This window comes from Falsirhodobacter sp. 1013 (assembly GCF_051195255.1).
Lineage (GTDB): Bacteria > Pseudomonadota > Alphaproteobacteria > Rhodobacterales > Rhodobacteraceae > Falsirhodobacter.
The window spans coordinates 276539-331768 of the sequence record NZ_JBNJLK010000003.1 but is presented as its reverse complement, the minus strand read 5'-3'; the positions used below and the strand labels follow the sequence as shown (position 1 = coordinate 331768).

The 55230-nt window shown below is 66.6% G+C and carries 55 protein-coding genes (2 of these 55 only partly in view); 26 read left to right on the top strand and 29 right to left on the bottom strand.

Annotated elements, in window-relative coordinates; genetic code table 11:
- The 6 genes from scpB to ACSHZY_RS07850 all read right to left on the bottom strand — a co-directional run.
- Nucleotides 1-116: the 5' portion of an SMC-Scp complex subunit ScpB gene (gene scpB / locus ACSHZY_RS07875; RefSeq protein ID WP_435167825.1), read on the bottom strand. 487 nt of this gene lie to the left of the window's left edge; 116 of the gene's 603 nt are visible here — the first part of the coding sequence; its start codon is at nucleotides 114-116; its stop codon lies beyond the left edge, outside the window.
- The gene (locus ACSHZY_RS07870; RefSeq protein WP_435167822.1) at nucleotides 113-880 is read right to left on the bottom strand and encodes a segregation and condensation protein A; all 768 of its coding nucleotides are present in this window, start codon (nucleotides 878-880) and stop codon (nucleotides 113-115) included. The genes scpB and ACSHZY_RS07870 overlap by 4 nt, the downstream gene beginning before the upstream one ends.
- Nucleotides 881-883: 3 nt before the next feature.
- Nucleotides 884-1873: a beta-N-acetylhexosaminidase gene (nagZ, locus tag ACSHZY_RS07865; RefSeq protein WP_435167819.1), complete on the bottom strand. Its 990-nt coding sequence runs from the start codon at nucleotides 1871-1873 to the stop codon at nucleotides 884-886.
- The gene (locus ACSHZY_RS07860) at nucleotides 1870-2841 is read right to left on the bottom strand and encodes an SPOR domain-containing protein (RefSeq protein ID WP_435167816.1); all 972 of its coding nucleotides are present in this window, start codon (nucleotides 2839-2841) and stop codon (nucleotides 1870-1872) included. Before ACSHZY_RS07860 ends, nagZ begins: the two co-directional genes overlap by 4 nt.
- A 68-nt stretch (nucleotides 2842-2909) precedes the next feature.
- On the bottom strand, nucleotides 2910-4652 hold the full coding sequence (gene argS / locus ACSHZY_RS07855; protein WP_435167813.1) for an arginine--tRNA ligase: 1743 nt from the start codon (nucleotides 4650-4652) through the stop codon (nucleotides 2910-2912).
- A gap of 57 nt (nucleotides 4653-4709) precedes the next feature.
- Nucleotides 4710-5855, bottom strand: coding sequence for a type III PLP-dependent enzyme (locus ACSHZY_RS07850; RefSeq protein ID WP_435167810.1), 1146 nt, complete (start codon nucleotides 5853-5855; stop codon nucleotides 4710-4712).
- A 291-nt stretch (nucleotides 5856-6146) separates the two neighbouring features.
- On the opposite strand from ACSHZY_RS07850, the gene ACSHZY_RS07845 reads away from it, so the two are divergent.
- The gene (locus ACSHZY_RS07845; protein ID WP_435167807.1) at nucleotides 6147-9092 is read left to right on the top strand and encodes a valine--tRNA ligase; all 2946 of its coding nucleotides are present in this window, start codon (nucleotides 6147-6149) and stop codon (nucleotides 9090-9092) included.
- Between the two features lie 13 nt (nucleotides 9093-9105).
- Nucleotides 9106-10212 carry a pyridoxal phosphate-dependent aminotransferase gene (locus ACSHZY_RS07840; RefSeq protein WP_435167804.1) on the top strand — a complete coding sequence of 369 codons (1107 nt, stop codon included), beginning with the start codon at nucleotides 9106-9108 and terminating at the stop codon, nucleotides 10210-10212.
- On the opposite strand, the gene ACSHZY_RS07835 is transcribed toward ACSHZY_RS07840, so the two are convergent.
- Both ACSHZY_RS07835 and ACSHZY_RS07830 read right to left on the bottom strand, forming a co-directional pair.
- A complete protein-coding gene (locus ACSHZY_RS07835) occupies nucleotides 10209-10553 on the bottom strand; it encodes a DUF4177 domain-containing protein (RefSeq protein WP_435167801.1) in 345 nt (114 codons plus the stop codon). The genes ACSHZY_RS07840 and ACSHZY_RS07835 overlap by 4 nt on opposite strands.
- A gap of 86 nt (nucleotides 10554-10639) precedes the next feature.
- Nucleotides 10640-12010, bottom strand: a complete 1371-nt coding sequence (locus ACSHZY_RS07830) for a class II 3-deoxy-7-phosphoheptulonate synthase (RefSeq protein ID WP_435167798.1) — start codon at nucleotides 12008-12010, stop codon at nucleotides 10640-10642.
- 123 nt (nucleotides 12011-12133) lie between these two features.
- Between ACSHZY_RS07830 and ACSHZY_RS07825 the strand changes: the two genes are divergently transcribed.
- Both ACSHZY_RS07825 and ACSHZY_RS07820 read left to right on the top strand, forming a co-directional pair.
- Nucleotides 12134-13969, top strand: coding sequence for an ABC-F family ATP-binding cassette domain-containing protein (locus tag ACSHZY_RS07825; protein ID WP_435167795.1), 1836 nt, complete (start codon nucleotides 12134-12136; stop codon nucleotides 13967-13969).
- 19 nt (nucleotides 13970-13988) lie between these two features.
- Nucleotides 13989-14564 (top strand): retropepsin-like aspartic protease family protein, encoded by a 576-nt coding sequence (locus ACSHZY_RS07820; protein ID WP_435167792.1) that lies wholly within the window; start codon nucleotides 13989-13991, stop codon nucleotides 14562-14564.
- Here ACSHZY_RS07820 and ACSHZY_RS07815 read toward each other — a convergent pair.
- The 3 genes from ACSHZY_RS07815 to ACSHZY_RS07805 are packed head-to-tail and all read right to left on the bottom strand — an operon-like array spanning nucleotide 14533 to nucleotide 16944.
- Complete coding sequence (locus ACSHZY_RS07815; RefSeq protein ID WP_435167789.1) at nucleotides 14533-15012, bottom strand: GNAT family N-acetyltransferase; 480 nt, start codon at nucleotides 15010-15012, stop codon at nucleotides 14533-14535. The genes ACSHZY_RS07820 and ACSHZY_RS07815 overlap by 32 nt on opposite strands.
- Nucleotides 15009-15461, bottom strand: coding sequence for a DNA polymerase III subunit chi (locus tag ACSHZY_RS07810; protein ID WP_435167876.1), 453 nt, complete (start codon nucleotides 15459-15461; stop codon nucleotides 15009-15011). The genes ACSHZY_RS07815 and ACSHZY_RS07810 overlap by 4 nt, the downstream gene beginning before the upstream one ends.
- Before the next feature lie 13 nt (nucleotides 15462-15474).
- Nucleotides 15475-16944: a leucyl aminopeptidase gene (locus ACSHZY_RS07805; RefSeq protein WP_435167786.1), complete on the bottom strand. Its 1470-nt coding sequence runs from the start codon at nucleotides 16942-16944 to the stop codon at nucleotides 15475-15477.
- A gap of 130 nt (nucleotides 16945-17074) precedes the next feature.
- On the opposite strand from ACSHZY_RS07805, the gene lptF reads away from it, so the two are divergent.
- The 6 genes from lptF to rsmA are packed head-to-tail and all read left to right on the top strand — an operon-like array spanning nucleotide 17075 to nucleotide 24433.
- Complete coding sequence (gene lptF / locus ACSHZY_RS07800; RefSeq protein WP_435167783.1) at nucleotides 17075-18181, top strand: LPS export ABC transporter permease LptF; 1107 nt, start codon at nucleotides 17075-17077, stop codon at nucleotides 18179-18181.
- Nucleotides 18178-19272: an LPS export ABC transporter permease LptG gene (lptG, locus tag ACSHZY_RS07795; protein ID WP_435167780.1), complete on the top strand. Its 1095-nt coding sequence runs from the start codon at nucleotides 18178-18180 to the stop codon at nucleotides 19270-19272. The genes lptF and lptG overlap by 4 nt, the downstream gene beginning before the upstream one ends.
- Nucleotides 19272-21422 carry an LPS-assembly protein LptD gene (locus tag ACSHZY_RS07790; protein WP_435167777.1) on the top strand — a complete coding sequence of 717 codons (2151 nt, stop codon included), beginning with the start codon at nucleotides 19272-19274 and terminating at the stop codon, nucleotides 21420-21422. The genes lptG and ACSHZY_RS07790 overlap by 1 nt, the downstream gene beginning before the upstream one ends.
- A 29-nt stretch (nucleotides 21423-21451) precedes the next feature.
- Complete coding sequence (locus tag ACSHZY_RS07785) at nucleotides 21452-22648, top strand: peptidylprolyl isomerase (protein WP_435167774.1); 1197 nt, start codon at nucleotides 21452-21454, stop codon at nucleotides 22646-22648.
- Nucleotides 22645-23607 carry a 4-hydroxythreonine-4-phosphate dehydrogenase PdxA gene (gene pdxA / locus ACSHZY_RS07780; protein WP_435167771.1) on the top strand — a complete coding sequence of 321 codons (963 nt, stop codon included), beginning with the start codon at nucleotides 22645-22647 and terminating at the stop codon, nucleotides 23605-23607. The genes ACSHZY_RS07785 and pdxA overlap by 4 nt, the downstream gene beginning before the upstream one ends.
- Nucleotides 23594-24433, top strand: a complete 840-nt coding sequence (gene rsmA, locus ACSHZY_RS07775; protein WP_435167768.1) for a 16S rRNA (adenine(1518)-N(6)/adenine(1519)-N(6))-dimethyltransferase RsmA — start codon at nucleotides 23594-23596, stop codon at nucleotides 24431-24433. Before pdxA ends, rsmA begins: the two co-directional genes overlap by 14 nt.
- A gap of 26 nt (nucleotides 24434-24459) precedes the next feature.
- Here the strand turns inward: rsmA and ACSHZY_RS07770 are convergent, their stop codons facing one another.
- The 7 genes from ACSHZY_RS07770 to yajC all read right to left on the bottom strand — a co-directional run bounded on the left by ACSHZY_RS07770 (nucleotide 24460) and on the right by yajC (nucleotide 30618).
- Nucleotides 24460-25137: a DUF4167 domain-containing protein gene (locus tag ACSHZY_RS07770; RefSeq protein ID WP_435167766.1), complete on the bottom strand. Its 678-nt coding sequence runs from the start codon at nucleotides 25135-25137 to the stop codon at nucleotides 24460-24462.
- Nucleotides 25138-25333: 196 nt separating this feature from the next.
- Nucleotides 25334-26164 carry a peptide chain release factor N(5)-glutamine methyltransferase gene (prmC, locus tag ACSHZY_RS07765; RefSeq protein ID WP_435167763.1) on the bottom strand — a complete coding sequence of 277 codons (831 nt, stop codon included), beginning with the start codon at nucleotides 26162-26164 and terminating at the stop codon, nucleotides 25334-25336.
- Nucleotides 26161-27216, bottom strand: coding sequence for a peptide chain release factor 1 (prfA, locus tag ACSHZY_RS07760; RefSeq protein WP_435167760.1), 1056 nt, complete (start codon nucleotides 27214-27216; stop codon nucleotides 26161-26163). The genes prmC and prfA overlap by 4 nt, the downstream gene beginning before the upstream one ends.
- Before the next feature lie 42 nt (nucleotides 27217-27258).
- Nucleotides 27259-27615 (bottom strand): Mth938-like domain-containing protein, encoded by a 357-nt coding sequence (locus tag ACSHZY_RS07755; protein ID WP_435167757.1) that lies wholly within the window; start codon nucleotides 27613-27615, stop codon nucleotides 27259-27261.
- The gene (secF, locus tag ACSHZY_RS07750) at nucleotides 27615-28586 is read right to left on the bottom strand and encodes a protein translocase subunit SecF (RefSeq protein WP_435167754.1); all 972 of its coding nucleotides are present in this window, start codon (nucleotides 28584-28586) and stop codon (nucleotides 27615-27617) included. Before secF ends, ACSHZY_RS07755 begins: the two co-directional genes overlap by 1 nt.
- 12 nt (nucleotides 28587-28598) lie before the next feature.
- A complete protein-coding gene (secD, locus tag ACSHZY_RS07745) occupies nucleotides 28599-30266 on the bottom strand; it encodes a protein translocase subunit SecD (RefSeq protein WP_435167751.1) in 1668 nt (555 codons plus the stop codon).
- Nucleotides 30267-30291: 25 nt separating this feature from the next.
- Nucleotides 30292-30618, bottom strand: coding sequence for a preprotein translocase subunit YajC (yajC, locus tag ACSHZY_RS07740; RefSeq protein WP_435167748.1), 327 nt, complete (start codon nucleotides 30616-30618; stop codon nucleotides 30292-30294).
- A gap of 208 nt (nucleotides 30619-30826) precedes the next feature.
- On the opposite strand from yajC, the gene serS reads away from it, so the two are divergent.
- Nucleotides 30827-32116, top strand: coding sequence for a serine--tRNA ligase (gene serS / locus ACSHZY_RS07735; protein WP_435167745.1), 1290 nt, complete (start codon nucleotides 30827-30829; stop codon nucleotides 32114-32116).
- A gap of 15 nt (nucleotides 32117-32131) precedes the next feature.
- Here the strand turns inward: serS and ACSHZY_RS07730 are convergent, their stop codons facing one another.
- Nucleotides 32132-32722 (bottom strand): lytic transglycosylase domain-containing protein, encoded by a 591-nt coding sequence (locus ACSHZY_RS07730; RefSeq protein WP_435167742.1) that lies wholly within the window; start codon nucleotides 32720-32722, stop codon nucleotides 32132-32134.
- A gap of 137 nt (nucleotides 32723-32859) precedes the next feature.
- Between ACSHZY_RS07730 and ssb the strand changes: the two genes are divergently transcribed.
- Entirely contained in the window at nucleotides 32860-33387 is a 528-nt protein-coding gene (gene ssb, locus ACSHZY_RS07725; protein WP_435167740.1) for a single-stranded DNA-binding protein, read from the top strand.
- Nucleotides 33388-33391: 4 nt separating this feature from the next.
- Here the strand turns inward: ssb and ACSHZY_RS07720 are convergent, their stop codons facing one another.
- Entirely contained in the window at nucleotides 33392-34828 is a 1437-nt protein-coding gene (locus ACSHZY_RS07720) for an APC family permease (protein WP_435167737.1), read from the bottom strand.
- Between the two features lie 235 nt (nucleotides 34829-35063).
- On the opposite strand from ACSHZY_RS07720, the gene ACSHZY_RS07715 reads away from it, so the two are divergent.
- The gene (locus ACSHZY_RS07715; protein WP_435167734.1) at nucleotides 35064-35300 is read left to right on the top strand and encodes a FliM/FliN family flagellar motor switch protein; all 237 of its coding nucleotides are present in this window, start codon (nucleotides 35064-35066) and stop codon (nucleotides 35298-35300) included.
- Nucleotides 35301-35329: 29 nt separating this feature from the next.
- On the opposite strand, the gene guaB is transcribed toward ACSHZY_RS07715, so the two are convergent.
- Both guaB and lipA read right to left on the bottom strand, forming a co-directional pair.
- Entirely contained in the window at nucleotides 35330-36778 is a 1449-nt protein-coding gene (gene guaB, locus ACSHZY_RS07710; RefSeq protein ID WP_435167731.1) for an IMP dehydrogenase, read from the bottom strand.
- Nucleotides 36779-36848: 70 nt separating this feature from the next.
- Nucleotides 36849-37796, bottom strand: a complete 948-nt coding sequence (gene lipA, locus ACSHZY_RS07705) for a lipoyl synthase (RefSeq protein ID WP_435167728.1) — start codon at nucleotides 37794-37796, stop codon at nucleotides 36849-36851.
- A 140-nt stretch (nucleotides 37797-37936) separates the two neighbouring features.
- On the opposite strand from lipA, the gene ACSHZY_RS07700 reads away from it, so the two are divergent.
- On the top strand, nucleotides 37937-38485 hold the full coding sequence (locus ACSHZY_RS07700; protein ID WP_435167725.1) for a peroxiredoxin: 549 nt from the start codon (nucleotides 37937-37939) through the stop codon (nucleotides 38483-38485).
- A 7-nt stretch (nucleotides 38486-38492) separates the two neighbouring features.
- Here the strand turns inward: ACSHZY_RS07700 and ACSHZY_RS07695 are convergent, their stop codons facing one another.
- Nucleotides 38493-39392 carry a LysR substrate-binding domain-containing protein gene (locus ACSHZY_RS07695; protein ID WP_435167722.1) on the bottom strand — a complete coding sequence of 300 codons (900 nt, stop codon included), beginning with the start codon at nucleotides 39390-39392 and terminating at the stop codon, nucleotides 38493-38495.
- Nucleotides 39393-39489: 97 nt separating this feature from the next.
- Between ACSHZY_RS07695 and ACSHZY_RS07690 the strand changes: the two genes are divergently transcribed.
- Nucleotides 39490-40998, top strand: coding sequence for a catalase (locus tag ACSHZY_RS07690; RefSeq protein WP_435167720.1), 1509 nt, complete (start codon nucleotides 39490-39492; stop codon nucleotides 40996-40998).
- A 32-nt stretch (nucleotides 40999-41030) separates the two neighbouring features.
- On the opposite strand, the gene ACSHZY_RS07685 is transcribed toward ACSHZY_RS07690, so the two are convergent.
- Nucleotides 41031-42047 (bottom strand): DUF6456 domain-containing protein, encoded by a 1017-nt coding sequence (locus ACSHZY_RS07685; protein WP_435167717.1) that lies wholly within the window; start codon nucleotides 42045-42047, stop codon nucleotides 41031-41033.
- A gap of 216 nt (nucleotides 42048-42263) precedes the next feature.
- On the opposite strand from ACSHZY_RS07685, the gene ACSHZY_RS07680 reads away from it, so the two are divergent.
- Nucleotides 42264-42539 carry a DUF6477 family protein gene (locus tag ACSHZY_RS07680; protein ID WP_435167714.1) on the top strand — a complete coding sequence of 92 codons (276 nt, stop codon included), beginning with the start codon at nucleotides 42264-42266 and terminating at the stop codon, nucleotides 42537-42539.
- A 40-nt stretch (nucleotides 42540-42579) separates the two neighbouring features.
- Complete coding sequence (guaA, locus tag ACSHZY_RS07675; RefSeq protein WP_435167711.1) at nucleotides 42580-44142, top strand: glutamine-hydrolyzing GMP synthase; 1563 nt, start codon at nucleotides 42580-42582, stop codon at nucleotides 44140-44142.
- 1 nt (nucleotide 44143) lies between these two features.
- On the opposite strand, the gene ACSHZY_RS07670 is transcribed toward guaA, so the two are convergent.
- Nucleotides 44144-44464 (bottom strand): YnfA family protein, encoded by a 321-nt coding sequence (locus ACSHZY_RS07670; protein ID WP_435167708.1) that lies wholly within the window; start codon nucleotides 44462-44464, stop codon nucleotides 44144-44146.
- A gap of 141 nt (nucleotides 44465-44605) precedes the next feature.
- Between ACSHZY_RS07670 and ACSHZY_RS07665 the strand changes: the two genes are divergently transcribed.
- From ACSHZY_RS07665 to ACSHZY_RS07635, 7 genes are read left to right on the top strand one after another with little or no spacing between them, the layout of a single operon-like run.
- Entirely contained in the window at nucleotides 44606-44851 is a 246-nt protein-coding gene (locus tag ACSHZY_RS07665; RefSeq protein WP_435167705.1) for a hypothetical protein, read from the top strand.
- A gap of 42 nt (nucleotides 44852-44893) precedes the next feature.
- Entirely contained in the window at nucleotides 44894-45805 is a 912-nt protein-coding gene (locus tag ACSHZY_RS07660; RefSeq protein WP_435167702.1) for a DMT family transporter, read from the top strand.
- The gene (locus ACSHZY_RS07655) at nucleotides 45802-46668 is read left to right on the top strand and encodes an ATPase (protein WP_435167699.1); all 867 of its coding nucleotides are present in this window, start codon (nucleotides 45802-45804) and stop codon (nucleotides 46666-46668) included. The genes ACSHZY_RS07660 and ACSHZY_RS07655 overlap by 4 nt, the downstream gene beginning before the upstream one ends.
- Before the next feature lie 28 nt (nucleotides 46669-46696).
- Nucleotides 46697-47614 (top strand): homoserine O-acetyltransferase MetA, encoded by a 918-nt coding sequence (gene metA / locus ACSHZY_RS07650; RefSeq protein WP_435167696.1) that lies wholly within the window; start codon nucleotides 46697-46699, stop codon nucleotides 47612-47614.
- On the top strand, nucleotides 47589-48521 hold the full coding sequence (locus ACSHZY_RS07645) for an alpha/beta fold hydrolase (protein WP_435167693.1): 933 nt from the start codon (nucleotides 47589-47591) through the stop codon (nucleotides 48519-48521). The genes metA and ACSHZY_RS07645 overlap by 26 nt, the downstream gene beginning before the upstream one ends.
- Nucleotides 48522-48558: 37 nt before the next feature.
- Nucleotides 48559-49425 carry a polyphosphate kinase 2 gene (gene ppk2 / locus ACSHZY_RS07640; protein ID WP_435167690.1) on the top strand — a complete coding sequence of 289 codons (867 nt, stop codon included), beginning with the start codon at nucleotides 48559-48561 and terminating at the stop codon, nucleotides 49423-49425.
- Nucleotides 49418-50029: a TetR/AcrR family transcriptional regulator gene (locus tag ACSHZY_RS07635; RefSeq protein ID WP_435167687.1), complete on the top strand. Its 612-nt coding sequence runs from the start codon at nucleotides 49418-49420 to the stop codon at nucleotides 50027-50029. The genes ppk2 and ACSHZY_RS07635 overlap by 8 nt, the downstream gene beginning before the upstream one ends.
- Here ACSHZY_RS07635 and ACSHZY_RS07630 read toward each other — a convergent pair.
- From ACSHZY_RS07630 to ACSHZY_RS07615, 4 genes are all read right to left on the bottom strand, one after another.
- Nucleotides 50026-51099 carry an ABC transporter ATP-binding protein gene (locus ACSHZY_RS07630; RefSeq protein ID WP_435167873.1) on the bottom strand — a complete coding sequence of 358 codons (1074 nt, stop codon included), beginning with the start codon at nucleotides 51097-51099 and terminating at the stop codon, nucleotides 50026-50028. The genes ACSHZY_RS07635 and ACSHZY_RS07630 overlap by 4 nt on opposite strands.
- A gap of 29 nt (nucleotides 51100-51128) precedes the next feature.
- Nucleotides 51129-51935 (bottom strand): ABC transporter permease, encoded by an 807-nt coding sequence (locus ACSHZY_RS07625; protein ID WP_435167684.1) that lies wholly within the window; start codon nucleotides 51933-51935, stop codon nucleotides 51129-51131.
- Complete coding sequence (locus tag ACSHZY_RS07620; RefSeq protein ID WP_435167681.1) at nucleotides 51932-52810, bottom strand: ABC transporter permease; 879 nt, start codon at nucleotides 52808-52810, stop codon at nucleotides 51932-51934. The genes ACSHZY_RS07625 and ACSHZY_RS07620 overlap by 4 nt, the downstream gene beginning before the upstream one ends.
- A 156-nt stretch (nucleotides 52811-52966) precedes the next feature.
- A complete protein-coding gene (locus ACSHZY_RS07615) occupies nucleotides 52967-54367 on the bottom strand; it encodes a PLP-dependent aminotransferase family protein (RefSeq protein ID WP_435167678.1) in 1401 nt (466 codons plus the stop codon).
- Between the two features lie 83 nt (nucleotides 54368-54450).
- Here ACSHZY_RS07615 and ACSHZY_RS07610 point away from each other — a divergent pair, with 83 nt between their 5' ends.
- The gene (locus tag ACSHZY_RS07610) at nucleotides 54451-54657 is read left to right on the top strand and encodes a DUF1127 domain-containing protein (protein ID WP_435167675.1); all 207 of its coding nucleotides are present in this window, start codon (nucleotides 54451-54453) and stop codon (nucleotides 54655-54657) included.
- Nucleotides 54658-54760: 103 nt separating this feature from the next.
- On the top strand, nucleotides 54761-55230 hold the 5' portion of the coding sequence (locus ACSHZY_RS07605) for a TerC family protein (protein ID WP_435167672.1). It continues 172 nt past the right edge of the window; the window shows 470 of its 642 coding nt (coding positions 1-470); it begins with the start codon at nucleotides 54761-54763; its stop codon lies beyond the right edge, outside the window.

Here is a 55230-nt window from a genome sequence, read left to right as displayed (position 1 = left end):
CCCTGCGGCATGCGCGCGGCCAGTTCCGCCAAACTCATCGGTGCGGCCGACGCAAAGAGCATGGCTTCCACCATCCGCTCCTGCTCCTCCGGGCTGGGTGGGGGGATGGCTGTCATTCTTTCTTCCGTATCTGAAGGGGGCCGAAGGTCTGGCCCTGCCGCAGGTCGATCTGCCCGCGCTTGGCCATCTCCAGCACGGCGGCAAAATGCGACGCCGTGGCGGACCGCCGGCGCATCGGATGCGTGTCCCACCCCGAGGGTAGCCAGTCGTGCAGGTCGCCCCAGTCGCCGAAATAGCCCAGCATCTCGCGCATCCGCTCCAGCGCCTGCTCCATGGTGAAGACATGCTCTCGGTCCATCACGAAGGGGCGGAATTCATCCTTCGTGCGCAGGCGGGCATAGGCGCGCATCAGCTCGATCAGGCTGGTGGAATACACGCTGCGCTTGTGGCGGATGACGGTTTCGGGCTCTCCCCTCGGGAAGACGTCGCGGCCCTTCTGGTCCCGCGCCATCAGGGCGGCGGCACGGTCGCGCATGGCCTGAAGGCGTTCCAGCTGCCAGGCCAGATGGTCGGCCATATCCTCGGCCGAGGGACCGCGTTCGGCCGGATCGGGCGGCAGCAGCAGGCGCGACTTCAGATAGGCCAGCCATGCCGCCATCACGAGGTAGTCGGCCGCGAGTTCGATCCGCAGGATCTTCGCCCGTTCCACGAAGGTCAGATACTGTTCCGCCAGTTCAAGGACCGAGATCCGGCGCAGGTCCACCTTCTGCGTGCGCGACAGCGTCAGAAGCAGGTCCAGCGGCCCCTCAAAGCCCTCGACATCGACGATCAGCGCCTCGGCCGCAAGGCGGTCGCTGACGCTTTCAGGCAGGTCGGTCATGGGTCAGGCGTCCAGAAGGTCCGACAGTTCCGCAGACAAGGCGGCCACGTCGATGGCCCTTGCCGGTGTACGGAGGGCCAGCGCCGCTTCGGCGCGGCGGCGGGCGTCGGGGCCCATTTCCCCCGCCGCCTCGGCCACGGCGCGCCGGGCGGGCATTGCGCCGTTGCAATGCAGGACCACGTCGCAGCCAGCGGCCAAGGACAGGCGCGTGCGTTCGGCGACGCTGCCCGACAAGGCCTCCATCTCGATGTCGTCGGTCATCAGCAGACCGTCGAACCCGATGTCCTGCCGGATCAGGTCGATCATCACCGGCGAACAGGTCGCAGGACGGTCGTCCAGCGCCGAGAAGACGATATGCGCGGTCATCGCCATCGGCAGGTGGTTCAGCGCACGGAACGGCGCGAAATCGCCTTCCAGCGTGGCGCGGTCGGCGGTCACGGTCGGCAGGTCGCGGTGGCTGTCGGCAGTCGCCCGTCCATGGCCCGGCATGTGCTTGATGACCGGCAACACGCCCTGCGCCAGATGCGCGTCGGCGGCCACGCGGGCAAGCTCCGTCACTGTCGAGGGGTCAAAGCCATAGCAGCGGTTGCGCAAGAAGGGATGCGTGGCGTCGGTCGCGACATCGGCCACGGGGGCGCAGTTCGCGTCGATCCCCACCGCCCGCAGTTCCGCCGCGATCAGGGCGAAGCGCAGCTTCATCGCGCGGTGCGGATCGCGGGCGCGCGTCATCATGTCCAGCGCAGGAAGATGTTCCGCCCAGTGCGGCGCGCGCAGGCGTTGAACCCGCCCGCCTTCCTGATCGACTAGGATCGGCGCGTCGCGGCCAACGGCCTCGCGCAGCTCGGCCGTCAGGCGGCGCAGCTGCTCCGGCGCGTCCACGTTGCGCGCGAACAGGATGAAGCCGAAGGGGTCCGCGTCGCGAAAGAAGGCCCGCTCCTCGGTCCCCAGCGTCAGCCCGTCGCAGCCGAAGATCGCCGCGCCGCGTCCGATCATCGGTTCACGATCGCGATGCAGGCGGCGTTTTCGGCCAGCAGCGCCGAACAGAAGCGCCGCGCGTCGGCCGCATCCTCGAACCCGGCGGCGCGCAGGCGATAGAAGGTGCGGCCGTTGCTGACGGCCTTCTGCACGATCAGGTTCTTCGCGCCGATCAGGTTGCCGAACTTGCCGGTCAGACGCGCCCATTCGGTACGGACCTGCTCCTCGTTGTCGAAGGCGCCCAGCTGGACCAGGTGTTCCCCGGATTTCAGGGCGGTCACCGGCATCTCCTTGGCCGGTGCGGCCACGGGGGCCGCGGGCGCGGTCGTCGCCGCCACCATCACGGGCCGCATCGGGGGACGAAGCGAGCGGATCACGGCACCCGGCGGCGCGGGCGCGACCTCCGGCTCTTCCTTCAGTTCCGGCGGGATGAGGGTGGGATCGATGGCGGGGGGCGCCACGGCGATCTCTTGGATCGGGTCGCCTTCCACGGTGCTCGACAGGCCCTCCTCGGGGTCGGGAACCATGGTGGCGGGGGCGGCCTGCTGGGCCGCGGGGATCAGCACGGTGCCGGTGGCGCCCGTCGCCTCGGCCACGGCGTCCATGATCTCCTTCGAAGGCTCCGACCCTTCCAGACCGGGGCCGTCGGCAAGGTCCAGTTCGGCGGGCTTCGGCGCCAGCAGCAGTTCGTCCGGCATCACGCCGGATGCGCCCGTGGCCGCGATGGCGTTGACCGCCAGACCTTCGCCATCGGTGATCTGACCGCCGGGGTTTTCGGGCGTGACACGCATCGGCCCTTCCAGCGCCCGCACCACGGGCACGCCCTGAACGTCGCGAACGGCGGTGTGATAGCCCCACCATCCCAGCGCCATGACCAGCGCCACCGAACTGACAGCTCCGGCGATGTTGATTGCGCGCTGAACGCGGTAGGGTCGCCGTGGCGCATAGTCCACGGCTCCGAATTCGTCGAAGTCCACCTCAGCCATGTCACTGCCCCAGTGCGGCGTCTGCGCGCCACGATCTTGCCCGTTTTCCACGCCCGGTTTTCGCCTTTTCAGCGCATTTCTTCGACCGGGGTGACACCAAGGATACCCAATCCGTTGGAAATCACAACGCCCGTGGCCCGGGCCAGACCGATTTTCGCCTGCGACGTGGCGGTATCGTCCTGAAGGAAGCGCAGCGACACCTCGTCATTGCCGCGATTCCACAGCCCGTGGAAGTCCGAGGCGAGCTCGTACAGGTAGAACGCCACGCGGTGCGGTTCGTTGTTGCGGGCCGCGATCTCCACCAGGCGGGGCCATTCGGCCAGCTTGCGGATCAGCGCCAGTTCCGCTTCATGGGTCAGGCTGGCGAAGTCGGCCGCGGCCAGCGTCAGGTCGTCGACCTCCACCCCCGCCTCGCGCGCCTTGCGCAGGACGGAGTTGATGCGCGCGTTGGCGTACTGGACATAGAAGACCGGGTTGTCCTTCGACTGTTCCAGCACCTTGTCGAAGTCGAAGTCCAGCGGCGCGTCGTTCTTGCGCGTCAGCATCACGAAGCGCGTCACGTCCGCGCCCACCTGATCGACCACGTCGCGCAGGGTCACGAAAGTGCCTGCGCGCTTCGACATCTTGAACGGCTCGCCGTTCTTGAACAGCTTCACGAGGTTCACGAGCTTCACGTCCAGCGGCACGCGGCCGTTGGACAGCGCCGCCACGGCCGCCTTCATCCGCTTGACGTAACCACCGTGATCCGCGCCGAAGATGTCGATCAACTGGTCGAAGCCGCGTTCCACCTTGTCGAAGTGATAGGCGATGTCGGGCGCGAAATAGGTCCATGTGCCGTCCGACTTCATCACCGGACGGTCCACATCGTCGCCATGCAGGGTGGAGCGGAACAGCGTCTGCTCGCGCGGCTCCCAATCCTCGGGGGTCTTGCCCTTCGGGGGTTCCAGCACACCTTCATAGATCAGGTCCATGTCGCGCAGCCGTTGCAGCGCCGCCTCGATCTTGCCGGTGCCATAGAGCGCCTTCTCCGAGGAATAGACGTCCATCTCCACGTTCAGGGCGGCCAGATCCTCGCGGATCATCTCCATCATCTTCGCGGTCGCGAATTCGCGCAGGTCGGCCAGCCAGACGCTTTCGGGCTGGTCCAGCAGGCGGTCCCCATACTTGTCCTTCAGCGCCTGCCCCACCGGGATCAGGTAGTCGCCGGGATAAAGACCCTCGGCGATCTGCGGCTCCAGCCCGTTCGCCTCGCGGTACCGCTCGAACGCGGAACGCGCCAGCACGTCCACCTGCGCGCCGCCGTCGTTGATGTAGTATTCGCGCGTGACGTCAAAGCCTGCAAAGGCCAGCAGCTTGGCCAGCGCGTCGCCCACCACGGCACCGCGCGTGTGCCCCACATGCATCGGACCCGTGGGGTTGGCCGACACGAATTCGACGTTGACCCTCGACCCCTGCCCCAGCGCACTGCGGCCGAACTCGGCCTGCTGCGACAGCACGGCGCCCACAAGGCGCTGCCACAGGTCAACCTTCAGGCGCAGGTTCAGGAAGCCGGGTCCGGCCACCTCCGCCGCCTCGATCCGCGGATCTTCGGCCAGGCGCAGGGCCAGCGCGTCGGCGATCTTGCGGGGGGGAAGGCCGGCGGGCTTGGCCAGAACCATCGCGGCGTTGGTCGCCATGTCGCCATGGGCCGCGTCGCGCGGAGGTTCGACCGCGACATTGGCCAGATCCAGCCCCTCGGGCAGTTCCCCGGCCGCCTGCATCGCGGCGATCGCCTCGGTCACGACGGTGCGGAGTTCGGTAAAGAGGTTCATGTCATTGTCCTGTCTGTCGCCTCCGGGATTGCCAGAGGCGACAGGCAGGGTCAATGCTTAGAGCTTCAGCGACAGGACCGTCGCCATCGACAGCTCTCCAAAGCCGTTGAAGCGGGTGTTCGTGGCCGCCGAATAGGCGCCCATGCCTTGGAAGATGACGAAGTCGCCTTCCTCGATGTCCACCGACAGCGACAGCTCTCCGGGAAGGCGGTCCACCGAATCGCAGGTCGGCCCGAAGATGATGCGGTCCGAACGATCACCCTCGCGCAGCTGGCCTTGCGGGGTCATCACCTCGATCCGGTCGATCACGCCGATCATCGGCAGTTCCGTGAGCGAGCCATAGGTGCCGTCGTTCAGGAACACGTGCTGCCCGTCGCGGACGGCCTTCACGCGGGCCGCCAGCGTGAACGCGTCGCCGCACAGGCCGCGGCCCGGTTCGCAGACCAGCTGCGGACGGTGGTCGCCGAAGGCTTCGGTCGCGGTGCGGTCGATCAGGTCGAAGATCGCGTCCAGATCCGGCGTCACGGCCGACAGGCGGTGGTTCGGGAAGCCGCCGCCCACGTTCAGGCGGGCGATGGACACCCCTGCCCCCTGCGCGATCTCGGCCGCGGCACTGATGTAGCTGCCCCAGGCGGCCGGATCGGTGCACTGCGTACCGGGGTGGAAGGTGATCGACGGGATGAAGCCCGCCTTCGCCGCCGTCGCCAGCAGTTCGGTCGCGAGTTCCACCGTGGCGCCGAACTTGGCGCCGAAGTTGTAGGCCGCGCCCGCCACCGGCAGCTTGAAGCGGACGGAAATCTCCGTCCCCTCGGCCGGAACCAGTTCGATCAGCTTGGCCAGTTCCGACGCGGAATCGACGCTGTAGCTTTTGACTCCCAGTTCGACCGCCGTGCGGATTTCATGCCGCGCGCGCACCGGGTTGTTGTAGTGCAGTGCTGCGTCCGGCACGAGGCGCCGGATCAGCCGCATCTCGGCCGGGGAAGCGACGTCGAAGCCGCGCACGCCCGCGGCGGCGAGGTTTTCGATCACCACCTCCTCGGGGTTCGACTTCACGGCATAGGTCACCATGCCCGGGAAGCCGTCGATGAACTTCCGCGCCATGCCCTGAAGGACAGAGGGGGAGAAGAACAGGATCGGCGTATCGGGCGTCAGCGTCCGAATATATTCGGCCGGCGATGTCCAGATTGTTTTCGAGAGTCCCATCGGCGTTTCCTTTCAGCCAACAAGACGCAGCACCCGCCCGTATGTTCCCGGGAAGCGGCACCTGCGCGGTTTCAAAAAACCAGGCCAGGTGCGTATGAGCCGCCCTTTTCCTGAAAACAAGGACGCCCCTATGCAGCACATCGAAGCGTTTGCAAAGCGTTTTTTTACCCCCGTCGCAAAAAGCCGCTTTTGCCAAGCCTGACAGGCAAAAGCGACGTTTTCACGACGGGCTTTTCCTTGGGGGCAATCGCCTGTATCCCTGCCCCCGACAGTGCATGAAGGGGCCCGGACATGGCGATGGAAAAGACGTTCAATGCGGCAGAGGCGGAAGCCCGCCTGTCGGCCATGTGGGAACGGATGGGCGCCTTCCGTGCCGGTGCCAACGCCTCCCGCCCCGAAACCTTCTGCATCATGATCCCGCCGCCGAACGTGACGGGTTCGCTGCACATGGGCCACGCCTTCAACAACACGCTGCAGGACATCCTGGTGCGCTGGCACCGGATGCGGGGCTTCGACACCCTTTGGCAGCCCGGCACCGACCACGCCGGCATCGCCACCCAGATGGTGGTGGAGCGTGAGCTGGCCCGCACCCAGCAACCCTCGCGCCGGGAACTGGGCCGCGACGCCTTTCTGGAAAAGGTGTGGGAATGGAAGGACAAGTCCGGCGGTACCATCGTGGGCCAGCTGAAGCGGCTTGGCGCGTCCTGCGACTGGGATCGTGAAGCCTTCACCATGTCCGGCAACTTCCCCGAAGCGGTGACCAAGGTCTTCGTGGAAATGTACCGCAAGGGCCTGATCTATCGGGGCAAACGCCTCGTGAACTGGGACCCGCATTTCGAGACGGCAATTTCCGACCTGGAGGTCGAGAACATCGAGACCCCCGGTCACATGTGGCACTTCAAGTACCGCCTCGCCGACGGCGCGACCTATGAATACGTGGAAAAGGACGAGGACGGGAACGTCGTCCTGCGCGAAACCCGCGACTACATCTCCATCGCGACGACGCGGCCGGAAACCATGCTGGGCGACGGCGCGGTGGCGGTGCATCCGAGCGATGAACGCTACGCCCCCATCGTGGGCAAGATGGTGCACCTGCCGCTGTGCGACCGCCTGATCCCAATCATCACCGACGAATACCCGGACAAGACCTTCGGCTCCGGCGCGGTGAAGATCACGGGCGCGCATGACTTCAACGACTATCAGGTCGCCAAGCGCGCGAACCTGCCGATGTACCGCCTGATGGACACCAAGGGCGCCATGCGCGACGACGGCGCCCCCTACGAGGCATCCGTCCAGCGCGCCCGCGAGATCGCCGCCGGATCCCCCACGAATGAGACGGAGGTCGACAGCCTCAACCTCGTGCCGATGAAGTATCGCGGGATGGACCGATTCGAGGCACGCAAGGCCGTGATCGCCGACATCAACGCCGCCGGTCTGGCGGTGACGGAACTTGTCACCTCCCTCGACGAGGAGACGGGGTCCGAGCATCTGGAACGCCACCCGGTCGTGGAATCGAAATCCATCATGCAGCCCTTCGGCGACCGGTCGAAGGTGGTGATCGAGCCGATGCTGACCGACCAGTGGTTCGTAGACACCGACAAGATCGTCGGCCCTGCACTGGACGCCGTGCGCAACGGCGACACGCAGATCCTGCCCGAGCGTGACGCCAAGACCTACTTCCACTGGCTGGAAAACATCGAGCCGTGGTGCATCAGCCGCCAGCTGTGGTGGGGTCACCAGATCCCGGTCTGGTACGGCCCCCGCCGCATCGGAGAGGAAGAGGGCGTCGCCCCCTTCGACTGGTCCGAAACCGTGTCCTTCTGCGCCGCGACCGAAGAGGACGCGCGCCAGCAGATGCTGGACTATTACGGTGACTTCGCGCTGGTGCCCGTGGCCGACCGCGACACGGCGCTGGCCCATGTCCAGACGCCGGACTCCGTCTGCTACTGGCGCGACCCGGACGTGCTGGACACGTGGTTCTCCTCCGGCCTCTGGCCGATCGGGACGCTGGGCTGGCCCGAACAGACGCCGGAACTGCAGAAGTACTTCCCGACCAACGTGCTCGTCACCGGCTTCGACATCATCTTCTTCTGGGTTGCCCGGATGATGATGATGCAGTTGGCCGTGGTGGAGCAGGTCCCGTTCAAGACCGTCTACGTCCACGCGCTTGTCCGCGATGAAAAGGGCAAGAAGATGTCCAAGTCGCTGGGCAACGTTCTGGACCCGCTGGAGCTGATCGACGAATACGGCGCCGACGCCGTGCGCTTCACCGTGACGGCCATGGCCGCGATGGGGCGCGATCTGAAGCTGTCCACCGCGCGCATCGCCGGCTATCGCAACTTCGGCACGAAGCTGTGGAACGCTTGCCGCTTTGCCGAGATGAACGGCGTGTGGGAGGGGCATGCGACGCAGGCTCAGCCCCCGCAGGCGACGGCCACGGTGAACCGCTGGATCATTTCGGAAACCTCCGCCGTGCTGGCCGAGGTGAATGCCGCGCTGGAAGGCTACCGCTTCGACGTGGCGGCCAATGCGCTGTACGCCTTCGTCTGGGGCAAGGTCTGCGACTGGTACGTGGAATTCGCCAAGCCCCTATTCGACGGCGAACAGGCGGATGAGACGCGCCGCACCATGGCCTGGGTTCTGGACCAGTGCATGATCCTGCTGCACCCGATCATGCCCTTCGTGACCGAGGAGCTGTGGGGCACCACCGGCACCCGCGCCAAACCCCTCGTCCACACCGACTGGCCCGAGTTCGCGGTGTCGGACGCCGAAGCGACGGCCGAGATGACTTGGGTCATTTCTGTCATCGACGGCATCCGGTCGGCCCGCGCGCAGGTGCGGGTGCCGGTGGGCCTGAAGCTCGCGGCGCAGGCCGTCGGCATGGACGCCACCGCCCGCGCGGCCTGGGACCGCAACGCGGCCCTGATCCAGCGTCTGGCCCGCATTGAAAGCCTGACGGAGGCCTCGGCCATTCCGCAGGGCGCGGTGACGGTGGCCGTCGAAGGGGCGACCTTCGCCATCCCGCTGGAAGGCATCATCGACATCGCGGCCGAAAAGGCGCGGCTGGAAAAGACGCTGCAAAAGCTGGAAAAGGACATGGGCGGCCTGCGCGGACGCCTGAACAACCCGAAGTTCATCGCCTCCGCCCCCGAGGAGGTGGTGGACGAGGCACGTGAGAACCTTGCCCAGCAGGAGGACGAGGCGCGCAAGCTCGCCGCCGCCCTCGCCCAGCTGTAACCCGACGAAAGGCTTGTCGATGCCCCGCTATACGCCCCTGATCCGCTCCCTGCCCTCCACCGTGCCCTTCGTGGGCCCGGAAACGCAGGAGCGGATGCGCGGGCGGCCCTTCGCGGCGCGGCTGGGCGCGAATGAAAGCGTCTTCGGCCCCTCGCCCGCCGCGATTCACGCGATGCAGCGCGCGGCGGGCGAGGCGTGGATGTATGGCGATCCCGAAAACCACGACCTGCGGCAGGCGCTGGCCGCGCATCACGGTATAAACCCCGCGAACATCGTGGTGGGCGAAGGGATCGACGGGCTGCTGGGCCTGCTGGTCCGCCTGCTGATCGACAAGGGCGACGCGGTCGTCACCTCGGACGGGGCGTATCCGACGTTCAACTTCCACGTCGCGGGCTTTGGCGGCGTGCTGCACAAGGTGCCCTATGCCGGCAACCACGAAGACCCCGACGCCCTGATCGCCCGCGCGCGGGAGGTGGGCGCCAAGCTGATCTACATCGCCAACCCCGACAACCCCATGGGCAGCCATCATCCGGCCGAGGTGCTGGAGCGGATGGTGGACGCGGTGCCCGACGGCGCCCTGCTGATCCTGGACGAGGCGTATGTGGAGCTGGCGCCGGACACGGCCATCCCACGCATCGCCATCGACGATCCGCGGGTGATCCGCATGTGCACCTTCTCCAAGGCCTACGGGATGGCGGGGGCGCGGATAGGATACGCCATGGGTGCGGCGGACCTGATCGCGGCGTTTGACAAGGTGCGCAACCATTTCGGCGTCAGCCGCATCGCGCAGGCCGGGGCCCTGGCCGCGCTGGGCGACACGGGCTGGCTGGCCCATGTCCGCCAGCAGGTCCATGCGGGGCGGGAGGAGTTGTCCGCCATAGCGCGCGCCCACGGCCTTTCGCCCCTCCCCTCGGCCACGAACTTCGTGACCATGGATTGCGGCGCGGACGGCGCGTTCGCCAAGAAGGTGCTTCAAGGGCTGGTGGCGCGCGACGTGTTCGTGCGGATGCCCTTCGTGGCCCCGCACGACCGCTGCATCCGTGTCAGCGCAGGCTCCGAACAGGACCAGAGCCTGTTCGCCGCCGCCTTGCCCGAAGCCCTGGCCGAAGCGCGGGGTTAGACCGCCGGACCGATGGGTCGTGCAATGCCTTCGGGGGCGTTGGCCACCGGCAGGGACTGAACCGCGCCCGTCGTCACCTCCACCGCGCCAAGCCGCGCCACGTCGTCGCCAAGCACGCGGCGGAACACCAGAACGTGCTGCAACGCCGTGGTCCGCCGGAACAGGCCCGACTTCTCCTCGGCCGGAAGGCTTTCGGCGCGCACATATTCCCAGCCGTCACGGCCCATGCGGTTCATGACCGCCGTCAGCGCCAGCGCGAACCGCTCCGTCCCGTTGCGGACGCCACGCGCCTTTTCCCCTTTGGAGGGGGCGGGAATGACCTGGTATTCAAAGCGCGTCATGACTGTCTCCGTATGTCTGCAAAGCGACATAGTCCTGCGCGGCCGTGAAGCCAACCGCGCAGGGGGTCAGGACAGCGTTTCCTTGCTTACACCGCGATGCGGCGGGCTTCGTCGCGGCGCGCCGACAGTTCCTCGGCCACAAGGAAGGCGAGTTCCAGCGACTGGCTGGCGTTCAGGCGCGGGTCGCAGGCGGTGTGGTAGCGGTCGGACAGGTTTTCATCCGTGACCGCGCGCAACCCGCCCGTGCATTCCGTCACGTCCTGACCCGTCATCTCGAAATGCACGCCGCCGGGGATCGTGCCTTCGGCGCGATGGATCGCGAAGAAGTCCCGCACCTCGGACAGCACGTAATCGAACGGACGCGTCTTGTAGCCCGAAGGCGACTTGATCGTGTTGCCGTGCATCGGATCGCAGGACCAGACGACGTTCGCCCCTTCCTCCTGCACGGCCTTGATCAGGCGCGGCAGGTGGTCGCCCACATTGCCCGCGCCGAATCGGGCGATCAGCGTCAGGCGGCCGGCCTCGTTTTCCGGGTTCAGCTTGGCCATCAGGACCTTCAGATCCTCGGCCGTCGTGCTGGGTCCGCATTTCAGGCCGATCGGGTTCAGCACGCCGCGGGCGAATTCCACATGCGCGCCGTCCGGCTGCCGCGTGCGGTCGCCGATCCAGATCATGTGCCCCGACCCCGCCACCGGCTTGCCCGAGATGCTGTCGACGCGGCACAGCGCCTCCTCATACTCCAGAAGCAGCGCCTCGTGGCTGGTGTAGAAATCGACCGTGGACAGGGTGTGCGCCGTGTCCGGGTTGACCCCCGCCGCCGTCATGAAGTCCAACGCGTCGCCGATCCGGCTTGACAGTTCACGATAACGCTCGGCCTTGTCGTCATTGGTGAAGCCCAACGTCCAGGAATGAACGCGGTGGATGTCGGCGAAGCCGCCCGTGGAAAACGCGCGCAGCAGGTTCAGCGTCGCCGCGGCCTGGGTGTAGGCCTGCAGCATCCGCTGCGGATCGGGAATCCGCGCTTCGGGCGTGAAATCGAAGCCGTTGATGATGTCGCCGCGGTAGGACGGAAGCTCGGTGTTGCCCACCATCTCCATCGGGGCGGATCGGGGCTTGGCGAACTGGCCGGCCATGCGGCCTACCTTCACCACCGGCACCTTCGCGCCATAGGTCAGGACGACCGCCATCTGCAGCATCACGCGGAACGTGTCGCGGATGTTGTCGGCGCGGAACTCGGCAAAGCTTTCGGCGCAGTCGCCGCCTTGCAGCAGGAAGGCCTTGCCCGCCGCCACATCGGCCAGTTGGCTGCGCAGACGGCGCGCCTCCCCGGCAAAGACCAGGGGGGGATAGCTCACAAGCTGCGCCTCGACCGCGTTCAGTGCCGCCGTGTCGGGATAATCCGGCATCTGGATGCGGGGTTTCGCGCGCCAGTCGGATTTGGTCCAGCCTTGTGTCATAACGATCTCCACCACTTTCGGGTTCACGCGTGATAACGCAGAACATCGCCGATGGAAACGCCGATGTGCCGCGGCCCCTCGCTCCCATTGACGGCGGCCGCGGGTTCGGGCAAGGCACGGGGCATGCTCCGTATCTCCGACATAAGCTATTCGATCGAAGGCCGACCGCTCTTCGAGAACGCATCCGCGACGATCCCCTACGGCCACAAGGTGGGCCTCGTGGGGCGCAACGGGGCGGGCAAGACCACTCTGTTCCGCCTGATACGCGGCGAAAACGTGCTGGAGGGCGGCGAGATCTCGCTCCCGGCCCGCGCCCGCATCGGCGGCGTCGCGCAAGAGGTGCCGTCCTCCTCCACCTCGCTTCTGGACACGGTGCTGGCCGCCGACACCGAGCGGGCGGAGCTGCTGGCGGAATCGGCTACGGCCACGGACCCTACGCGCATCTCGGACATCCAGACCCGTCTGGCCGACATCGACGCCTGGTCCGCCGAAGGCCGCGCCTCGGCCATCCTGAAGGGTCTGGGCTTCGACGCCGAGGCGCAGCTGCGCCCCTGCTCGGACTTCTCGGGCGGGTGGCGGATGCGCGTGGCGCTGGCCGGCGTGCTGTTCGCGCAGCCGGACCTTCTGCTGCTGGACGAACCGACCAACTACCTCGACCTTGAAGGGGCGCTGTGGCTGGAAAGCTACCTTCAGAAATACCCGCACACCGTGCTGATCATCTCGCACGATCGGGGGCTTCTGAACCGTGCCGTGCAGGGCATCCTGCATCTGGATTCGAAGAAGCTGACCTACTGGACCGGCCCTTATGACCAGTTCGCCCGCCAGATGGCGGAAAAGCGCGCCGTCCTGACGGCCGAGGCCAAGAAGCAGGACGCCCGCCGCGCCCACCTTCAGGCCTTCGTGGACCGCTTCAAGGCCAAGGCGTCGAAGGCCGCGCAGGCCCAGTCCCGCGTGAAACAGCTGGAGAAGATGGAGACGATCACTCCGCCGGAAGAAGCGCGGCAGATGGTCTTCACCTTCCCCGAGCCGGAGGAGCTGTCGCCCCCGATCATCAACCTCGACGGCGCTTCGGTCGGCTATGACGGCAAGGCGATCCTGCGCAAGCTGAGCCTTCGGATCGACCAGGACGACCGCATCGCCCTTCTGGGCCGCAACGGCGAAGGAAAATCCACGCTTTCCAAGCTATTGGCTGGTAAACTTGAAGCGATGGACGGGAAGTTCACCAAGTCCTCCAAGCTGCGGATCGGCTATTTCGCGCAGCATCAGGTAGACGAGCTGTTCATCGACGAAACGCCGCTTCAGCACCTTCAGCGGATGCGATCGGCCGAAGGCCAGCCGCGTCTGCGGGCGCGTCTGGCGGGCTTCGGTCTGGGCGCGGATCAGGCGGAAACGGCCGTAGGTCGCCTTTCGGGCGGCCAGAAGGCGCGCCTGTCGCTGCTGCTGGCCACGCTCGATGCGCCGCACCTGCTGATCCTGGACGAACCGACCAACCACCTCGACATGGAAAGCCGCGAGGCGCTGACCGAGGCGCTCAACAGCTATTCCGGCGCCGTGGTGCTGGTCAGCCACGACATGCACCTTCTGTCGCTGGTGGCCGACCGTCTGTGGCTGGTCAAGGACGGGGCTGTCACCCCGTTCGAGCAGGATCTGGAAGCCTATCGCCGCCTGCTTCTGGCGGGGGACGAGCCGGAAAAGCCCAAGGTCGAAAAGAAGAAGGCCACCGTCAGCCGCGAAGATGTCGCCGCCCTCCGCTCCGAGGTCCGCAAATGCGAGGAGCGGGTGACCAAGCTGAACGACATGCGCGACAAGCTGGCCAAGAAGCTGTCGGACCCGGTGCTGTACGAACGCCCGGACGAGGCCGCCGTCTGGCAGAAGAAATACGCCGAGGTCATGGAAGGCCTCGACCGGGCCGAGGATCTTTGGCTGCGCGCGCAAGAGAAGCTGGAGGCGGCGGGCTGACCTCCCTATATCAAGGGGCATGGAAAGCTTCGAATTCGGCCGCGTCGCCTATCTTCTTCTGCTGCTGACCTTTGTCGGCGGCTGGGTCGTCGTGGAATACCGCGGCCGCATGGGATCGGCCTTGCGCACGGCCATGGCCTGGGGACTGATCTTTCTGGCCGTGGCGGCGGGCTACGGCCTTTGGACGGAAATGGGGCCGACCCTGTCCCCCCGGCAGCAGGTGATGGAGGGTGGGGAGATCGACATCACCCGCGCCCCCGACGGCCATTACTACATCACGCTGAAAATCGGCGGCGAGCAGGTCCGCTTCATGGCCGACACGGGGGCGAGCGAGGTCGTCCTGTCCGCACGTGACGCCCGCAAGCTGGGCTTCGATCCGGAGGAACTGGATTACCTCGGCATCGCCTACACCGCCAACGGCCCCGTCCAGACCGCCCGCGTGGTGCTGGAGGATGTGCGGCTGGGCGATTTCGCCGATCCCCGCCTGCCCGCCTATGTGAACAGCGGAGAGCTGGACACCTCCCTTCTGGGGATGAGCTATCTGGGCCAGTTTGACATCCGCATCAGCGGGGACCGGATGATCCTGCAACGCTGAACGCCCGCGGATACAGGATGCGCCCCGTGGCCGGAATGTCGCGCAAGGGCTTCACCAGAAAGAACGGGCCGGCAAAGGCGCAGGCATAGCCCGCCGCCAGATCGGCGCGAAAGCCGAAGCGGCCATAGAAGGCCGGATCGCCCCGCAGGAAGATCGCGTCGCAGGTGGCCTGCCGGCACACCTCCCGCACAAGGGCGCTGCCGATGCCTTGCTCCTGCCACAAGGGCGCGACGGACAGCGGCGCCAGCGCGCAGGCGACAAAGGGCGCCTCCAGCCGGGACAGCATCGCGTGGCCGACGATCTCGCCCTCTTCCTCGGCCACCAGCGACAAAAGCGCCTCCGGCCTCAGCGCGTCGACCAGCGTGCTTTCGTCGGCGCCTTGAAAGGCGGCGGCCAGAAGTTCGGAGATTTTCTGATGATCTTCAGGGGTTTCGCTGCGGATCTTCATGAAGAAGCCGAACGTTCGGCCTTCTTCTCCCACCGGCCGCCTTCTTCGGACCAGTACTGGGCCGTGACGCCCGCACCGACCACCGCGCGCCACTGGTCCCGCGCCCGCGCCAGCGCGCGGTCGTCCAGCCCGTCGAACAGAACCCACAGGCGGTCCAGCGGTGCCGCCTCCTCCGGATCGAAGGGGGCGTTGCCCACGACCATCAGGCAGTTCGCCCCGTTTCCGATGGCACCGGTGCCCAGCAGCACCGGCTGCGCGGCATCATGCGGCCCGCCTTCCCGCCCATGGGGCAGGAAGCTGTCATCCGACAGGGTCCACAACGCCTCGTCCAGCCGGGCCAATGTTCCGTCATCCCCCCGCACCATGACGCGCCAGCCCTGACCCAGCGCGCGGGTCAGAAGTGTGAACGCCGTATCCTCGGTGGAGGAGTGCGACAGGTGATAGAACATCACCGCCACGGCATCACCGTTCGAAACGCTCGCGGATCAGCCGGTTGAGGGCGAGGACACCCCAGCCCGTCGCCCCCTTGGGCGCAAGGACGGTTTCCCCCTTGGACAGGGCGGTGCCCGCGATGTCGAGGTGGATCCACGGCGTCTCGTCCCTGACGAACCGTTTCAGGAATTGCGCCGCCACGATGGCGCCCCCTTCGCGGCCGGTGCCGACGTTGCGGATATCGGCCACCCGCGACTTCAGCACGCCGTCATAGGCCTCGCCCAGCGGCATGCGCCATGCGCCCTCGCCCTCCGCCTTCGCGGCGGTCAGGAAGGCGTTGCACAGCGGGTCGTCGTTGGAAAAGACGCCCGTATTCTCGTTCCCCAGGGCCACGACGATCGCACCCGTGAGGGTGGCAAGGTTGATCATGCCGGTCGGCTTGAAGCGGTCCTGCGCGTACCACATCACGTCGGCCAGAACGAGGCGGCCTTCCGCGTCGGTGTTGATGACCTCGATCGTGTCGCCCTTCATCGACGTCACGACGTCGCCCGGACGCTGCGCGCGCCCGTCGGGCATGTTTTCCACCAGACCCACCAGGCCCACCACGTTGGCCTTGGCCTTGCGCAGCGCCAGCGTGCGCATCACGCCCGCCACCGTGCCCGCGCCGCCCATGTCCATGGTCATGTCTTCCATGCCGCCCGCGGGCTTCATCGAAATGCCGCCCGTGTCGAAGACCACGCCCTTGCCGACCAGGGCGAAGGGCGCTTCGTCCCCGCCGCCGTTCCAGTGCATCACCACCAGCTTGGCCGGCGTTTCGGACCCCAGGCTGACGCCCAGCAGCGCGCCCATGCCCAGGGCGGCCATGTCGGCCTCCTCCAGGATCTCCACGTCGAGGCCGAGTTCCTGCATGGCGGCCAGACGGGCGGCGAAATCCTCGGTCGTGAGGATGTTGGCGGGTTCGTTGACCAGATCGCGGGTGAAGAACACGCCTTCGGCCAGCGCGGCCAGGGGCGCGGCCTCGGCGGCGACGGCCTCGGGACCGTTGACCATCATCGTGACGCCGCCGAAGGTTTCGGGCGGACGGCTCTTGCGGTCGGTGAACTGGTAGGCGCGCAGGGCAAGGCCGAAGGACAGTTCCGCCGCCAGCGTCACGGCATCGGCCAGCACCAGCGCGCCGTCGGTGCCCAGCATGCGGCCGATCGTGGCCCCGGCGCGGCGGGCAGCCGCCACGTCGTCCTTGCGGTCAAGACGGATCACCTGAAGCACGGGCGCGGCCAGCCCCGCCGGAAACGCCAGATCCAGCCCCTCACCCGCTTTCAGGCGGGCGAACGTGTCCGAAGCCGCCACGCGCTTCAGCGCGCCCCGTGTCAGGCGGTCCACCTTGCGGGCGGCGGCGCCCATCTTGCCGTCGGTGCCCAGAAACACGACCACGCGGCCCGCGGCCCCTTCAAGCCGGTCAAGATCCGTTTCGACGAACTGGATGGTCACGGGGGCGGTCATCGGCATCTCCTGGAAAGGCAAGGTTCCGCGTGACCCTAGCCCCAGCGTCCGAGGAAGGCCAGATAGCAGTTTTCCCTGCCACGGTCTTGCGCTACCTTGCCCCCAAACAACAAAAAGCATGAGGGCAGACGTGGCAAGATTCGACAGATACATGCTGTCGCAACTTCTGGCGCTGTTCGGTTTCTTCTCGCTGGTGCTGGTCGCGATCTACTGGATCAACACCGCCGTCGGCCTGTTCGAGGATCTGATCAGCGACGGGCAGTCCGCGCTCGTCTTCCTTGAATTCTCGCTTCTGTCACTGCCCAACGTGATCCGTCTGGTGCTGCCCATCTCGGCCTTTGTGGCGACGGTCTACGTCGTGAACCGCCTGATGGCGGAATCCGAACTGGTCGTGATGCAGGCCACGGGCTTTTCCGCCTTCCGGCTGGCCCGCCCCGCGGCCCTGTTCGGCGTGACCGTGGCGGTGATGATGCTGATCCTGATGAACCTGCTGGTGCCGATGTCGCGCACCATCCTGGCCGACCGCACGGCCGAGGTGCGCGACAGCCTTGCCTCGCAATTCGTGAAGGACGGGGAATTCCTGCATCCGGTGGACGGCGTCACCCTGTTCATCCGCGAGATTTCCCCGAACGGAGAGATGCGGGGCATGTTCCTGCAGGACGACCGGGGCGCGGACCAGGTGATCTACACGGCCGAACGCGCCTTCCTCGTGCGCACGGAAACCGGGCCGAAGCTGGTCATGGTGGACGGACTGGCACAGACGCTGGAAGCGGGCCGGCTGGCCGTGACGCGCTTTGGCGACTTCACCTATGATCTGGGGGCCATGCTGGAACCCGCGACCCGCGCCGCGCGCCGCATGAACGAATTGTCCACCCGCGAACTTCTGTGGCCGACCGAGGCGACGATGACCGAAACCCGCTCCGACCGCGCCGAGATGGTCTTCGAAGGGCATGACCGTCTGGGCCAGCCCTTCCTTGGCCTTGCCGCCAGCCTGATCGGGTTTGCCGCCCTGCTTCTGGGGGCCTTCAGCCGGTTTGGCCTGTGGCGCCAGATCACGGGCGCCGTTCTGCTGCTGATCGTGCTGCAATTGATCAACACCCTTGCCGGGGCGCAGGGGCCGAAGCTGGCCTTCGGCTGGATGCTGGCCTATGCCGCCCCGCTGACGGGCTGCGTGATGGCGGTCCTGATGCTGTGGTGGGCGCAGCGACCCCGGCGCCAAGGAAGGGCACGCGCATGATCCTCAGCTTCTATCTGGCGCGCCGCTTCCTTTGGATGCTGCTGCGGGTGTTCCTGATCTTCTTCGGGATCCTGCTGCTGATCGACATGCTGGACCAGCTGCGCCGCTTTTCCGACGAAGGCGTGGGCGTGGCCCGCGCGTTCGAACTGGCGCTTCTGCACGTGCCGTCCAGCCTTTACACCATCCTGCCGCTGATCCTGATCCTGGCCGCCATCGCGATGTTCATCGGGCTCGCCCGCTCGTCCGAGCTGGTGGTGATGCGGGCGGCGGGGCGCGCGGGGCTGCGGATCCTGGCCGCGCCCACCGTCACCGCGCTGCTGGTGGGGGTGCTGGTGGTGGCGGTGCTGAACCCCATCGTGGCGGGCACCTCCAACCGGTATGAAACCCTGTCCTCGCGCCTGTCGCACGGAACGACGCGAATCCTTTCGGTGTCGGGGGAAGGGCTTTGGCTGCGGCAGGGCGACGGCGACGGGCAGACCGTGTTCCACGCCCGCCGTGCCAATGCCAACGGCACGAACCTGTCCGGCGTCACCGTGCTGTCCTTTGACGTGGAAGGCCAGCTGATCCGCCGCATCGCGGCCGAAACCGCCCGCCTGACCCCCGGCGAATGGCAGCTGACCGCCACGAAGCAGTGGACGCTGGCCGACGCCGTGCCCGAAGCCACCGCCGTTCAGGCCGACACGCTGACCATCCCGTCGGACCTGACGCCTGACACGATCCGCGACGGCTTCCGGTCGCCGTCCGACATCGCGATCTGGGAACTGCCCGCCTATATCCGCGGGCTGGAAACGGCGGGCTTCCAGGCGCGGGAACACAAGGTCTGGCTGCAAAGCGAATTGTCGCTGCCGATCTTCCTGGCCGCCATGGTGCTGATCGCCGCCGGGTTCACCATGCGCCATGCCCGCCTGTCGCGGGTGGGCAACAAGGTCCTGCTGGCCCTGCTGGTTGGATTCGGGGTGTTCTTCCTGCGCAGTTTCGCGCAGGTTCTTGGGGAAAACGGGCAGATTCCCGTGCTGGTGGCGGCCTGGATCCCTTCCCTTGCCGCCGTTCTGGCGTCACTGGGACTTCTGCTTCATCTGGAGGATGGCTGATGCGTCTTCGCTCTCGTCTGCTCGGCTCGGCGTTGTTCGCGTTGGCCTTAGCCGCATCGCCCGCGCTGGCGCAGGATCGCGCCACCCTGGTGGCCGATGATCTGCAGATCCAGAACGACAACGTCCTGACCGCCACGGGCCAGGTGGAGGTGTTCTATCAAGGCCAGCGCATGCGCGCCTCAAGGGTGGAATACGACCGCGGGCGCGACAGCCTGAACATCTTCGGCCCCATCACGCTGGACGACGGCAAGGGCACCGTCGTTCTGGCCGATCAGGCGCAGCTGTCGGGCGACATGCGCGAAGGCATCCTGCAATCGGCCCGCGTGGTCCTGAACCAGCAGCTCCAGCTGGCGTCGAACCAGGTGAACCGGATCGGCGACCGCTACACCCGGCTCGGGCCGTCGGTCGCTTCCTCGTGCCAGGTCTGCGCCTCGAACCCGACCCCTTTGTGGGAGATCCGGGCCAGCGAGATCATCCATGACGAACAGAAGCGCGAGATCTACTTCCGCAACGCCCAGCTGCGGATGGCGGGCGTTCCCGTCTTCTACATCCCGCGCCTGCGGATGCCCGACCCCACGGTGAAACGGATGCGCGGCGTGCTGCAGCCCACGCTGCGGTCCACCTCGGACTTCGGCACGGGCGTGCAGATCCCGTATTTCTTCCCCATCGGGGACAGCGCGGACCTGACGCTGACGCCCTACCTGTCCACCAAAAACGCGCGTTCGATGGGGTACCGCTATCGGCAGGCGTTCAACTTCGGCTGGGTGGACGTGAACGGCGCCCTCTCGCGGGACGAGTTGATGGACGAAAGCCGCGGCTACCTGTTCGCGACGGGCCAGTTCGCCCTGCCCGACAGCTACACCCTGAACCTGCGCATCGACACGGTCAGCGATCCCGCATACTTCTACGACTACGGGCTGGAGGAGCGTGACCGGCTGGAAAGCAGCGTGGAGATCACGCGCACCCGCCGCAACGAATACATCTTGGGCCGCATCCTGAACTTCCATTCCATCCGCGAAGGGGAGCCGAACTCCACCATCCCATCGCTGGTGGGCGAGGCGCAGATCCAGCGCCGCTTTTCCGGTGGGCCGCTGGGGGGCGAGGCGGGGCTTCAGTTCTCGCTCTACGGCGCCGAACGAACCTCGGACGACCCGTTCGACACGGATCGCGACACCGATGACGACGCGGATGGCCGCGACACGCAGCGCGCCTCGCTTGGCGTGGACTGGCGGCGCAACTACGTCCTGCCGGCGGGCATCATGGGCACCACGCTGGCCACGATGCGGACCGACGTCTACAACATCAACCAGGACGTCGAATACGAAGGCACCACGACCCGCGTGTCCGGCGCCCTGGGGGTGGAGCTTCGCTGGCCCTGGGTGAAGACCGCGGCGAACGGCGCCAGCCACCTGATCAGCCCCATCGTTCAGGCGGTGTGGAGCCCGAACGACACGCCCGACATCCCCGACGAGGACAGCACGCTGGTCGAATTCGACGAGTCGAACCTGTTTGCGCTGAACCGCTTTTCGGGGCATGACGAATACGAACGCGGGGCGCGGCTGAACCTCGGCCTCAACTACACCCGCATCGCCCCCGAGGGGTGGAGCTTCAGTTCCACCGTCGGCCGCGTCTTCCGCGAAACCGACCTTGGCCAGTTCTCCAACGCGTCGGGGCTGGACGAAAAGAACAGCGACTGGCTGGCCCAGTTCCAGATCATGATGAGCGAGGGGCTGATCATCACCAACCGCACGCTGTTCGACGACAACCTGCAGGTCACGAAATCCGAATTGCGGATGCAGGCCTCGCTGGAACGGTTCGACCTTGCGGCGGGCTACGTGAAGATCCTTCCCGACGAGGAGGAGGACCGCGAAACCGGCCTGTCGGAGATGACGGTGGACGCCCGCTATCAGGTGACGGACGCTTGGTCGGCCCGCGCCTCCTCGCGCTACGACTTCGAGGAGGATCGTGCCGTCCGCGCCGGCGTCGGGGCCGAGTTCCGCAACGAATGCCTTGCGATGGAGGTTTACCTCTCGCGCAAGTTCGCGTCCTCCACTAATGTCGATCCGAGCACGGAAGTCGGCCTTGCGGTCGATCTTCTTGGTTTCGGAAGCAAGAAGCAGCCCGGTCCCGCCGGGACCTGCCGAAGCTGAACGCCCGCACGAAGACGAGAGAAGACAGAATGACCCGTTATATCCTTCCGCTTCTGACGACCGCGCTCGTGTCGGGCCTTGGTGCGGGAACGCCGGTTCTGGCGCAGAACCTGTTCGCCCCCCATGTGATCGTGAACGGCAGCGCCGTGACGGAGTGGGAGCTGGCGCAGCGCCGGCAGTTCCTGACCCTTCTGCGCGCGCCCGGCGACATTGCCAAGCAGGCCGAGAACGGCCTGATCGAGGATCGTCTGCGTCTGGACGCCGCCAAGCAGATGGGCATCACCGCCTCGGACGAGGAGGTGCAGCAGGGGATGGAGGAGTTCGCCCAGCGTGCGAACTTCACCGCCGACCAGTTCATCACCCAGATCGAATCCGCTGGCGTGGACCGCACGACCTTTCGCGATTTTGTGCGCGCGGGCGTCGTGTGGCGCGCGGTGATCCGCCAGAAGTACGCGTCCACCGTCGTCATCAGCGACGCCGACATCGACCGCGCGGTCGAGGCGGAAAAGCAGGCGGCAAACGTGCGCGTCCTGTTGTCGGAACTGATCATGCCGGTGCCCCCGGGGCAGGAAAACCAAGCCATGAACGCGGCTGAGGACATCGCCCGCCGCGTCGAGGCCGGGGAAAGCTTCGCCGAGTTCGCCCGCCAGTATTCCGCCACCCCGTCCAGCGCGAATGGCGGTGCGCTGGAATGGATGCCGCTGTCGAACCTGCCGCCCGGACTGCAATCGGTGTTCATGAGCCTGCCGCCCGGCGGCGTGACCCAGCCGCTGCAGATTCCCAACGCCGTCGCGCTGTTCCAGTTGCGCGACCGCCAGGAAACCGCCCCCACCAAGCGCCCGACCGAGGTGGAGATCGCGCGTTACCCGCTTCCGGCCGACAACCCCACGGGGGCGGCCGCACAGATCAACGGCCGGGTGGACGGCTGCAACGACCTTTACACTCAGGCCCGCCGCGACGGTGTGGCCGTGCAGCGCGAAACGCGCGCCGAGGCGGGCCTTCCGGCCGAACTGTCGGCCGTGTCGGGTCTGGACCAGAACGAGACGGCCGTGGTGACGGTCGGTGGCCAGCCCTCGCTTCTGATGGTCTGCGCCCGGCGTCCGATCACGGAAAAAGCGGTCGATCGTGACGCGATCCGGGGGCAGTTGCTGAACCAGCAGCTGAACGCCCGGTCGGCGGTGTATCTGAGCCAGCTGCGTGACAGCGCACTGATCCGCACGCCGTGACGCCCGTTGCCCTGACCTGCGGAGAGCCGTCGGGCATCGGCCCCGAGCTGGCCGCAAAGGCACGTGTTCTGCTGGGCGCGGACCTGCCCTTCTTCGTGATCGGCGATCCGCGTCATTTCGCCATGAAGATGACCGAGATCGCCACCCCGGCCGAGGCGCTGGACGTGGCGCCGGATCACCTGCCCATCCTGCCCCACCGCTTCGGCGCCGATGCGGTGCCGGGGCAGCCCGATCCCGCCAACGCCGCCGGCGTGATCGAGGTGATCGCCATGGCCGTGCGTCTGGCGCTGGCGGGTCAGGTGGCAGGCGTCTGCACTGCCCCCATTTCGAAGAAGGCGCTGAAGGACGGCGCGGATTTTGCTTATCCCGGCCACACCGAATATCTTGCCGCGCTGGCGGGGGTGGACCGCGTGGTGATGATGCTCGCCTCCCCCCAGTTGCGGGTGGTGCCGACGACGATCCACATCCCGCTGGCCGAGGTGCCGCAGGCGCTGACCGACGACCTTCTGGCCGACACGCTGCGCATCACCCACGCCGCGCTGATCCGCGACTTCGGCATCGCCGCCCCCCGCATCGCCGTGTCCGGCCTGAACCCCCATGCGGGTGAAGGCGGCACCATGGGGCGCGAGGAGTTGCGCCTGTCCGCCGTACTGGACACCCTTCGGGCCGAGGGCATGGCCTTGACCGGCCCCCTGCCCGCCGACACGATGTTCCATCCGGCCGCGCGGGCGCGGTATGATGCCGCCGTCTGCATGTATCACGACCAGGCGCTGATCCCGATCAAGACCATCGCCTTTGACGACGGGGTGAACGTGACGCTGGGGCTGCCTTTCATCCGAACCTCGCCCGATCATGGGACGGCGTTCGACATTGCTGGCCAAGGGATCGCCAACCCCTCCAGCCTGATCGCGGCGCTGCGCATGGCGGCGGAAATGGGGGCGGCCCGTGTCCACGATTGACGGTTTGCCCCCGCTGCGCGAGGTCATCAAGACGCATGACCTTGTGGCGAAGAAGCAGCTTGGCCAGAATTTCCTGCTGGACCTGAACCTGACGGCCAAGATCGCGCGGATGGCGGGCGACCTGTCCGGCTCCGACGTGATCGAGGTGGGGCCCGGACCGGGCGGGTTGACGCGCGGCCTTCTGGCCGAAGGGGCGCGGCGCGTGCTGGCCATCGAAAAGGACGCCCGCTGCCTGCCCGCGCTGGCCGAAATCTCCGACGCTTATCCCGGCCGGCTGGAGGTGATCAACGCCGACGCGCTGACCATCGACCCGACCGACCGCTTGACCGGGCCCATCCGGATCGTGGCGAACCTGCCCTACAACGTGGGAACGGAACTGCTGGTGCGCTGGCTGACGCCCGCCGTCTGGCCGCCCTTCTGGGACAGCCTGACCCTGATGTTCCAGAAAGAGGTGGCGGAGCGGATCGTGGCGAAGCCCGGGTCCAAGGCCTACGGCCGGCTGGCGCTGCTGGCCCAATGGCGGACCGAGGCGCGGATCGTGATGACCCTGCCGCCCGAGGCGTTCACGCCCGCGCCGAAGATACATTCCGCCGTCGTGCATCTGAAGAAGCTGAACGAACCCCGCTATCCCGCCGATGGCGCGGTGCTGGCGCGGCTAACGGCGGCGGCCTTCAACCAGCGGCGCAAGATGCTGCGATCCTCGCTGAAAGGCGTGGCGCCGGACATCGAGGATCGGCTGATCGCCGCAGGCATCGCCCCCACCGACCGGGCGGAGGATATTCCGCTGGAAGGCTTCTGCGCCCTGGCGCGCGAGGTCGCCAAGTAAAAAGCCGCCCCGAGAGGCGGCTTTTCTTATTCCACGGTTTCGCGCGGGCCGTTGTTGTCCGCCGCATCCTCGGGCTTCTTGCGCGGACGGCGGGTGTTTTGGCGGCGCGGAGCCTCCCCTTCGGCCTTGGGCGGACGGGGCGCACGCGGACGGCGCGGCTTTTCGGCGGCCGGCGGCTCCAGCGCTTCGACCGGCAGATCCAGGCTCGGCTGCGCCTCGGGCGCGGCCTCGACCGGCGTCGCAACGGCCTCGACGGGCTCCTGCTCACGCCGGTCGTCCTCGCGGCGGTCCTCCGAACGGACCTCTTCACGGTGATCCCGGCGGTCCTCGTCGCGATCACGCCGATCATCCTCGCGGTCACGACGCGGCGGCTGGTCGCGGTTGTCGTCGCGGCGCTGGTTGTGATGCTGCTGGTTCTGGTTGTGGTGCTGCTGGCGGGCTTCCTGTTCGGCCGCCATTTCGCGCTGCGCCTCGCTCAGCATGCGGGTGTAGTGCTCGGCGTGCTGAAGGAACGCTTCGGCCGCCACGCGGTCGTTCGACAACTGGGCATCGCGGGCCAGAACGAGGTACTTCTCGATGATCTGCTGCGGCGTGCCACGCACCTTACCCTCGGGGCCGGAGCTGTCGAAGACGCGGTTGATGATGTTGCCCAATGGGCGCGGACGGTTCGATTTCGAACGCGAGCGAGATTTGGAGGAACGCATACTGTCCTTGTATCCGAATATCTGGCCTTGCGTATGCGGCCCACTCTGGCCCGACCCGGGCGAGTTGTTCGGCGCTGCATCGGCGTGACCGCGCGGGCGCTGTTGACCAGTCCACCCTCCGCGTGTGTCCAATAAGCACCCCGCACGCGTGCTGACAAGACCCTGATTGCTGTTTGCCCCGTATTTTCGGTGTTTTTCAACCGGCCCGGGGCGTGCGACCGGAAACAACCCGGTCCCTTCCATCCATGTCGGGATGAACGCGAACATCTTCAAGACCCGCATTGCGAAACAGCGCCGCCACGTCCGGCCCCTGACCGGCGCCGATCTCCACCAGCACGCGGCCGTTGGGGTTCAGATGCGCGCCTGCCCCGGCCGCGATGGCGCGGTAGGCGTCCAGCCCGTCGCCGCCGGGCGTCAGGGCCATGCGCGGCTCCCAGTCCCGCACCTCGGGCGACAGGGCAGCCATTTCCGCTTCCGCGATATAGGGTGGGTTGGAGGTGATGAGGTCGAACCGCCCCTCCACCCGCGCGAACCAGTCCGAAAGAACAAAGGTCGGGCGCAGGCCCAGACGCGCCCCATTCTCCCCCGCCACGGCCAGCGCGCCGGGCGACAGGTCCGTGGCCGTGGTGGTGGCCCCCGTTTCGGCCATCAGCGTCAGGGCAATGGCACCCGAGCCGGTGCCGAGATCCAGCACGCTTGTGAAGGGTTCCGCCAGCGCCAGTGCGATCAGGCTCTCGGTTTCGGGCCGCGGGTCCAGCACCTCGCGCGTCACGCGGAAGCGGCGGCCCCAGAACAGGCGTTCACCCACGATCTGGGCGACGGGCTGGCGCGCCTCGCGGGCGGTCAGCGCGGTGTCGAAACGGGCGGCGGCGTGGGCGCCCACCTCGTCCTGCATGTGCAGCACCAGACGGTCGGGGGCAAAGCCCATGGTGTGCGCCAGAAGCCAGCGCGCGTCGCGGGCAGCGTCGGGCACCCCGGCCGCCGCCAGCCGTGCCGCACCGGCGCGCAGCGCGTCGGCGACGATCATGCCTCCATCTCGGCCAGCTTGGCGGCCTGATCGTGCGCGATCAGGGCGTCGATGATCCCCGTCAGGTCGCCCGCCATGATCTGCGAGAGGGAATACAGCGTCAGGTTGATGCGGTGATCCGTCAGCCGCCCCTGCGGGAAGTTGTAGGTGCGGATGCGCTCGCTCCGGTCGCCGGTGCCGACCTGTGCCTTGCGATCGGCGGCACGGGCGGCGTCGGTACGTTCGCGCTCCGCCTCGTACAGGCGGGCGCGCAGGACCTGCATGGCGATGGCGCGGTTCTGGTGCTGCGACTTTTCCGAACTGGTCACGACGATGCCCGTGGGGATGTGCGTGATGCGCACGGCCGAATCCGTGGTGTTCACGTGCTGCCCGCCCGCCCCGCTGGCGCGCATCGTGTCGATGCGGATGTCGGCGGCGGGAATGTCGATCTCCACCTCCTCGGCCTCGGGCAACACCGCCACCGTCGCGGCGGAGGTGTGGATGCGCCCGCCCGCCTCGGTCTCGGGCACCCGCTGCACGCGGTGGACGCCGGATTCGTATTTCAGGCGCGCAAAGACGCCTTCTCCCTGCACCAGCGCCGTCAATTCGCGGATGCCGCCCAGATCGCTTTCGACAAGATCGATAATCTGGAAGGTCCAGCCCTGTGACTCCGCATAGCGCTGGTACATGCGCAGCAGGTCGGCCGCGAACAGCGCGGCTTCATCCCCGCCGGTGCCGGGGCGGATTTCCAGGATCGCGGGGCGGGCATCGGCAGCGTCCTTGGGCAGCAGCGCGATGCGCAGCGCCTGCTCCATCTGCGGGATGCGGGCCTTCAGGGCGGGGAGCTCATCCTCGGCCAGCGCGCGCATCTCGGGGTCGGCCAGCATCGCCTCCGCCTCGGCCAGATCGTCGAGGGCGCGGCGATAGGCGGCGATCTCCGTCACGACGGGCTTCAGATCGCCGTATTCACGGCTGAGGGCGGCAATCTCGGCCGGTGCGGCGCCCGCGGACAGCTTCGCCTCGAGAAACTCGAAGCGGCGCGTGATCTGGGCGAGTTTGTCCATTGGAACCATGCCGGTCGGAATGGCGCAGGACGCCCGCCCGGTCAAGACCCGCTAGACGGGGATCAGCGCCACGGCGATCAGGCGACCTTCGGCCAGCAGCAGGTTGTAGGTCCGGCACGCGGCGGGGGAGGACATGACCTCCACCCCCACGCCGGCCTGTTCCAGCGCCTGGCGCAGCGCGCGGGGGGCGTGGGCGATGTCGGTCCCCGTGCCGAGGAACAACACGTCGATCCGTTCGGCCAGCGCCAGAAGCGGCGCCACGTCGTCATAGCCGCCCCAGGCGATCGTGCTCCACGGCGACACCAGAAGCGGTCCTTCCAGCGCCTGCCCCGCGATGCGGAAGAAGCCCGGACCATACCCCTCGATCGGCTGCGCCTCGGCGTAGGAGATTTCTTCCATCATCGGCATCAGGCGTCGATGTCCGCGAACTTGGTGCCGGCCTTGGATTTCGGCTTCGGCTCCCGATTGACGCCGATCCAGAGGACGAGGTTCTTGGCCATGTAGATCGACGAATACGTCCCAAGCAGCACGCCGAAAATGATGGCCGACACGAAGCCGCGCAGCACGTCGCCGCCAAAGATCAGCAGCGCGAACAGCGCGATCAGCGTGGTGGCCACGGTCATCACGGTCCGGCTCAGCGTTTCGTTCACCGACAGGTTCATCACGTCGCGCAGGGGCATGGTCTTGTACTTCTGCAGGTTTTCCCGCAGCCGGTCGAACACCACCACCGTGTCGTTGACCGAGAAGCCGAGGATGGTCAGAAGCGCGGCCACCGTCGTCAGGTCGAACCGCATCTGGAACAGCGACAGGATGCCCACCGTCACCAGCACATCGTGGACGGACGCAAGGATCGTGCCCAGCGCGAACTGCCATTCGAACCGGAACCAGATGTAGATCCCGATCCCCAGCGCCGCGAGGCCGAGGGCGAGGACCGCCGACTGCACCAGCTCGCCCGACACCTTCGGGCCCACCGATTCGACCGAAGGGAAGGTGATCGACGGATCGATCCCGCGCAGGGCGGTGCTGACCTTTTCCACCGACTCCGTGCTGGCGGCGCTGCTGCCTTCCTGCGCCTCGATCCGGATGGAGGCGACGTGCTGGTCGGCGCGGAAGGTGGGGTCAAACACCTCGGTGATGATGACGTCACCGATGCCCAGGGGCTGCAACGCCTCGCGATACGCGCCGACATCGACCGGCTGCGACGATTCCGTGCGGATGGTCGTGCCGCCGCGGAAGTCGATGCCGAAGTTCAGCCCCATCACCGCCACGATGACGAACGAGGCGAGCATGACGACGATGGACGACCCGAAGGTCAGCCACTGCCAGCGGAAGAAGTCGATCTTCGTGTTGTCGGGAACAAGCTTCAGACGAAGGGCCATGTCCGCTTCTCCTTACACGGTGATGGTCTTGGGCCGGCGCCACGCGTACCAGGCGGCGATCAGCGAACGGGCGACATAGACGGAGGTGAACATCGAGGTGATGATCCCGATCCCCAGCGTCACGGCAAAGCCGCGCACGGGGCCGGAGCCGACGGCGAACATGATGACGGCGGTCAGCAGGGTCGTGATGTTGGCGTCGATGATCGCCGACAGCGCCTTGTGGAAGCCTTCGTCCAGTGCGCGGACCGGGTTGCGGCCGGCGCGCAATTCCTCGCGCACACGCTCGAAGATCAGCACGTTGGCGTCCACCGCGGTGCCCATCGTCAGCACGATGCCCGCGATGCCCGGAAGCGTCAGCGTGGCGCCCAGCAGCGACAGGACGGCGAAGATGGCGATCACGTTGATGGTCAGCGCGATGTTGGCGATCATGCCGAACCAGCCGTAGCAGGCGACCATGAACACGACCACCGCGACCATCCCGATGATGGAGGCCATGCGCCCCGCGTCGATGCTGTCCTGCCCCAGTTCCGGCCCGATGGTCCGTTCTTCAAGGAAGTCCATTCCGGCGGGCAGCGCGCCCGCGCGCAGCAGGACGGCCAGCTCGGTCGAATCCTCCACCGTGAAGCTGCCGGTGATGATCCCCGACCCGCCCGGAATGGCCGAGTTGATGACGGGGGCCGAGATCACCTTGTCGTCCAGCACGATGGCGAAGGGACGGCCGATGTTCTGCGCGGTATAGTCGCCGAAGATGCGCCCGCCCGCGCCGTTGAAGCGGAAGTTGACGGCCGGCGCGTTGTTCTGGTCGAAGGCGGGCTGCGCGTCGACCAGCTGTTCACCGGACACGACGGGCGTGGCCTGCACGATGTAGAAGACGCCCGGCTCGTTCTCGGACGCCAGCAGCTCCTGCCCCGCCTCCACCGGCGCGTTGGGGTCGGTGGTGCGGTTGACGACCGAATTGAAGGTCAGCTGCGCCGTCGTCCCGATCAGGGATTTCAATTCGTCCGCGGACCCGATGCCCGGCACCTCGATCAGGATGCGGTCGTCGCCCTGGCGCTGGATGGTGGGCTCGCGGGTCCCGACCTCGTCCACGCGGCGGCGGATGATCTCCAGGCTCTGCTGCATGGTGCGCTGGTCGGTGGCGGTGCGTTCGGCTTCCGACAGCTGGATGGTCAGCGTGTCGCCCTGCCCCTGCACGTCCAGATCGCTTTGCCCGGTGCCGGTCAGCGTCTGGATCGGCTGGGCCAGCCCTTGGGCGATCTGCACCGCCTGCGCCATCCCGTCGGGGTTGGAGATCTGGATGCGCAGCGTGCCGGGATCGGACGCCACGCGGCGGATGCCGCCCACCTCGGCGCGCGCGTCGCGCAGGGCGTCACGCATTTCCGGCCAAAGGGCGTCCACGCGGTCGGCATAGACGTCCGACAGCCGCACCTCGGCCAGCAGATGGGCGCCGCCCCGCAGGTCAAGCCCGAGGTTCATCAGCGAGGACGGCATCCAGTTGGGCCAGCCGTCGATGGCCGCCTGCTGTTCGGGCGTGGGGGCGGTGCCTTGCGCGGCCACCGCCTCTTGCGCGTCATTGTGGTTCTCGACCCGGCCATAGAAGGCGTTGGGAATGGCGAACAGGATCGCGAGGGCGCAAAGCGACCAGATCACGATCCGTTTCCATGTGGGTATCTGCAGCATTCTTCAGGTCCGGGTCAGGAATGGGTCAGGCGACGGGTTCGGTCTTGGAGATGACCTGCGCAATGGTGTGGCGCAGGACCTTCACCTTCACGCCCTCGGCGATCTCCACCTGAACCTCGTTGCCTTCGGCGACATGGACGACCTTGCCGATGATGCCGCCCTGCGTGACGACCTGGTCGCCGCGGCGCAGCTGGTCCACCATGTTGCGGTGTTCCTTGACCTTCTTCTGCTGCGGGCGGATCAGCAGGAAGTACATGATCACGAAGATCAGGATCAGCGGAACGAAGCTGGTCAGCGCGCCGGCGGCGCCGCCCGAGGCGGCCGTCTGGGCGAAGGCGGGGGTTGCGAACATGCGTTATCCTCGTCTGGCGCGGGGCGCGGCCCCGGATTGTCGGTGGCGCACCCTAATGGCCCCCCCCTGCGATGGCAAGCGCGCGCCCTTGGGGCAAAAGGGCGCAAGCCCCCATGCCTGACGCGATTGTCATGCGATTTTCCGGTTCCCCCGTTTCGCGTGATCGGGCATAGGAAGACCCGGACCCCATCATGCAGGAGCCAGGGACATGCACGACATCCGCGCCATCCGCGAAAACCCCGCCGCCTTCGACGCGGCGCTGTCGCGTCGCGGGGCCGAGCCGATGTCGTCGCGCATCTTGGCCATCGACGAGGCGCGCCGCAGCCGCATCCTGGCGGCCGAAACCGCGCAGGCCGAACAGAACCGCGCCAGCAAGGACGTGGGCGCCGCCAAGGCCGCCGGCAACGAGGCGGAGTTCGAGCGTCTGCGCGGCCTTGTTGCCCAGAAGAAGGCCGACATCGCCCGCCTGAACGAGGAAGCGGCTGCCGAGGACGCGCGCCTGCGCGATCTGCTGCTGACCATCCCCAACCTGCCCCGCGACGACGTGCCCGACGGCGCGGACGAGGGCGACAACGTGGAACTGCGCCGCTGGGGCAGCCCCCGCAATTTCGCCTTCCCCCCGAAGGAGCATTACGAGATCGCGGGCGCGAAACCCGGCCTTGATTTCCCCACGGCGGCCAAGCTGTCGGGCAGCCGTTTCGTGGTGCTGAAGGGCGCGATGGTGCGCCTGCACCGCGCGTTGGCGCAGTTCATGCTGGACACGCATGTGGACGAGCACGGGTTGTCGGAAACCTGGACGCCGGTGCTGGTGCGGGACGACGCGATGCTGGGCACCGGCCAGTTGCCGAAGTTTACCGAGGACAGCTATCAGACCACGAACGGCTGGTGGCTGATCCCCACCTCGGAAGTGACGCTGACGAACACCGTGGCGGGCGAGATCCTGGACTGGGAAACGCTTCCCATCCGCATGACCGCCCATTCCCAGTGCTTCCGGTCCGAGGCCGGCAGCGCGGGCAAGGACACCGCCGGCATGCTGCGCCAGCACCAGTTCGAGAAGGTGGAGATGGTGTCCATCACCACCCCCGACCAGTCGGCGGCCGAGCATGAGCGCATGACCCAATGCGCCGAGGCGATCCTGCAAAAGCTGAACCTGCCTTACCGCGTCGTCGTGCTGTGCACCGGCGACATCGGCTTTGGCGCGACCAAGACCCACGATCTGGAGGTGTGGCTGCCGGGTCAGGACACCTATCGCGAAGTGTCGTCGGTGTCGGTCTGTGGCGATTTCCAGGCGCGCCGGATGAACGCCCGCTTCCGCCCCGAAGGCGGCAAGCCGGAATTCGTCCACACGCTGAACGGATCGGGCCTGGCCGTCGGGCGCTGCATGATCGCGGTGCTGGAGAATGGGCAGCAGGAGGACGGCTCCGTCGACCTGCCGCAGGCGCTGTGGCCCTATCTGGGCGGCAAGACCCGCATCTCGGCCGACGGCGCGCTGGTCTGAAGACACGGGCGGCGTTCAGCCGCCCGCGATGATCCGCACGTAGTTCTGGGTTTCGGCATAGGGCGGTATCCCGCGATACTGCTCCACCGCGCCGGGTCCTGCGTTGTAGGCGGCCAGCGCATGGCGCCAGTTGCCGAAGCGGTCATACATCATCCGCAGATAACGCGCGCCGCCGTCGAGGTTCGATTCCGGATTGTCTATGGACGCGCCGATCAGCTGCGCCGTGCCGGGCATCAGCTGCGCCAGCCCCCGCGCGCCCTTGGGCGACACCGCGGCGGGATTCCAACCGGATTCCTGCTGCACCAGACGCAGGAACAACTCCTCCGGGACGCCGTGCTTCTTGGCCGAGGCGCGGGCCGCCGCCAGATACTGTCCGCGATAGCTGCCGCGATAGGTTCCGCTGAAGCTGGTCACCGCCACCTCCTGCCCACGCTCGGACGGGGGTTGCAGGCGGGCGGAGCCGGAATATTGCCGGGCCGCCCGGGTGTCGAGCACGCTGAACCTTGAAAGTGGGGCCGAGACGGGGTGTTTCGCGAAAATCCCCTCGGCCATGATCGGCCCCGAGGTGATGACCACCATCGCGGCCGCAAGCGTCATGATGCGCATGCGTTCGTCCTTCGCTGTCCCGCCCGGCACTTTACACGAACCGGCGTGCAAGGCCAGCGGCACGTGCGCCATCGGCGGATTGCGTCGAAACGGGGGGCGGTGTAAGCCTTTCCGAACCAAAAACGGAGTAAACGCGCATGGCGGGTTCGGTCAACAAGGTCATCATCGTCGGCAATCTGGGCCGCGATCCGGAAGTGCGCAGCTTCCAGAACGGCGGCAAGGTCTGCAACCTGCGGATCGCCACCACCGAAACGTGGCGCGACAAGGCCAGCGGAGAGCGCAAGGAGCGCACCGAATGGCATTCCGTCGCGATCATGGACGAAAACCTTGTCCGCGTGGCCGAACAATACCTGCGCAAGGGGTCGAGCGTCTATCTGGAAGGCCAGCTGGAAACCCGCAAATGGCAGGACCAGTCCGGCGCCGACAAGTACACGACCGAGGTCGTTCTGCGTCCATTCCGCTCCACCATGACGATGCTGGGCGGCCGCGGCGACGGCGGCGGCGCGTCGGGCGGCGGGTATGAGGATCGCGGCGGCTCACAGGGCGGCGGCTACGATTACGAGGGCGGTTCGCAGGGCGGATCCTCGTCGCGCGGCGGGTCTTCGCGCCCGCAGCAGGGTGGCGGCGGACGCAGCAATGACTTCGACGACGAGATCCCGTTCTGAGCGATCAGCGTTTCGGGGCGTCGGACGGATCTTCGTCCAGGTGCCCCGCATTCTTCAGGGTTCCGGCGGACACGTCCGTCTGCCGGTTCCATGCCCAGGTCAGCGCCCACAGCACGACGCCTAGACCCAGCAGCCAGCCGGCGATCCGGTATTGCCCCATCTGGCTGGCGCTGCGCGCCCAAGGGCCTACCAGGAAGGCGCAGGTCACCGCCCCCACCCAAGGCCCCCAGACGGGCGCGCGGAAGTGGCGTTCGGTCGCCGGCGTCCGGCGGATGACCAGCAGCGACACGTTGAGAATCGTGAACACCCCCAGCAGCAACAGGGACGTGGTGCCGCCCAGGAGACTGATCGCCCCGGTGTTGGACCACAGGACCACCGCGCAGATCAGGCCGAAAGCCAGCACCGTCGTGAACAGCACGGCCACCCAAGGCGTCTGCCGCACCGGATGGACGCGCCCCAGAACCGGCGGCAGCACCCGCTGGCGGGCCAGTCCATAGATCAACCGGCTGGCCATCAGCATGTTGATAAGGGCAGAGTTCGCGACCGCGAACATCCCGATGAACGGGAAAATCGTGTCGAAGGGCAGCCCCGGCGCCCCCGCCCGCACCACCTGTGTCAGCGCCGAGCCCTTCGACGTGTCCGAAAGGTCCCCCACCGGCACCAGCGCCACCGCGCAGATCGACACGAGGACGTAGATCACGCCCGTGATCGCCAGCCCCGACAGCATGATCTTGGGGAAGGTGCGGACGGGATCGTGCACTTCCTCGGCCATGTTGACGGAATCCTCGAACCCGACCATGGCGAAGAAGGCCATGGCCGTGGCGGCGGTCAGCGCCAGGAACGCGCCCTTTTCATCGGCGGACTGGAAGACCATCACCTCGGAAAAATCGGCCCGGCCCTGCGCCATCGCGAACAGGCCGATGAAGATGATCAGCAGCAGGCCCGACAGCTCCACGCAGGTCAGCACCACGTTGGCCCTCACGCTTTCGCCCGCGCCGCGATAGTTGACGGCAGCGATCAAGGCCATGAACGCCAGCGCCACGACCAGCAGCCCGCCCTTGCCCAAACCAAGGCCAAGCCCGTCATTCAGGAACCCTGCAAAAGCGTTCGACGCGGTGGAGGCCGAGGTGATCCCCGAGCACATGACGGTGAAGGCAACAAGGAAGGTCACGAAATGGATGCCGAACGCCTTGTGCGCGTAAAGCGCGGCCCCCGCGGCCTGCGGATAGCGCGTCACCAGTTCCAGGTAGGACAGCGCCGTGATGGTGGCGACCGCGAAGGCCAGCAGGAAGGGCGCCCAGGCGGCGCCGCCGACCTCTCCGGCGACGGAACCGGTCAGGGCGTAGACGCCGGTCCCCAGGATGTCACCTATGATGAACAGAAGCAGCAGCTTCGGCCCCATGACACGTTTCAGTTCCGTCTGGTCCGCGCCAGTGCTCATCACCATTCCCCCATTGATGTCTTTCGAAATCATCTGGTTCGGGAACGGCGCGTGGCAAGCGCCCGCGCAAGGAGAGACGCAGCCTCGGGAGTGTCACGAAACCTTTTCATCCTTGCGGGTATGATGACCCCCATTCTTCCCGGTGCCGCAGGATGCGCGGATTTGCTTATCAAGAAGCGTGGTTCCCACGCTGCCATCCACAACGGATCACTGCTTCTGACGGAAAGCCTCTGACATGGATGACGCCCATTTCGACGCCCTGAACATTCGCCTGACGTTCCATGTCGGCGACGCGATGGTGACCTTGGCCGATCTGCGCAAGATGGGGCCGGGCATGGTTGTGCCGCTGGACCGCCCCACGCCGACGACGGTGGACATCCTGGTGAACGACCGGCGCATCGGCACGGGCAACATCGTCTGCCTGGACGGGAAAACGGGGATCGAGATCCGGACCCTGTTCCAGAACGGATAAGGCCACGCCCGAAGGCGTGGCCCGTTCCCCTAGCCGATGCGGTAGTTCGGCGATTCCCGCGTGATCTGCACGTCGTGGACGTGGCTCTCGCTCAGCCCCGCATTGGTGATGCGGACGAACTGGCAGCCCTTGCGCATCTCGGCCACGGTGCCGTTGCCGGTGTAGCCCATGGAGGCGCGAAGGCCGCCGACCAGCTGGTGGATGACCGCCGCCGCCGTGCCCTTGTAAGGCACCTGCCCTTCGATCCCTTCCGGCACCAGCTTGTCGGACGCGGCGTCCTTCTGGAAATACCGGTCGGCCGAGCCGCGGGCCATGGCGCCCAAGCTGCCCATCCCGCGATAGGATTTGAAGCTGCGGCCCTGATACAGGATCACCTCGCCTGGAGACTCGTCCGTGCCGGCGATGGCCGAGCCGACCATGGCGCAGGACGCGCCCGCCGCGATGGCCTTCGCGAAATCGCCCGAGAACTTGATGCCGCCATCGGCGATGATCGGGATGTCGCCCGCGCCGCTGGCCGAATCCATGATCGCGGTCAGTTGCGGCACGCCCACGCCCGCGACGATGCGCGTCGTGCAGATCGATCCGGGGCCGATGCCCACCTTCACCGCATCCGCGCCCGCGCCGATCAGGGCGCGCGTGGCCTCGGCCGTAGCAACGTTGCCGGCCACAACCTGGATGTTGCCGCCCAGCGCCTTGATCCGCTCCACCGCCTTGGCGACGCCGGCGGAATGGCCATGGGCGGTGTCGATCACCACCATGTCCACGCCCGCATCGATCAGCGCCATCGAGCGTTCGAAACCCGCATCGCCGGTGGTGGTGGCGGCGGCCACGCGCAGGCGGCCCAGATCGTCCTTGCAGGCGTTGGGGTTCAGGACGGATTTCTCCGTGTCCTTCAGCGTCAGAAGGCCGGTCAGCTTGCCCTGCCCGTCCGTGACCAGCAGCTTTTCGATCCGGCGCGCCTTCATCAGGTTGATCGCCGTTTCCCGGTCCGCCGGTTCCTGAAGGATGGCGAGGTTGTCCGACGACATCATCACCGACACCGGCGTCCGGTCGTCCGAGGCGAAACGCATGTCGCGGTTCGTGACGATGCCGACCACGCGGCCCGCCTCGTCCACCACCGGGAAGCCGGTCACGTTGTAGCGGGCCTGAAGCGCCTTGGCATCGGCCAGCGTCTGATCGGCCCGCAGGGTGATCGGCTTGTAGACGATGCCGCTTTCGAACCGTTTGACGCGGCGGACCTCATCGGCCTGCTGTTCGATGTTCAGGTTGCGGTGGATCACGCCCATCCCGCCGGCCTGCGCCATGGCAATGGCCATGCGCGCCTCGGTCACCGTGTCCATGGCCGAGGACAGGAGCGGGATGTTCAGGCGGATCGACTTCGTGACGTAGGTGGACACGTCGGCGTCCGACGGAAGGACCGAACTGGCCCCCGGTACAAGCAGGACATCGTCGAAGGTAAGCGCCTCGCGAATCTCCATGGGGCATCTCCTTGGAAGGGTTCGTTTGACGGTTCCCTGTTTCACGCCCCCTGGAAAAACGCAACCCCCATCAGGCGCCTAGCTTGGCCAGACGCGCCGCGCGCAGACGCTGGAAGTCGTCCCCCGCGTGATAGGAGGACCGGGTGAGGGGCGTCGCCGAAACCATCAGGAAGCCCTTGTTGTAAGCCGCCTTCTCGTAGGTCGCGAACTCCTCCGGCGTGACGAAGCGGTCCACGCGGTGGTGCTTCGGCGTCGGCTGCAGGTATTGCCCGATGGTCAGGAAATCCACATCGGCGGCGCGCATGTCGTCCATGACCTGCCGCACCTGCGCGCTGTTTTCCCCAAGGCCCACCATGATGCCCGATTTGGTGAAGATCGTCGGGTCCAGCTCCTTCACGCGCTGCAACAGGCGCAGCGAGTGGAAGTAGCGCGCCCCCGGACGCACCTCAAGATACAGGCCCGGCACGGTTTCCAGATTGTGGTTGAACACGTCGGGCTTGGCCGCCACCACCGTTTCCAGCACGGAGTCGGCGCATTTCAAAAAGTCCGGCGTCAGGATCTCGATCGTGGTGTTGGGCGATCGGTGACGGATCGCGCGGATCGTCTGGGCGAAATGGTCCGCCCCGCCATCGGTCAGGTCGTCCCGGTCCACCGAGGTGACGACGACGTGGTTCAGACCCAGCTTCGACACGGCATGCGCCACGCGGCCCGGTTCGAACGCGTCGAGGTTCTGCGGCTTGCCCGTCGCCACGTTGCAGAAGGTGCAGCCGCGGGTGCAGATCTCGCCCATGATCATCATGGTGGCGTGGCCTTGACTCCAGCACTCGCCCACGTTGGGGCAGCCGGCCTCCTCGCACACCGTGACAAGGCGGTTTTCCTTGATGATGTCGCGCGTTTCCTTGTACCCGGCCGAGGTCGGGGCCTTCACGCGGATCCACGCGGGCTTCTTCGGCTGGGCGTTGTCGGCGCGGTGCGCCTTTTCGGGGTGACGCTGGTCGGGAATCTTCAGATCGCGCACGGCAAACCTCCCTCGCGCTGGCTTGGCCAAGACATAGGGCGAAACGCCCGCCCGCGCAACCGGAGCCGCTTGAAGCCTCGTGCCCATCTCTTTAAAGTTCCCGCCGGGGAGGAGCAGGCATTGCTCCAGAGGACGACAATATGCAGACGGGTGTGAAACTCCCTCAGGTGAACTTCCAGACGCGCGTGCGCGATGAAAGCATTGGCGGGCCGAACCCGTTCCGGTGGGAGATGAAGACGACGTCGGATTACTTCGGGGGCAAGCGCGTCGTGCTGTTCGCCCTGCCCGGCGCCTTCACGCCCACCTGCTCCACGTTCCAGCTTCCGGGGTTCGAGAAGGGCTTCGCCGACTTCCAGGCCTTCGGCATCGACGAGATCTATTGCCTGTCGGTCAACGACGCCTTCGTGATGAACCAGTGGGCGAAGTCGCAGGGGCTGGAAAACGTGAAGGTCATTCCGGACGGTTCGGGCGAATTCACCCGCCGCGTCGGCATGCTGGTGCGCAAGGACAACCTCGGCTTTGGCCTGCGGTCCTGGCGCTATGCCGCCATCATCAATGATGGCGTGGTGGAGGCGTGGTTCGAGGAGCCGGGCCTGTGCGACAACTTCTCCGACGACCCCTATGGCGAATCCTCGCCCGAGAACCTGCTGAACTGGCTGCGCGAGGACTTTAAGGCCACGGCGGCCTGAGAAGGCCCTAGCGGACCTGCGCCAGCCGCTGGTCCGCCGCCTGTTTCAGCGCCCCTGCCAGGGTGGTGAACCAGGGCTCCGCCGCCGCGCCGGCCCGCCCGATCAGCGCCACGTCGCGCGACGGTTGCGGGTCGGCAAACCGCACCACCCGCACCCGCGGATGCGCCGCCCGTTCGGTCGGGACGGCGATTTCCGGCAGGAAGGTGAAGCCCACCCCCTGCCCTACAAGCCCCGCCAGCGTCGACAGGGAGGAGGCGCCGAGGTCCAGCCGCGTTCCCCGCCGCTCCAGCCCGCAGACCTCCAGCGCCTGATCGGCCAGGCAATGACCTTCGTCCAGCAGCAGCAGATCCTCGGGGTCCAGCGCGACGGGCCGGAGCGCTTCGACGGATCCCAAAGCCTCCAGCCGGGCGGCGCTGCCGGCCAGCAGGAAGTGGTCGCGGAACAGCGGAACCTTCACCAGATCGGACGCGCCCACCGCCGTCGCCACCACGATGGCGTCCAGCGTCCCATCCTCCAGCCCCGCCAGAAGCCGATCCGTCTGCGCCTCCCTCAGCCGCAGCTGAAGCGGCAGGCGGGGCAGCAGGTCGGGCAGAAGATAAGGGGCCACCGTGGGGATGATGCCGATGTTCAGCCGTCCGCCCAGCGCCTGCCGCCGGGCCATCGCCTGGATCTCGATCACGTCGGCCAGAACGCGCGCGGCGCGGCGCGCCACCTCGCGCCCCGCCGGGGTCAACTGGATCGTGCGGCCCCGTTCGATGAGCGGGACGCCAAGGCCCGCCTCCATCTCGCGGATCTGCATGGACAAGGCGGGTTGGGTGACATGCACCCGCGCGGCCGCCCGCCCGAAATGGCGCGTTTCGGCCAGCGCGAGGAAGTAGGACAATTGGCGAAGGGTCAGCATCCTCATCAGCTAATCTGATCGATACCCAAAGTAAATTCTATTTTTATTTATGACGAACATGCGGCATCCAGCGGGGGACTGCCACTCGTGAAAGACGTAAAAGATGACGAACGATTCCAGACCCCGCCTCACCACGACGGCAGGCGCCCCTGTCGCCTCCAACAGCACGAGCCAGACCGCCGGCGCGCGTGGCCCTGTGCTGTTGCAGGATTATCAACTGATCGAAAAGCTGGCCCACCAGAACCGCGAGCGCATTCCGGAGCGGGTGGTGCATGCCAAGGGTTGGGGCGCCTTCGGGACCTTCAAGGTGACCAAGGACATCACCCACCTGTCCGCCGCGAAGGTGTTCGACACCGTCGGCAAGACGACCGAGGTGCTGACCCGTTTTTCGACCGTGGCCGGTGAACAGGGTGCGGCGGACGCCGAACGCGACGTGCGCGGCTTCTCCGTCAAGTTCTACACCGAGGAAGGCAACTGGGACATCGTGGGGAACAACACCCCGATCTTCTTCATCCGCGACGGCATCAAGTTCCCCGACTTCATCCGCACCCAGAAGCGGCACCCGAAGACCAACCTGCGCTCGCCCGAGGCGATGTTCGACTTCTGGTCGGCCCAGCCCGAATCGGTGCACCAGGTGACGATCCTGATGTCGGACCGGGGCATTCCGGTGAACCCGATGCACATGCACGGCTACGGCTCCCACACGTTCAGCGTCTGGAACAAGGACGGCGTGCGCCACTGGGTGAAGTTCCACTGGCGCTGCGAACAGCCGATCCGCAACTACACCAACGCCGAGGCCGAGGTGCTGATCGGCAAGACGCGCGAAAGCTATCAGGAAGACCTCTACAACGCGATCGACCAGGGGCGCTTCCCGAAATGGAAGCTGCACATCCAGGCGATGCCGGAAGAGGATGCGCTGACCACCCCCTACAACCCGTTCGACCTGACCAAGGTCTGGCCGCATGCCGACTATCCGCTGATCGAGGTTGGCGAGATGGAGCTGAACCGCAACCCCGAGAACTATTTCGTCTTCGTGGAAAACGCGGCCTTCAGCCCGTCCAACGTGGTGCCGGGGATCGGCTTCTCGCCCGACAAGATGCTGCAGGCGCGCATCTTCTCCTATGCCGACGCGCACCGTTACCGTCTGGGCACGCATTACGAGGCGCTGCCCGCCAACGCCGCCAAGAACGCCCCTGTGAACCATTATCACAAGGACGGCCCGATGCGCTTCTTCACCAACGATTTCGGCAATCCCGACGCCTACTACGAGCCGAACCAGCATGGCGGCCCGGTGGCCGATCCGGGCGTGCAGGAACCGCCGCTGAAGATCTCGGGCGATGCGGACCGGTATGTGCAGGAAGATTCGGACGCCGACTACGTGCAGCCGCGCGCGCTGTTCAACCTGCTGCCTGCGGATGAAAAGCAGCGCCTGTTCGACAACATGGGGGCAGCCATGGGCCCCTGCTCGGACGCGGTTAAGGAACGCTGGCTGGCCGTGCTGGGCCGCGTGCATTCCGACTACGAGGCCGGCGTCCGAGCTTCGCTGAAAAAGAACAGCGACGTGAACGCCATCTCTGTCACACAGGACACGCCGGTCGAAGCGGCCGAGTAAACGACAAAGGGGGCCGAATGGCCCCCTTTTCTTCATCCCACCATCGGCCCCCGGCCGTGATGTTCCGCGTAGTGGCGGCGCAACCTCTCCAGCCCGATGCGCAGCACCACCTTGCCCGACCGCGCGGCCCAGCCCATGCGCTTCTCGCAGGCCTCCAGCCCTTCCAGATAGCAGCAGACCCGCAGCACCACGTCGCCAAGGCCGGGGCCCAGATCGCGCAGCGCCATCGCCACGCGTTCGCGCGCCGCCGCCGGCCCGAAACCGCCCGCCCCGCCGCCCGTGCCGCGCGCGCCGCCGTCGAGGAACCGTTCCCAGTTCTGCGTCGTGTTCGGCATCATCTGCGCCAATTCGAAATCCTCACGCAGCCGCTCCGCTGCGGACACGAGTTCCGGCGACAGGAAGGGCTGGCCGTCCTTGTCGCGGCGGCGGCCCATCTGGGCCACGGGCGTTTCCACATGGCCGTAACGGGGAAATCGCTCCTCCGCCTCCGCCCCGTTCCAGTCGAAGCCGGCCGGCGCCTCGGCCATGCCCTGCCCCTGCCGCAGATGCGCGCGCCCTTCGGAGGACAGGGCATAGGTGCTGATCCGCCCGGCCTTGCGGCAGGTGATCCAGTCGCGCAGCACGAAGGCCTCCGCCACCTCGCGCGCGACGACGGCGATGCGCGCGGTTTCGCCATTGGGCAGTTCGCGCAGGACGACGGCTTTCTCCATCTCGGGGGCGAAGGCCAGAAGGGCTCCGGGCTCGGCCAGGCGGCGCAGGATGCGATGGGCCTCGGCGTCGATGGTGGCCGGGGTGGCGGGCAGGCGAACGGGCATCGTCATGGGGGCATCCTTGGCGCCGGAGTAGAGTGTGAGGGCCGAATCCATCAGAGGATCGTCGCGGCGGTTTTCATAGCGGCGGACCTGTCGCAGCACGGTGGAGGCGTGAACGCCTTCCCGTCGCGCGATGGACCGCAACGACAGCCCGCCGGCCACGTGATCAAGATAAAGGCGCGCCGCAGCCGGCAGCCAGTCAGGGTAAACGGGGAGGATCGGCCCAGCATGACCCATCGAACATTATCCTTGCCTGAGCCCATATGGGCCTTAGTTATGACACAATGTGACCATGAGGCTGGTTGGTTAGCAAAAGGTTAACCCTCGGTCCTATCAACTAAATTTATTGGAAAACTGTTAACAACGCTGCGTTGTAGCGTGCGGAGCCTTGCCGTCTTCGGCAACACCCGACAAATTGCGGCATAACGTGTCTTGCCACATTGGAGACACATTATGACCGACTTCCGCACCCTTCTGGCCGCCCTGTCCCGTCCCCGCCTTCTGGTGCGCGCCGCCCGTCTGGGGATCGAGGATTACCGCCGCGACCGCGACCTGCGCCGCCTGACCGACCACGCCCGCCCCGAATCGGCCCTGCCCCGCCTGCTGGAGCAGGAGGCCGTCATGGAGGCGACCCGCATGGCCGGCGACGCCTCTTATTGCGTGGCGCGGCACGTGGAGCTGCTGATCGCCCTGATGGCCGAGGCACGGCTGCAACCGAGGCTCGTCTGACCCCTTGCCAATAAGGGGTTTTGTGCCTAATGCCGGATCCATGACCCAGCATGACCGCCTTCTCATCATCGACTTCGGTTCCCAGGTGACGCAGCTGATCGCGCGCCGCCTGAGGGAGCTGAACGTCTATTGCGAAATCCACCCGTTCAACAAGGTCGACGACGCCTTCCTGGCCGAGTTCGCGCCGAAGGCGGTGATCCTGTCGGGCGGGCCGTCTTCGGTCTTTGCCGAAGGGGCGCCGATGCCGCCGGCCTCGGTGTTCGAGATGGGCGTGCCGATGCTGGGCATCTGCTATGGCCAGCAGGTGATGATGCACTGCCTGGGCGGCCGCGTCGAACGCGGGCACAACACGGCGGAATTCGGCCGCGCCTTCGTCACCCCGTCCGAGGAGCGTCTGCCCCTGCTGGAGGGCTGGTTCGGCGCCGCCGACGGCCGCGAACAGGTCTGGATGAGCCATGGGGACCACGTTTCGGCCATCGCGCCGGGCTTCAAGGTCTTCGGCACCTCGCCCAACGCGCCTTTTGCCGTGACGGCCGATCCGTCGCGCAACTTCTATGCCGTGCAGTTCCACCCCGAGGTGCACCACACCCCCAAGGGCGCCAAGCTGTACGAGAACTTCGTGAAGCTCGCGGGCTTCACCGGCGACTGGACCATGGGCGCCTATCGCGAGGAAGCGATCCGCAAGATCCGCGAACAGGTGGGCGACCAGAAGGTCATCTGCGGCCTGTCCGGCGGCGTCGATTCGTCCGTGGCGGCCGTCCTGATCCACGAAGCGATCGGCGACCAGCTGACCTGCGTCTTCGTCGACCATGGCCTTCTGCGGCAGGGAGAGGCGGAGCAGGTCGTGACCATGTTCCGCGACCACTACCACATGCCGCTGATCCATGCCGACGAATCCGAACTGTTCCTGGGCGAACTGGAAGGCCAGTCGGACCCGGAAACGAAGCGCAAGATCATCGGCAAGCTGTTCATCGACGTGTTCCAGAAGCACGCGAAGGAGGTGGGCGGCGCGACTTTCCTTGCCCAGGGCACCCTGTATCCGGACGTCATCGAATCGGTGAGCTTCTCGGGCGGGCCGTCGGTCACGATCAAGTCGCACCACAACGTGGGCGGCCTGCCGGAAAAGATGGGCCTGAAGCTGGTCGAGCCGCTGCGCGAGCTGTTCAAGGACGAGGTTCGCGCCCTTGGCCGCGAGTTGGGCCTGCCGGAAAGCTTCATCGGCCGCCATCCCTTCCCCGGCCCCGGCCTTGCCATCCGCTGCCCCGGAGAGATCACCCGCGAAAAGCTGGAGATCCTGCGCAAGGCGGACGCCGTCTATATCGACCAGATCCGCAAGCACGGTCTTTATGACGAGATCTGGCAGGCCTTCGTCGCCATCCTTCCCGTCCGCACCGTGGGCGTAATGGGCGACGGCCGCACCTATGATTTCGCCTGCGCCCTGCGCGCCGTGACGAGCGTGGATGGCATGACGGCGGACTACTACCCCTTCACGCACGACTTCCTGGGTGAAACCGCAACGCGGATCATCAACGAGGTGAAGGGCATCAACCGCGTGACCTACGACATCACCTCCAAGCCCCCGGGCACGATCGAGTGGGAATGACCTAGCCGCGGGGCGCGAACAGGATGATCGCCGCCCCGCACAGGCACAACGTCGCCCCGACCAGGTCCCACCGGTCGGGGCGCGCGCCCTCCGCCAGCCACAGCCACAGGACCGAGGCGGCGATATACACCCCGCCATAGGCCGCATAGGCCCGGCCCGCCGCGTCCGCCTCCACGCGCGTCAGCAGCAGCGCGAACAGGACCAGCGACAGCACCCCCGGCAGCGCCCAAAGCCCCGACTTCCCCAGCCTCAGCCACGCCCAGAAGGCGAAGCATCCGGCGATTTCGGCAAGGGCGGCAGCGGCATAGATCATTCCGGTCATGCCCGCATTCTGCACAACGGCGGTATTAACGCGACCGCAAAGCCAGCGGTTCCCAAAATTTTCGTGAATTCCCCCCTCGGTGCTGTGCCATTTGGGAGGGGCGTGGTATGCCCCGGACATATCAGAACAATCGGGCAAACGATGATCGACTTTGCAAGGCGCAGCGCCAGATGGCTGGCAACGGCGGAATACACGGTGATGATGGGGGCGGTGTGGCTGGGGCCGATGCCGGTCCCGATGTTCCGCGTGTCGGGCAACGAACCCTGCCGGATGGCGGTCCTTCTGACCCTTTGGGCGGCCACCACGGGCCTGACGCTGGCCGATCTGGCGTTCGGTGCCCTGCCCAGCCCCTACGGCGTCGTGAACTGGCTGCAGGCGCTGATCTGATTCCATCTCGCCCGGCGGAAACGGGGCTGCTAGGACTGCGGCATGGAACAACGCAGTCTTTCCCCCCGCAGCTGGGTCGATCTTGCCACCGTCGCCCTGTTCTGGGGCGGCTCGTTTCTGGCGATCCGTCTGGCGCTGGACAGCACCGGCCCGCATTGGGTGGTCGCGCTGCGCTGCCTCGGGGCCTTCGTGCTGTTGCTGGCCTTCATCCGGTGGCGCGGGCTGCGCCTTCCAACCGACGCGCAGTCCTGGGCGGGCTTCATGGCGCTGGGCCTGTTCAACAACGCCATCCCCTTCACCCTGATCACCTGGGCCGAGCTGACGGTCCCGAGCGGCCTCGCCTCCATCATCAACGCGTCCACCGCGATCTTCGGCGTGGTGATCGCGGCCATGGTGCTGGCGGATGAACGGCTGACGCCGCGGCGTCTGGCGGGCGTTCTGGTGGGCTTTGCCGGCGTCGTGATCGTCATCGGGCCCAGCCTGCTGGGGCAGATCGACCTCACCTCGGTCGCGCAGCTGGCGCTGGTGGGGGCCGCGCTCAGCTATGCGGTGTCGGGGCCGATCGGACGGCGCGTGGGCCAGGGCCTTTCGCCTTTGGTCGTGGCCACGGGGATGCTGGGCTGTTCCGCGCTGATCACCACGGTGATGGCCGCCTTGGTCGAGGGGGTTCCTGCCGTCCCCACCCTGACCGGTGGCCTCGCGCTTCTGTATCTGGCCGCACCATCGACGGCACTGGCCTACCTCATCTATTACCGTCTTCTGGCGACGGCGGGCGCCGGCAACACCAGCCTTGTCACGCTGCTGGTGGCTCCGATCGCCGTTCTTCTGGGCGCGCTGGTGCTGGACGAAGTTCTGCCTCTGCGCGCCTTTGCCGGTTTCGCCGCCATCGGCCTTGGCCTTCTGATCCTGGACGGCCGCCTTCTTTCCCGTTTGCGAACACGGAGCCCGCGATGACCCTGCCCACCCCCGACGCCTGGCGCACCGATCCCAAGCGCGTCCTGCTGTTCGGCATGTCCGGCCTTGGCAAGACCCACATCGCCAGCCTGCTGCGCGGCAGCGGCGACTGGTTCCATTATTCCGTCGATTACCGCATCGGCACCCGCTACATGGGCGAACACATCGCCGACAACTTCAAGCGGGAGGCGATGAAGGTCCCCTTCCTGCGCGAACTGCTGATGACGGATTCGGTCCATATCGGATCCAACATCGCGTTCGAGAATCTGGCCCCCCTGTCCACCTATCTGGGTAAGCCCGGAGATCCGGCCAAGGGCGGCCTGCCCATCGACGAATACCGGCACCGCCAGGACCAGCACCGGCACGCCGAGATCGCCTCGCTTCTGGACACGACGCATTTCATCCGCCGCGCGGGGGAGCTTTACGGCTATGCCAACTTCGTCTGCGATTCGGGCGGCTCTATCTGCGAGGTGGTCGATCCCGACGATCCCGACGATCCCGTCCTGCGAGAGCTGTCGTCGAACCTGCTGATGGTCTGGATCAAGGGGTCGGAGGCGCATACCGCCGAACTCGTCCGTCGCTTTGATCGCGCGCCGAAGCCGATGTATTACCAGCCCGCCTTCCTGACCGCCTGCTGGACGGCCTACCTGGCGGAAAAGGACGTGACGGAAGCCCGGGTCGATCCGGACGACTTCATCCGCTGGACCTATGCCCGCGCGCTGGCCCACCGGCAGCCGCGCTATGCCGCGATGGCCCGCTGGGGGGTGACGGTGACGGCCGAACAGGTGGCCGGACTGCGCGATGCCGAAGGTTTCAATGCCCTGATCGCGCAAACGCTGGAAAATCCCGCCGCGCCCGCATAGATACGCGTCTTCGAAACGAGGTTCCATCATGCCCATCACCCTGCCCGAAAACCTTCCCGCCTTTGACATCCTGTCGAACGAAGGCGTGATGGTCATGTCGCCGGGCCGGGCGGCCATGCAGGACATCCGTCCGCTGCGCATCGGCCTTCTGAACCTGATGCCGAAGAAGATCCAGACCGAGAACCAGTTCGCCCGCCTGATCGGATCCACCCCCCTGCAGATCGACCTGCACCTGATCCGCATGACCGAACACCAGACCAAGAACACGGCCGCCGAACACATGGCCGAGTTCTACCGGTCCTTCGAGGAGGTGCGGCACGAGAAGTTCGACGGCCTGATCATTACCGGCGCCCCGATCGAGCATCTGCCCTTCGAGCAGGTCACCTATTGGGAGGAATTGCGCGAAGTCTTCGCCTGGACGCAGACCAACGTGCATTCCACCTTCGGCGTCTGCTGGGGCGGGATGGCGATGATCCACCACTTCCACGGCGTGCAGAAGCACATGCTGGACGCCAAGGCCTTCGGCTGCTTCCGCCACGACAACCTTGCCCCCACTTCGCCGTATCTGCGGGGCTTTTCGGACGAATTCGTGATCCCCGTCAGCCGCTGGACCGAGATGGACCAGCGCGAGATCGACGGCAAGCCGGGGCTGGTGACACTTCTCGGCTCGGACCGCACGGGGCCGTGCCTTGTGGAGGATGCGGCGCATCGTGCGTTGTATATCTTCAACCATTTTGAATACGACAGCGACACGCTGAAGCAGGAATACGACCGCGACGTGGCCTCCGGCACGCCCGTGTCGGTGCCCGAGGATTATTATCCCGACAACGATCCGTCCAAACGCCCGCGCAACCGCTGGAGAAGCCACGCGCATCTTCTGTATGGCAACTGGATAAACGAGATCTACCAGACCACGCCCTATGATATTCAAACGATCGGCGCTTAGCCTTTGCCTGCTGCTGGGGGCCTGCGGGCCGCTGGCCAATGCCCGCGCCGAACGGATCGAGGCGCGCAATCCCCCGCACGGGCAACTGCTTCGGGTGAGGGATGCAACCATCCATGCCGAGATTTCGGGCCACGGGCCGGACGTGGTGCTGATCCACGGCGCCAGCGGATCGACCCGCGACATGGAGGATCTGGCCCGCCGCCTGTCCGACCGTTATCGCGTGATCCGGCTGGACCGGCCGGGCCTCGGCTATTCCTCGGATCTGGGCAAGGACGGCAACAGCCCGCTGGTGCAGGCCGACTACATGCGGGCGGCGGCGACGCAGCTGGGCGTGCGGGACCCGATCGTGCTGGGCCACAGCTATGGCGGCGCCGTGGCCATGGCCTGGGCGCTGGAGGATCCGGCCCATACGCGCGCCGTGGTCCTGCTGGCAGGCGCGGTGCTGCCTTGGGACGGGGGCCTTGACTGGCTGTCCCGCTTCGCCTCCACCCCCGTGGGGGAGGCGACGGTGGAGCCCTTGGTGGCGGCCTTCATGCCGGACTGGGCGCTAAACCGGGTCGTGGACAACCTGTTCCAGCCGAACGAGGCGCCGCCCGGTTATGCCGCCGACACGGACGCGGAACTGGCCTTGCGGGTGGACACGATCCGCGCGAACCTGCGGCAGCTGAACGCGCTGAAGGCGCATCTGTGGCTTATGGCCCCGAACTACCGCCGTCTGCACATGCCGATCGAGATCGTGCACGGGTTGAAGGACGGGATCGTGGATTACCGGATCGAGGCCCTTCAGATGACGGCGCTGCCCAATGTCCGCGTGACGGCCGCCCCCGGTGTGGGTCACATGGTGCATCACGTCATTCCCGAAGAAGCCGTCGCCGCGGTGGACCGCGCCGCCGCGCGCGCCAAGTGATGCTGGACATCCTGCGATCCACGAAAAGGAGCCTGCCATGACCCTGCCCTTCGACGGTGCCATCACCCGTTATCTGGAAGACGGCGCGCCCGCCGATATCCGCAAGGCCATCCGCAAGGCCGACAAGGACGACATCCTCGCCGCCGACTGGCCGTGGGAGGAGGAGATGCGCCGCAAGGATTACGAAGCGCAGATGGACGGGCTTCAGCGCCAGCTGGTCCGCATGGCGGCCGACGTGAAGGCGACGGGCAAGCGCGTTCTGGTCGTGTTCGAAGGGCGCGACGCGGCCGGCAAGGGCGGCACGATCAACGCGATCCGCGAAAACCTGAACCCGCGCGTGGCCAATGTCGTGGCCCTCGCCTCCCCCACCGATCGGGAAAAGGGGGAATGGTATTTCCAGCGCTACGTCCAGCGCCTGCCGGCCGAGGGGGAGATCGCGCTGTTCGACCGCAGCTGGTACAATCGCGGCGTGGTCGAAAAGGTCTTCGGCTTCTGCACCGACGCCGAGCGCGAACGTTTCTTCCGCCAGACGCCGGAGTTCGAGCGCATGCTGGTGGAGGAAGGCATCGTGCTGGTGAAGCTGTGGCTGAACGTCAGCCGCGCGGAACAGTTGCGCCGTTTTCTTGCGCGCGAGGCCGATCCCCTGAAGCAGTGGAAGCTGAGCCGGGTCGATGTCGAAGGGCTGGCCCGCTGGGACGAATACACCCAGGCCATCGACGAGACGCTGGAGCGGACGCACACCGACATCGCCCCTTGGACCGTCATCCGCTCGGACGACAAGAAGCGGGCGCGGATCGTCGCGATCCAGACCGTGCTGCGCGCCGTCGCCTATGAAGACCGTGACGACGCCCTGATCGGCACCCCCGATCCCCGCATCGCAGGGGGACCGGAGATCCGTGGCTAGGCGCGGCTATCACCACGGCAACCTGCGCCAGGCGCTGGTGGAGGCGGCGCTGGCCCTGATCGCGGAAAAGGGCCCGCAAGGCTTCACCCTGTCCGAAGCGGCGAAGCTGGCCGACGTGACCCCCGCAGCCGTTTACCGCCATTTCGCCGGGCGGGACGAACTGATCGTGGAGGTGGCCCGGCAAGGCTATGACATCTTCGGCGCGCTGATGACCTTCGCCTTCGACGAGGGGCGCCCGTCCGCACTGGCGGCCTTCGAGGCCGTGGCGCGGGCCTATTTGGCCTTCGCCCGCAAATATCCCGGGCATTACATGGCAATGTTCGAAAGCGGCATCTCGGTCCAGCGGCACGCCGATCTGGCCAAGGCGGCCGAAACCTGCACGGCGGTGCTGGAGCAGGCGGCCGCGCGGCTGTCGGTTCACATCCCGCCGGAAAAGCGCCCGCCGCCGGCCATGTTCTCGGCCCATGTCTGGGCGCTGAGCCATGGGGTCGTGGAGCTGTTCACCCGTGGCGACGCCCGATCCCCCTTCCCGGCCGAGGATCTTCTGGAGGCCGGGATCGGGATCTATCTTCGTGGCCTTGGCCTGTTGCCGCAGGACGTCTAGCGGAACAGGATCAGGGCGCCCGGGCTCCACCCCACGCGGACGCGCATGCCCAGATCGAAGACCGGGCGGCCGAACACGTTGCGCGCGGACAGGCGGACAGGCTTTGCGGTCCCGTCGATCCGGACGTCGTAATAGGTCATGTCGCCATAATAGACGACCTCCTCCACCGTGGCGGACACCTCACGGTCCGCAGCGGTCTGGCCCTCGTAAAGCAGGGTCAGGATTTCCGGGCGGAAGCCGATGGCAGTTCCCGTGTCGGCGTCGTCCGCGACCTGATCCGGGGTGAAGATCAGACGGCCGAAGCCTTGCGCCTCCACCTCCACCGCGTGATCGGATTCAGACAGGACCTCGGCCGGCAGGAAGTTCATCGTGCCGATGAATTCGGCCACGCGGCGGGAATTCGGGCGGCGATACAGGGTTTCGGCGTCCGACAGCTGGGCGATTTCCCCTTCGAACATGACGGCGATGCGGTCGGACATGACCAGCGCCTCTTCCTGGTCGTGGGTGACCAGAACGAAGGTGATGCCGACCTGCCGCTGCAGGCGGATCAGTTCGACCTGCATCTGTTCGCGCATCTTCTTGTCCAGCGCCGACAGGGGTTCGTCCAGCAGCAGCACCTTCGGCTTCAGGATCAGCGCCCGCGCCAGCGCCACGCGCTGCCGTTGCCCGCCCGACAGCGCATGCGCCGCCCGCGCGCCATAACCCTTGAGGCCGACCATGGTCAGCGCCTCCTCCACCCTTTGCGCCAGTTCCGTCTTGGGCAGACGCTGGCGGCGCAGGCCGAAGGCCACGTTCTCGGCCACGGTCAGATGCGGGAAGATGGCATAGCTTTGGAACACCATGTTGGTGGGCCGCTTGTTCGCCGGCACGTCCGCCATGTCGCGCCCGTCCACCAGCACGACGCCTTCGGAGATGCCTTCGAACCCCGCGATGGTGCGCAGCAGCGTGGTCTTGCCGCAGCCCGACGGGCCAAGAAGCGAAAAGAACTCCCCCTCCCGGATGGTGGCGCTGATGCCGCGCAAGGCGTGGTAGTCGCCGTACCACTTGTGGACGTCCCGAAACTCGATCATCGGCTTGTCGGACTTGGGGGATTTCGGGATCACAGGAAGCCTCCGGTATCCTTGCCGCCGGTTTTCGCGATGCCGCGACGGCGGTAATATTCAGCAGCGGTCAGAAGCAGCACCGACAGGGCGACAAGGATCGTGCCCAGGGCCATGATCACCGGCACCGAAGCCGGGAAGCGGAACTGCGAGAAGATGTAGACGGGCAGCGTCACCTGCGTGCCGCCAAGGAAGAAGGCGATGATGAACTCGTCCAACGACAGCGTGAACGAGATCAGCATGGAGGAGATGATCCCCGGCATCACCAAGGGCAGGATCACCAGCCGGAAGGCGCTGAACGGCGTTTCGCCCAGATCATAGGCCGCCTCCTCCAGCGACCGGTCAAGGCCCTGGAACGCCGAGGTGAGGATCGCGATGGCGAAGGGCGTCGTCATCAGCACATGGCCAAGGATCACGGTGAAGATGGACAAGGGCACGCCCAGGCCCAGCAGCACCACCAGAAGCGACACGGCCACGATGATTTCCGGCAGGACCAGCGGCAGCATGATCAGCCCCATCACCGGCGCCTTGCCCGGAAAGCGGTAGCGGGTGGAGGCGCGGGCCGCCAGCACGCCCAGCACCGTCGACAGGATGGCGGTGGACACCGCGATGATCATGGAATTCTTCAGGGCGGGCCACAGGCCCGGCTCGCTCCACATCTGGACGAACCAGCGGGTGGTGAAGCCCTGCAGCGGGAAGGCGATGACCGTGCCGTCGTTGAAGGCGAAGATCGGCAGCAGCACCACCGGCGCATACAGGAACAGCAGATAGCCGATCGTGTAGATGCGGAAGATGCCCCCCCTCATTTCGTTCCTTTCAGATAGCGGCGGGTGAACAGCAGGAAGACCGCGCTGATCACCGCCACGATGCCCATGGCCGAAATCGCCAGCGCCGATCCCAGCGGATAATTGTCAAGGCGCAGGTATTGCAGCTGGATCAGGTTCGCAACCATCCGCCCTTCCGGCCCGCCCACCAGCTGCGGCGTCACGTAATCGCCGATGGTGGGGATGAACACGATCAGGACGGCCGCCACCACGCCCGGCATGGCCAAAGGCAGCGTCACGCGCAGGAAGGTCACGATCCGGGATTCCCCCAGATCCTGCGAGGCTTCCAGAAGCGACCGGTCGATCTTTTCCAGCGCCACGAAGATCGGCAGGATCGCGAAGGGCGCATAGGCGTGCGCCAGCGTGATGACGACCGAATTCGTGTTGTACAGAAGGAAGGTCAGCGGTTCCGAGATGACACCGAACTTCATCAGCCCCGCGTTCAGCACGCCGTTGTAGCCGAGGATCACCTTCCACAGGAACACGCGGATCAGGTAGCTGGTCCAGAACGGAATGGTGATCAGGAACAGCCAGGTGGACTTGCGGCTTGGCTCCACGTGGAAGCTGACGAAATAGGCCACGGGAAAGGCCAGCAGCACCGTGGCCACCGTTACCAGAAGCGACACGGCCAGCGACCGCAGCATCACCCCGCGATACAGGGGATTGGTCCACGCCTCATGGTAGTTGGCCCAGGTGAACTGGTGCAAAATCTCCAGATAGCCGTCCGTCAGGACGCTGTAGACGACCAGAAGCAGCAGCGGCGCAAGCAGCAGCAAAAGCGCATAGATCGCAGGCGGCGCGATGAGCAGGAGGCCGCCTTTCGCCTCTGCCCCGGCGCCTTGGGCGCGTCGTGCCATGGATCCCCCTGTCCGTTCGTCTTTCCGGGCGACTCTGCACAGCGTGCGCGGCGGCGACAAGCGGATTTTTGGACCGCCGTGATCTTTTCACATCCCGGTCACAGTGGGATTTCCCATTTATTACCGGTCACTTGCAGGGTGCCGTTCACATTTTGCCTAAACGATCAGCTCGGCCGGTGGGCTCAGCAGAAGATCGCGGATCCGGTGCATCGCCTGTTCGAACCGGTCGCGTGGAACGGCACCCGCCACGGCCAGTCGGACCGCGTTGGGCGCGTGCCCATGCACCAGCGCGTATTCGTCGGCCGAGCGGACGAGGATGCCGGCCGCCTGCGCCATCCGCGCGAAGGTGGAGGCGCGCCATCCCGCCGGAAGCCGCAGCCACACGAAGGGCAGCCCCGGCTGCCACGCGATGTCCTGCCCGTCCAGCGCCCGCACCATGAGGTCGAGACGCTCGGCGAACTCCGCCTGGCTGCGCTGGCGCAGGGTCTGGGCGGCCCCGCTCTGCAACAGCTCCAGCGCCAGTTCGCTGATGGGGCGCGGCATGGCGAAGCTGACATGCTGCGCCGTCATCCGGCCGGCCATCCCCATTCCGCGCGGGCAGATCAGATAGCCAAAGCGCATCGCCGCCGACACGGATTTCGACCAGCTTCCGACATACCATGTCCGTTCGGGCACATGGGCGCGGATCATCGGGAAAGCGCTTTCCGACACGGAATAGCAATCATCCTCGATCACCTGAAGGTCGTAGGCGCGGGCGATCAGCGCGATCTCGGACCGGCGATGTTCGGGCATCCGGGCGGCGGTGGGATTCTGCGCCTCGGTCGTGACGCACAGGATCTGCGCCTTGTGCCGGCGGCAGGCCGCTTCCAGCGCGTCGGGCCGCAGCCCGTGCTGGTCCAGCTCCACCCCCACGGTTTCGGCTCGGGACAGGCGGGCCGCGTGGCGGAAGCCGGGATAGGCCAGATCCTCGGCCAGAACCACGGGCCGGTCGCCGCGCAGGCAGCAGTTCATGACCAGGTTGATGGCCGCCTGCCCCCCATGGGTCAGGGCGACGTCCTCCTCCTCCACCGGGCCCATGCGGCGGTCAGACACCCAGTCCACCACCGCCTGCCGCAAGTCGGTTTCGGCAACTTGGGTGGGATAATCGACGTAATCATCCTCGATCCGGTCGGCGAGGGCGTGAAACGCCGCGCGCATCGCCTCTGCCTGCCCCAGATGCGGCAAGGAGGGGGAGCGCAGATCCACGACCCCCCGCGCGATCAGCGCGCTTTCCACGAACAGCGGTTGCGTCGGCCCCAGTTGCGGCGTGGTCGCGGCCACGAACGTGCCGCGGCCGACGGTCGCCGCCAGCAACCCTTCCTGCGTCGCCAGCTGATAGGCGCGGGACACGGTGCCAGGCGTGATCTCCAGCTTCCAGGCCAGATCGCGGACGGTGGGCAATTGTGCCCCTGCCACCAACACGCCATCCCGAACCGCATCCCGAAGGGCGCGCGACAGGGCCAGATACTTCGGCCCCGGATATTGTGTCAGGTCAGGACGCCATGTTGTATCAGTCACAATATACTTCTCGCCGTCGATAATAAGACAATCTATGTTTTGGGGGGCATATAACCTATATTGTATCAACACAAGGTGCGATCATGACGGCGACTTCATTCACCTCCCCAGCGACGCCCCTGCCGCCGCTTGCACGGGTCGCTTTCCGTCTGGCCCATGCCGTTCTGGGCTGGGAACTGCGGCGCACCACGCGGCGCCACCTTGCGCGGCTGGAGCCTTATCTGCTGGACGATATCGGTCTGGACGCCCGGGAAGCGCAGGACGAAGTGGACCGTCCCTTCTGGCGCTGAACGTCAAAGCGGGCGCACCCGATCACTTCCTTGTCGACACTTCGTGAGAATCGAGAGATGACTAGAGGGATTTTTCGCCTTTCTGATCTCATGGGTGCTGGCATTGACTGAATCCTTTCTGACCGCCGAATTCTCCGCGTTGATGCAGGTGCTTTTCATCGACGTGGTTCTGGCCGGCGACAACGCCATCGTCGTCGGCATGGCCGCGGCGGGCGTCGACCCTGCAATCCGCAGGCGCGTCATCTTCTGGGGCATCGCGGGCGCCGTCCTCCTGCGGATCCTGTTCGCGCTGGTGGCCGTGCAGCTTCTGGCCATCATCGGCCTGACGCTGGCCGGCGGCATCCTGCTGCTGTGGGTCTGCTGGAAGATGTACCGCGAGATCCGCGAAAGTGGCGCGGAATCCGAAGCCGAGGCGATCGAACGCGCGGCCCGCGGGCCGAAGAAGACCTTCTGGCAGGCGATGATCCAGATCATCATCGCCGACGTGTCGATGTCGCTGGACAACGTGCTGGCCGTGGCCGGCGCTGCCAAGGACCACGTGGAGGTTCTGGTCATCGGGCTCCTCATCTCCGT

Coding starts and splice junctions, on each gene's coding strand:
- ACSHZY_RS07870 (WP_435167822.1), bottom strand. CDS start 880: ATGACCGACCTGCCTGAAAGCGTCAGCGACCGCCTTGCGGCCGAGGCG.
- nagZ (WP_435167819.1), bottom strand. CDS start 1,873: ATGATCGGACGCGGCGCGGCGATCTTCGGCTGCGACGGGCTGACGCTG.
- ACSHZY_RS07860 (WP_435167816.1), bottom strand. CDS start 2,841: ATGGCTGAGGTGGACTTCGACGAATTCGGAGCCGTGGACTATGCGCCA.
- argS (WP_435167813.1), bottom strand. CDS start 4,652: ATGAACCTCTTTACCGAACTCCGCACCGTCGTGACCGAGGCGATCGCC.
- ACSHZY_RS07850 (WP_435167810.1), bottom strand. CDS start 5,855: ATGGGACTCTCGAAAACAATCTGGACATCGCCGGCCGAATATATTCGG.
- ACSHZY_RS07845 (WP_435167807.1), top strand. CDS start 6,147: ATGGCGATGGAAAAGACGTTCAATGCGGCAGAGGCGGAAGCCCGCCTG.
- ACSHZY_RS07835 (WP_435167801.1), bottom strand. CDS start 10,553: ATGACGCGCTTTGAATACCAGGTCATTCCCGCCCCCTCCAAAGGGGAA.
- ACSHZY_RS07830 (WP_435167798.1), bottom strand. CDS start 12,010: ATGACACAAGGCTGGACCAAATCCGACTGGCGCGCGAAACCCCGCATC.
- ACSHZY_RS07825 (WP_435167795.1), top strand. CDS start 12,134: ATGCTCCGTATCTCCGACATAAGCTATTCGATCGAAGGCCGACCGCTC.
- ACSHZY_RS07820 (WP_435167792.1), top strand. CDS start 13,989: ATGGAAAGCTTCGAATTCGGCCGCGTCGCCTATCTTCTTCTGCTGCTG.
- ACSHZY_RS07815 (WP_435167789.1), bottom strand. CDS start 15,012: ATGAAGATCCGCAGCGAAACCCCTGAAGATCATCAGAAAATCTCCGAA.
- ACSHZY_RS07810 (WP_435167876.1), bottom strand. CDS start 15,461: ATGTTCTATCACCTGTCGCACTCCTCCACCGAGGATACGGCGTTCACA.
- ACSHZY_RS07805 (WP_435167786.1), bottom strand. CDS start 16,944: ATGACCGCCCCCGTGACCATCCAGTTCGTCGAAACGGATCTTGACCGG.
- lptG (WP_435167780.1), top strand. CDS start 18,178: ATGATCCTCAGCTTCTATCTGGCGCGCCGCTTCCTTTGGATGCTGCTG.
- ACSHZY_RS07790 (WP_435167777.1), top strand. CDS start 19,272: ATGCGTCTTCGCTCTCGTCTGCTCGGCTCGGCGTTGTTCGCGTTGGCC.
- ACSHZY_RS07785 (WP_435167774.1), top strand. CDS start 21,452: ATGACCCGTTATATCCTTCCGCTTCTGACGACCGCGCTCGTGTCGGGC.
- ACSHZY_RS07770 (WP_435167766.1), bottom strand. CDS start 25,137: ATGCGTTCCTCCAAATCTCGCTCGCGTTCGAAATCGAACCGTCCGCGC.
- prmC (WP_435167763.1), bottom strand. CDS start 26,164: ATGATCGTCGCCGACGCGCTGCGCGCCGGTGCGGCACGGCTGGCGGCG.
- prfA (WP_435167760.1), bottom strand. CDS start 27,216: ATGGTTCCAATGGACAAACTCGCCCAGATCACGCGCCGCTTCGAGTTT.
- ACSHZY_RS07755 (WP_435167757.1), bottom strand. CDS start 27,615: ATGCCGATGATGGAAGAAATCTCCTACGCCGAGGCGCAGCCGATCGAG.
- secF (WP_435167754.1), bottom strand. CDS start 28,586: ATGGCCCTTCGTCTGAAGCTTGTTCCCGACAACACGAAGATCGACTTC.
- secD (WP_435167751.1), bottom strand. CDS start 30,266: ATGCTGCAGATACCCACATGGAAACGGATCGTGATCTGGTCGCTTTGC.
- yajC (WP_435167748.1), bottom strand. CDS start 30,618: ATGTTCGCAACCCCCGCCTTCGCCCAGACGGCCGCCTCGGGCGGCGCC.
- serS (WP_435167745.1), top strand. CDS start 30,827: ATGCACGACATCCGCGCCATCCGCGAAAACCCCGCCGCCTTCGACGCG.
- ACSHZY_RS07730 (WP_435167742.1), bottom strand. CDS start 32,722: ATGCGCATCATGACGCTTGCGGCCGCGATGGTGGTCATCACCTCGGGG.
- ssb (WP_435167740.1), top strand. CDS start 32,860: ATGGCGGGTTCGGTCAACAAGGTCATCATCGTCGGCAATCTGGGCCGC.
- ACSHZY_RS07720 (WP_435167737.1), bottom strand. CDS start 34,828: ATGAGCACTGGCGCGGACCAGACGGAACTGAAACGTGTCATGGGGCCG.
- ACSHZY_RS07715 (WP_435167734.1), top strand. CDS start 35,064: ATGGATGACGCCCATTTCGACGCCCTGAACATTCGCCTGACGTTCCAT.
- guaB (WP_435167731.1), bottom strand. CDS start 36,778: ATGGAGATTCGCGAGGCGCTTACCTTCGACGATGTCCTGCTTGTACCG.
- ACSHZY_RS07700 (WP_435167725.1), top strand. CDS start 37,937: ATGCAGACGGGTGTGAAACTCCCTCAGGTGAACTTCCAGACGCGCGTG.
- ACSHZY_RS07695 (WP_435167722.1), bottom strand. CDS start 39,392: ATGAGGATGCTGACCCTTCGCCAATTGTCCTACTTCCTCGCGCTGGCC.
- ACSHZY_RS07690 (WP_435167720.1), top strand. CDS start 39,490: ATGACGAACGATTCCAGACCCCGCCTCACCACGACGGCAGGCGCCCCT.
- ACSHZY_RS07685 (WP_435167717.1), bottom strand. CDS start 42,047: ATGGGTCATGCTGGGCCGATCCTCCCCGTTTACCCTGACTGGCTGCCG.
- ACSHZY_RS07680 (WP_435167714.1), top strand. CDS start 42,264: ATGACCGACTTCCGCACCCTTCTGGCCGCCCTGTCCCGTCCCCGCCTT.
- guaA (WP_435167711.1), top strand. CDS start 42,580: ATGACCCAGCATGACCGCCTTCTCATCATCGACTTCGGTTCCCAGGTG.
- ACSHZY_RS07670 (WP_435167708.1), bottom strand. CDS start 44,464: ATGACCGGAATGATCTATGCCGCTGCCGCCCTTGCCGAAATCGCCGGA.
- ACSHZY_RS07665 (WP_435167705.1), top strand. CDS start 44,606: ATGATCGACTTTGCAAGGCGCAGCGCCAGATGGCTGGCAACGGCGGAA.
- ACSHZY_RS07660 (WP_435167702.1), top strand. CDS start 44,894: ATGGAACAACGCAGTCTTTCCCCCCGCAGCTGGGTCGATCTTGCCACC.
- ACSHZY_RS07655 (WP_435167699.1), top strand. CDS start 45,802: ATGACCCTGCCCACCCCCGACGCCTGGCGCACCGATCCCAAGCGCGTC.
- metA (WP_435167696.1), top strand. CDS start 46,697: ATGCCCATCACCCTGCCCGAAAACCTTCCCGCCTTTGACATCCTGTCG.
- ACSHZY_RS07645 (WP_435167693.1), top strand. CDS start 47,589: ATGATATTCAAACGATCGGCGCTTAGCCTTTGCCTGCTGCTGGGGGCC.
- ppk2 (WP_435167690.1), top strand. CDS start 48,559: ATGACCCTGCCCTTCGACGGTGCCATCACCCGTTATCTGGAAGACGGC.
- ACSHZY_RS07630 (WP_435167873.1), bottom strand. CDS start 51,099: ATGATCGAGTTTCGGGACGTCCACAAGTGGTACGGCGACTACCACGCC.
- ACSHZY_RS07625 (WP_435167684.1), bottom strand. CDS start 51,935: ATGAGGGGGGGCATCTTCCGCATCTACACGATCGGCTATCTGCTGTTC.
- ACSHZY_RS07620 (WP_435167681.1), bottom strand. CDS start 52,810: ATGGCACGACGCGCCCAAGGCGCCGGGGCAGAGGCGAAAGGCGGCCTC.
- ACSHZY_RS07610 (WP_435167675.1), top strand. CDS start 54,451: ATGACGGCGACTTCATTCACCTCCCCAGCGACGCCCCTGCCGCCGCTT.